The sequence below is a fragment of the Agromyces kandeliae genome, from assembly GCF_009674665.1.
GTDB lineage: Bacteria > Actinomycetota > Actinomycetes > Actinomycetales > Microbacteriaceae > Agromyces > Agromyces kandeliae.
On the sequence record NZ_WKJD01000021.1, the window covers coordinates 57672 to 115342 of the forward strand.

General features: G+C 69.5%; 50 protein-coding genes and 1 tRNA gene (2 of these 51 cut by a window edge). 12 read left to right on the forward strand and 39 right to left on the reverse strand.

Annotation, left to right across the window (positions count from 1 at the left end; translation table 11 throughout):
- A protein-coding gene (locus GJR97_RS16025; RefSeq protein ID WP_154347784.1) for a LysR family transcriptional regulator crosses the window boundary here: on the forward strand, nt 1-713 show its 3' portion. The gene continues 190 nt to the left of window position 1, outside the view; 713 of the gene's 903 nt are visible here — the last part of the coding sequence; the start codon falls outside the window, past its left edge; its stop codon occupies nt 711-713.
- 30 nt (nt 714-743) lie between these two features.
- Here GJR97_RS16025 and GJR97_RS16030 read toward each other — a convergent pair whose 3' ends face one another.
- The 6 genes from GJR97_RS16030 to GJR97_RS16055 all read right to left on the reverse strand — a co-directional run bounded on the left by GJR97_RS16030 (nt 744) and on the right by GJR97_RS16055 (nt 6540).
- Complete coding sequence (locus tag GJR97_RS16030) at nt 744-1676, reverse strand: dihydrodipicolinate synthase family protein (RefSeq protein WP_154347785.1); 933 nt, start codon at nt 1674-1676, stop codon at nt 744-746.
- A 1-nt stretch (nt 1677) separates the two neighbouring features.
- Nucleotides 1678-2463: an SDR family oxidoreductase gene (locus tag GJR97_RS16035; protein WP_324613603.1), complete on the reverse strand. Its 786-nt coding sequence runs from the start codon at nt 2461-2463 to the stop codon at nt 1678-1680.
- A gap of 30 nt (nt 2464-2493) precedes the next feature.
- Complete coding sequence (locus tag GJR97_RS16040; RefSeq protein ID WP_324613604.1) at nt 2494-3702, reverse strand: DUF3500 domain-containing protein; 1209 nt, start codon at nt 3700-3702, stop codon at nt 2494-2496.
- A gap of 225 nt (nt 3703-3927) precedes the next feature.
- Complete coding sequence (locus GJR97_RS16045) at nt 3928-4737, reverse strand: SDR family NAD(P)-dependent oxidoreductase (protein ID WP_154347787.1); 810 nt, start codon at nt 4735-4737, stop codon at nt 3928-3930.
- An 8-nt stretch (nt 4738-4745) separates the two neighbouring features.
- Nucleotides 4746-5525, reverse strand: a complete 780-nt coding sequence (locus tag GJR97_RS16050) for an SDR family NAD(P)-dependent oxidoreductase (RefSeq protein ID WP_195760743.1) — start codon at nt 5523-5525, stop codon at nt 4746-4748.
- 40 nt (nt 5526-5565) lie between these two features.
- Entirely contained in the window at nt 5566-6540 is a 975-nt protein-coding gene (locus GJR97_RS16055) for an SDR family NAD(P)-dependent oxidoreductase (RefSeq protein WP_154347789.1), read from the reverse strand.
- A 213-nt stretch (nt 6541-6753) separates the two neighbouring features.
- On the opposite strand from GJR97_RS16055, the gene GJR97_RS16060 reads away from it, so the two are divergent.
- Both GJR97_RS16060 and GJR97_RS16065 read left to right on the forward strand, forming a co-directional pair.
- A complete protein-coding gene (locus GJR97_RS16060) occupies nt 6754-7926 on the forward strand; it encodes a sensor histidine kinase (RefSeq protein WP_195760744.1) in 1173 nt (390 codons plus the stop codon).
- A complete protein-coding gene (locus GJR97_RS16065; RefSeq protein ID WP_154347791.1) occupies nt 7923-8597 on the forward strand; it encodes a response regulator in 675 nt (224 codons plus the stop codon). The genes GJR97_RS16060 and GJR97_RS16065 overlap by 4 nt, the downstream gene beginning before the upstream one ends.
- Nucleotides 8598-8630: 33 nt before the next feature.
- Here GJR97_RS16065 and GJR97_RS16070 read toward each other — a convergent pair whose 3' ends face one another.
- Complete coding sequence (locus tag GJR97_RS16070) at nt 8631-11039, reverse strand: family 78 glycoside hydrolase catalytic domain (RefSeq protein WP_229276350.1); 2409 nt, start codon at nt 11037-11039, stop codon at nt 8631-8633.
- A 179-nt stretch (nt 11040-11218) separates the two neighbouring features.
- Here GJR97_RS16070 and GJR97_RS16075 point away from each other — a divergent pair, with 179 nt between their 5' ends.
- Nucleotides 11219-14164 carry a glycoside hydrolase family 2 TIM barrel-domain containing protein gene (locus GJR97_RS16075; protein ID WP_229276351.1) on the forward strand — a complete coding sequence of 982 codons (2946 nt, stop codon included), beginning with the start codon at nt 11219-11221 and terminating at the stop codon, nt 14162-14164.
- 6 nt (nt 14165-14170) lie between these two features.
- Nucleotides 14171-15064, forward strand: coding sequence for an alpha/beta hydrolase (locus tag GJR97_RS16080; RefSeq protein ID WP_154347793.1), 894 nt, complete (start codon nt 14171-14173; stop codon nt 15062-15064).
- A 111-nt stretch (nt 15065-15175) separates the two neighbouring features.
- Here the strand turns inward: GJR97_RS16080 and GJR97_RS18855 are convergent, their stop codons facing one another.
- The 8 genes from GJR97_RS18855 to GJR97_RS16120 all read right to left on the reverse strand — a co-directional run bounded on the left by GJR97_RS18855 (nt 15176) and on the right by GJR97_RS16120 (nt 24596).
- Nucleotides 15176-15394, reverse strand: a complete 219-nt coding sequence (locus GJR97_RS18855; RefSeq protein WP_324613605.1) for an SUMF1/EgtB/PvdO family nonheme iron enzyme — start codon at nt 15392-15394, stop codon at nt 15176-15178.
- Nucleotides 15395-15593: 199 nt separating this feature from the next.
- On the reverse strand, nt 15594-16505 hold the full coding sequence (locus tag GJR97_RS18400; protein WP_154347794.1) for a carbohydrate ABC transporter permease: 912 nt from the start codon (nt 16503-16505) through the stop codon (nt 15594-15596).
- Between the two features lie 25 nt (nt 16506-16530).
- Nucleotides 16531-17466, reverse strand: coding sequence for a carbohydrate ABC transporter permease (locus tag GJR97_RS16095; protein WP_154347795.1), 936 nt, complete (start codon nt 17464-17466; stop codon nt 16531-16533).
- Nucleotides 17467-17471: 5 nt separating this feature from the next.
- Nucleotides 17472-18908 (reverse strand): ABC transporter substrate-binding protein, encoded by a 1437-nt coding sequence (locus GJR97_RS16100; protein WP_154347796.1) that lies wholly within the window; start codon nt 18906-18908, stop codon nt 17472-17474.
- An 81-nt stretch (nt 18909-18989) separates the two neighbouring features.
- A complete protein-coding gene (locus tag GJR97_RS16105) occupies nt 18990-20021 on the reverse strand; it encodes a LacI family DNA-binding transcriptional regulator (protein ID WP_154347797.1) in 1032 nt (343 codons plus the stop codon).
- A gap of 9 nt (nt 20022-20030) precedes the next feature.
- Entirely contained in the window at nt 20031-22814 is a 2784-nt protein-coding gene (locus GJR97_RS16110; protein WP_154347798.1) for an alpha-L-rhamnosidase, read from the reverse strand.
- 43 nt (nt 22815-22857) lie between these two features.
- Nucleotides 22858-24153, reverse strand: coding sequence for an MFS transporter (locus tag GJR97_RS16115; protein ID WP_154347799.1), 1296 nt, complete (start codon nt 24151-24153; stop codon nt 22858-22860).
- Nucleotides 24150-24596 carry a MarR family winged helix-turn-helix transcriptional regulator gene (locus GJR97_RS16120; RefSeq protein ID WP_154347800.1) on the reverse strand — a complete coding sequence of 149 codons (447 nt, stop codon included), beginning with the start codon at nt 24594-24596 and terminating at the stop codon, nt 24150-24152. The genes GJR97_RS16115 and GJR97_RS16120 overlap by 4 nt, the downstream gene beginning before the upstream one ends.
- Before the next feature lie 133 nt (nt 24597-24729).
- Here GJR97_RS16120 and GJR97_RS16125 point away from each other — a divergent pair, with 133 nt between their 5' ends.
- Together GJR97_RS16125 and GJR97_RS16130 are read left to right on the forward strand one after the other, a co-directional pair.
- Nucleotides 24730-26106, forward strand: coding sequence for a GH1 family beta-glucosidase (locus GJR97_RS16125; RefSeq protein ID WP_154347801.1), 1377 nt, complete (start codon nt 24730-24732; stop codon nt 26104-26106).
- A gap of 346 nt (nt 26107-26452) precedes the next feature.
- Nucleotides 26453-27862, forward strand: coding sequence for an MFS transporter (locus GJR97_RS16130; RefSeq protein ID WP_324613671.1), 1410 nt, complete (start codon nt 26453-26455; stop codon nt 27860-27862).
- Nucleotides 27863-28067: 205 nt separating this feature from the next.
- On the opposite strand, the gene GJR97_RS18860 is transcribed toward GJR97_RS16130, so the two are convergent.
- The 14 genes from GJR97_RS18860 to GJR97_RS16200 all read right to left on the reverse strand — a co-directional run bounded on the left by GJR97_RS18860 (nt 28068) and on the right by GJR97_RS16200 (nt 43627).
- Nucleotides 28068-29411 carry a HAMP domain-containing sensor histidine kinase gene (locus GJR97_RS18860; RefSeq protein WP_154347803.1) on the reverse strand — a complete coding sequence of 448 codons (1344 nt, stop codon included), beginning with the start codon at nt 29409-29411 and terminating at the stop codon, nt 28068-28070.
- Nucleotides 29408-30118: a response regulator transcription factor gene (locus tag GJR97_RS16140; RefSeq protein WP_154347804.1), complete on the reverse strand. Its 711-nt coding sequence runs from the start codon at nt 30116-30118 to the stop codon at nt 29408-29410. Before GJR97_RS16140 ends, GJR97_RS18860 begins: the two co-directional genes overlap by 4 nt.
- Before the next feature lie 41 nt (nt 30119-30159).
- Nucleotides 30160-31515: a HupE/UreJ family protein gene (locus GJR97_RS16145; RefSeq protein WP_154347805.1), complete on the reverse strand. Its 1356-nt coding sequence runs from the start codon at nt 31513-31515 to the stop codon at nt 30160-30162.
- A 24-nt stretch (nt 31516-31539) separates the two neighbouring features.
- A complete protein-coding gene (locus GJR97_RS16150) occupies nt 31540-32115 on the reverse strand; it encodes a hypothetical protein (protein ID WP_154347806.1) in 576 nt (191 codons plus the stop codon).
- Nucleotides 32116-32213: 98 nt separating this feature from the next.
- Nucleotides 32214-32576 carry a hypothetical protein gene (locus GJR97_RS16155; RefSeq protein WP_154347807.1) on the reverse strand — a complete coding sequence of 121 codons (363 nt, stop codon included), beginning with the start codon at nt 32574-32576 and terminating at the stop codon, nt 32214-32216.
- On the reverse strand, nt 32573-33847 hold the full coding sequence (locus GJR97_RS16160; RefSeq protein ID WP_154347808.1) for a flavin-dependent oxidoreductase: 1275 nt from the start codon (nt 33845-33847) through the stop codon (nt 32573-32575). The genes GJR97_RS16155 and GJR97_RS16160 overlap by 4 nt, the downstream gene beginning before the upstream one ends.
- 55 nt (nt 33848-33902) lie before the next feature.
- Nucleotides 33903-35555 (reverse strand): amidohydrolase, encoded by a 1653-nt coding sequence (locus tag GJR97_RS16165; protein ID WP_154347809.1) that lies wholly within the window; start codon nt 35553-35555, stop codon nt 33903-33905.
- 52 nt (nt 35556-35607) lie between these two features.
- Complete coding sequence (locus GJR97_RS16170) at nt 35608-36087, reverse strand: DUF3237 domain-containing protein (protein ID WP_154347810.1); 480 nt, start codon at nt 36085-36087, stop codon at nt 35608-35610.
- Between the two features lie 16 nt (nt 36088-36103).
- Nucleotides 36104-37783: a nickel ABC transporter ATP-binding protein NikE gene (gene nikE, locus GJR97_RS16175; RefSeq protein WP_154347811.1), complete on the reverse strand. Its 1680-nt coding sequence runs from the start codon at nt 37781-37783 to the stop codon at nt 36104-36106.
- Entirely contained in the window at nt 37780-38643 is an 864-nt protein-coding gene (locus tag GJR97_RS16180) for an ABC transporter permease (protein WP_154347812.1), read from the reverse strand. The genes nikE and GJR97_RS16180 overlap by 4 nt, the downstream gene beginning before the upstream one ends.
- Nucleotides 38640-39593, reverse strand: coding sequence for an ABC transporter permease (locus GJR97_RS16185; protein WP_324613606.1), 954 nt, complete (start codon nt 39591-39593; stop codon nt 38640-38642). Before GJR97_RS16185 ends, GJR97_RS16180 begins: the two co-directional genes overlap by 4 nt.
- A 132-nt stretch (nt 39594-39725) precedes the next feature.
- Nucleotides 39726-41375 carry an ABC transporter substrate-binding protein gene (locus GJR97_RS16190; protein ID WP_154347813.1) on the reverse strand — a complete coding sequence of 550 codons (1650 nt, stop codon included), beginning with the start codon at nt 41373-41375 and terminating at the stop codon, nt 39726-39728.
- 126 nt (nt 41376-41501) lie between these two features.
- Entirely contained in the window at nt 41502-41963 is a 462-nt protein-coding gene (locus GJR97_RS16195; protein ID WP_324613607.1) for a DUF3237 domain-containing protein, read from the reverse strand.
- Nucleotides 41960-43627 (reverse strand): CocE/NonD family hydrolase, encoded by a 1668-nt coding sequence (locus tag GJR97_RS16200; protein WP_154347814.1) that lies wholly within the window; start codon nt 43625-43627, stop codon nt 41960-41962. The genes GJR97_RS16195 and GJR97_RS16200 overlap by 4 nt, the downstream gene beginning before the upstream one ends.
- Before the next feature lie 156 nt (nt 43628-43783).
- Here GJR97_RS16200 and GJR97_RS16205 point away from each other — a divergent pair, with 156 nt between their 5' ends.
- On the forward strand, nt 43784-44356 hold the full coding sequence (locus GJR97_RS16205) for a TetR/AcrR family transcriptional regulator (RefSeq protein WP_154347815.1): 573 nt from the start codon (nt 43784-43786) through the stop codon (nt 44354-44356).
- Nucleotides 44357-44701: 345 nt separating this feature from the next.
- Here the strand turns inward: GJR97_RS16205 and GJR97_RS16210 are convergent.
- The 3 genes from GJR97_RS16210 to GJR97_RS16220 all read right to left on the reverse strand — a co-directional run bounded on the left by GJR97_RS16210 (nt 44702) and on the right by GJR97_RS16220 (nt 47409).
- Nucleotides 44702-44773, reverse strand: a tRNA-Gln gene (locus GJR97_RS16210).
- Between the two features lie 130 nt (nt 44774-44903).
- Entirely contained in the window at nt 44904-46418 is a 1515-nt protein-coding gene (gene gltX, locus GJR97_RS16215) for a glutamate--tRNA ligase (RefSeq protein ID WP_154347816.1), read from the reverse strand.
- Entirely contained in the window at nt 46411-47409 is a 999-nt protein-coding gene (locus GJR97_RS16220; protein ID WP_154347817.1) for a LysR family transcriptional regulator, read from the reverse strand. Before GJR97_RS16220 ends, gltX begins: the two co-directional genes overlap by 8 nt.
- A gap of 81 nt (nt 47410-47490) precedes the next feature.
- Here GJR97_RS16220 and GJR97_RS16225 point away from each other — a divergent pair, with 81 nt between their 5' ends.
- On the forward strand, nt 47491-48618 hold the full coding sequence (locus tag GJR97_RS16225; RefSeq protein ID WP_154347818.1) for an aminotransferase class V-fold PLP-dependent enzyme: 1128 nt from the start codon (nt 47491-47493) through the stop codon (nt 48616-48618).
- Nucleotides 48619-48698: 80 nt separating this feature from the next.
- Complete coding sequence (locus GJR97_RS16230) at nt 48699-49280, forward strand: dihydrofolate reductase family protein (protein WP_324613608.1); 582 nt, start codon at nt 48699-48701, stop codon at nt 49278-49280.
- Nucleotides 49281-49293: 13 nt separating this feature from the next.
- Here the strand turns inward: GJR97_RS16230 and GJR97_RS16235 are convergent, their stop codons facing one another.
- From GJR97_RS16235 to GJR97_RS16245, 3 genes are all read right to left on the reverse strand, one after another.
- Nucleotides 49294-50073, reverse strand: coding sequence for a fumarylacetoacetate hydrolase family protein (locus GJR97_RS16235; RefSeq protein WP_154347819.1), 780 nt, complete (start codon nt 50071-50073; stop codon nt 49294-49296).
- A gap of 71 nt (nt 50074-50144) precedes the next feature.
- Nucleotides 50145-51242 (reverse strand): branched-chain amino acid aminotransferase, encoded by a 1098-nt coding sequence (locus GJR97_RS16240; RefSeq protein ID WP_407643612.1) that lies wholly within the window; start codon nt 51240-51242, stop codon nt 50145-50147.
- 47 nt (nt 51243-51289) lie between these two features.
- Nucleotides 51290-52360 (reverse strand): 3-isopropylmalate dehydrogenase, encoded by a 1071-nt coding sequence (locus tag GJR97_RS16245; RefSeq protein WP_154347821.1) that lies wholly within the window; start codon nt 52358-52360, stop codon nt 51290-51292.
- A gap of 136 nt (nt 52361-52496) precedes the next feature.
- Between GJR97_RS16245 and GJR97_RS16250 the strand changes: the two genes are divergently transcribed.
- On the forward strand, nt 52497-52760 hold the full coding sequence (locus tag GJR97_RS16250; protein ID WP_154347822.1) for a DUF6458 family protein: 264 nt from the start codon (nt 52497-52499) through the stop codon (nt 52758-52760).
- Nucleotides 52761-52796: 36 nt separating this feature from the next.
- Here GJR97_RS16250 and GJR97_RS16255 read toward each other — a convergent pair whose 3' ends face one another.
- Nucleotides 52797-54419 carry an MFS transporter gene (locus tag GJR97_RS16255; protein WP_154347823.1) on the reverse strand — a complete coding sequence of 541 codons (1623 nt, stop codon included), beginning with the start codon at nt 54417-54419 and terminating at the stop codon, nt 52797-52799.
- Between the two features lie 79 nt (nt 54420-54498).
- Here GJR97_RS16255 and GJR97_RS16260 point away from each other — a divergent pair, with 79 nt between their 5' ends.
- Nucleotides 54499-55062, forward strand: coding sequence for a TetR/AcrR family transcriptional regulator (locus tag GJR97_RS16260; protein WP_154347824.1), 564 nt, complete (start codon nt 54499-54501; stop codon nt 55060-55062).
- A gap of 27 nt (nt 55063-55089) precedes the next feature.
- Here the strand turns inward: GJR97_RS16260 and serA are convergent, their stop codons facing one another.
- From serA to GJR97_RS16275, 3 genes are all read right to left on the reverse strand, one after another.
- Entirely contained in the window at nt 55090-56682 is a 1593-nt protein-coding gene (gene serA / locus GJR97_RS16265) for a phosphoglycerate dehydrogenase (protein ID WP_324613609.1), read from the reverse strand.
- Between the two features lie 160 nt (nt 56683-56842).
- Complete coding sequence (locus tag GJR97_RS16270) at nt 56843-57241, reverse strand: bacitracin resistance protein (RefSeq protein WP_154347825.1); 399 nt, start codon at nt 57239-57241, stop codon at nt 56843-56845.
- Nucleotides 57238-57671: the 3' portion of an Asp23/Gls24 family envelope stress response protein gene (locus tag GJR97_RS16275; protein WP_154347826.1), read on the reverse strand. 70 nt of this gene lie beyond the right edge of the window; only the last 434 of its 504 coding nucleotides appear in the window; the start codon falls outside the window, past its right edge — the gene reads right to left on this strand; it ends in the stop codon at nt 57238-57240. The genes GJR97_RS16270 and GJR97_RS16275 overlap by 4 nt, the downstream gene beginning before the upstream one ends.

A 57671-nucleotide genomic window follows, 5' to 3' on the forward strand; every position in this document is an offset into this window, starting at 1 on the left:
TCCTGCCGCACGCTCGCGCCGCCGTAGAAGCCGCCGAGGCGGGGCGGCGAGAAGTCTCGCGCGTCATCGACGGTGTGGCCGGCGAGATCAAGGTGCTCACGGTCGGCTCGGTCGCTGCGAACGTCCTTCCGTCGGGCCTCGCGCGCTGGCGCGAACAGTCGCCTTCAACCGTGCTGAGTCTGCACGACTTCACACACCGGCGCGATCTGGAAGCGGCCATGCGCGCGGGCCGCGGCGATGTGGCCGTGGGCCCACGACCCGCGGACTGGGACGGCGACGTCGTCTCACTGGGATTCGAGGAGCTCGTCGTCGTCGGCAAGGGTCCCTTCGACCGCGACGCCGTCGATGGGCGCACGCTCGAGGCGGCTGACTGGATCCACTTCGAAGGCGAGCAGGGAATGGGCGATGTCGTCGACTGGGCGACATGGTCGCTCGGCATCACTCCCCGTGTGGTCGTGCGTGTGGGCCAGGTGGCAGCGGCCCTGGGGCTGGCCGTCGAAGGTGTGGGGCTGACGATCGTTCCGGCCAACGCCGTTCCCCTCGGCTGGAGCGGGAACGTGCGCTCCCCCCAGCCGCGCCTGTACCGGGAGCTGGTGGCATACACCAGGGGCGCGGCGTCCGCTTCCGCCCGCGGCTTCATCGAGACGCTGACATCGGTGGACCTGCCGATCGCGGCACCCGCCGAGCTGCCGCTCGGTTCGCTCACGCTGTAGCGCGCTCCCCCGCCGACCGGAATCGCGTGGCTACGGGTTCGGCACGCGGGCACGCGTATCGCGCCTGGCGAGGCGCCCGAGAAGGAAGTCGACCTCGTCGCGTTCCCACTTCGACAGCTCACGTCCGGGCCGTCGCTGCGCCGCGGAGTCGAGAATGCCGCGACGCTGCATGACGTACTTGCGCACGGCCAGCCCGGTACCGGGCTGCTGCTCGTACCTGATCAGCGGCAGGTGCGCGTCGAACAGGTCGTGCGCCTCGTCCCGTCTGCCCGAAGAGGTCAGGCGCACCATGTCGACGAGCAGCTCGGGGAAGCAGTAGCCGGTCATGGCGCCGTCCGCGCCCCGTTCCAGTTCGAAGTCCAGGAACAGGCCGCCGTTCCCGCACAGGATCGAGAGACGCCGCTGCCCCGCCGCCTCGCGTTCCCGGATGGCTGTGATCTTCTCCAGACCGGGCCAGTCCTCATGCTTCAGCATCACGATCGACGGGACCGTCTCGACGATCTGGGAGATGACACGGGGAGAGATCTGCACCGAGAACGACAGCGGATAGTCCTGCAGGCAGATCGGCACGTCCGGCCCGAGCGCCTCCGCAGCCTGGGTGTAGTACGCGATGATCTGGTCATCGGTGCGCAGGGTGTTGGGCGGTGCGACCATGACCCCGGCCGCGCCCATGGTCATCACCTCGTGCGCCAGCGTGCGCATCGTGCCGAACCCGGGAGCGGTCACCCCGACCACCACCGGAAGGGCCGTACGCTCCAGCACCGTGCGGACGATCGCAAGCGATTCCTCCGCTGCGAGTTTGGGGGCTTCCCCCATCTGGCCGAGCACGGTCAGGCCGGTGACGCCCGCCGAGGCGTAGAAGTCGATGAGCCGGCGCAGCGAGGCGGAGTCGACCGCTCCATCCGGGTGGAACGGTGTCGGAGCGATGGCGAAGACACCCCGCGAGTCCGCGTCGATCGCCATGTCAGATGCTCCCGATCATTCCGCCGTCGACCCGGAGTACCGAGCCGGTGATGAACGAGGCACGCTCGCTGGCCAGGAACGCCGCGGCGGCACCGAACTCGTCGGGCCGGCCGTATCTCCCCACGGGGATCGTCGCCGCGCTCTCGCGCTCGACGTCGCCGATCGGCATGCCCTCCCGCGTGGCCCGCGCTCCGTCGATCGCGCGGGTGCGCGCGGTGGCGATCCGGCCGGGCACGAGCACGTTGCACGTGACGCCCGACGCGGCCACCTCCCGCGCGAGCGTCTTCGACCACCCGACCAGCGCGGAGCGCAGCGAGTTGGACACGGCGAGGTTCGGAATCGGCGCGATCACGCCGGAACTGGTGCACGTGACCACACGCCCCCATCCGCGGCTCTGCATTCCCGGGACCACGCGGTCGGCTGTCGCGAACACCGACAGGATCATGGAATCGAACCACCCGCGCCACTCGTCGGAGCTCACACCCAGCGCGCGGCCCGGTCGCGGCCCGCCGGTGTTGTTGACGATGATGTCGACAGGGCCGAGCTCGTCCTCGATGCGGCTCACGTGGGAATCGACCGCGGCGACGTCGGCCAGGTCCCATGCGACGGGGATCGCGGTCCCCCCGTCACGACGGATCCGCGCTGTCGTCACCTCGAGGTTGTCGAGAGATCTCCCCGCGGCCGCGACACGAACGCCCTCGGCCGCAAGGGCCTCGGCGATCGCGCCGCCCAGCCCTCCGCCGGCTCCCATCACCACTGCGACCCTGCCGTCGATGCCCAGCTCCACGTCTTCACCCTTCTCGCGCGGCCGCGCTCGTCATGCTCGTCCGCCGACCTCGGCCGCCGGCCAGCGGATGACCTCGTCGTCCCGATGGAAGACGTCGAGGTGCTCGTGAAGAACGTCGAGTCCGAAGTCCGCGACGGGGTCTCGCCAGGCCGCGTGGCAATGGTTCCCCTGACGCTGTGTGTTGTCGTACTCGATGAGTATCCGCGGACCCTGGATGCGGTAATAGTGCGGCCGCCCACGGTCGGCGCTTCCCGCCCAGGCGAAGTGCACGGCATCCAGATTCGCGCCGACGGAGTAGAACGCCGACTCCTCGGCCGCGATCTCGTCGGGAGCGCGGCCCGTGTACGCGGTGATCGTCTGCAGCAGCAGGGCACGCTGATCGGGGCTCAGCGCGGAGCCCGGTATCCCTTTGGGGTCGCGCGTCAGGCTCAGCACGGCGTAGGCCGCATCGTCGAAACCCGATCGCTCCTCCTCCCGATCGTGGATCGAGGAGATGTAGTCGGCAAGGCGCGGCTCGCGGAACCTGCCCCGCCAGACGTCATCCATCCGCGGCATCCGAGCGTCGTCGCCGATCAGCGTCCTGTTGCCTCCGACGATGTCCGCCGGAGCGCGGTCGAGGAGGGTCGCCAGATCGCGCTGGCCGGGGCCGAGTGCGTGGAGCAGGGCACGGGCATGGTCCTCTCCCGCTCCGAGCGGCCGCACGTGACCGCCGCCGACGAACCCGGCCTCGGCCGGGTCGCTGCCGAAGAAGCTCGGCGTCGCCGAGACGAGGCGACCGTCGACCACGAGGTTGTTCATGGAGATGTGGTGCCCTCCGAAGCGCCAGGCCCATGTTCCGCTGCCCGGCGTGCCGAACACGCGCAGGTAATAGCGCTGCGGATCGCGTCCCCGTTCCATGCCCCAGTCGATCCGCCACGACTCGAGACGATCGAGGATGTTCTCGGTGCCCATGATCACGCAGGCGGTGACATAGCCCTCCATGGAGAGACCCGACGACACGAGCTGCATGGCGAGGGACTGCTGCTGCGGAGACTGTTCATGCAGCGTCACTCCCCCGTGATCGGTGGGCGTGAAGAACCATGTGAGGCGATCGTCCTCCGAGGGTGACGCTGCACCGGGGCCATCGGCGACGGCGAGCGCGCGCTGCCCGGCGTCGAGCGACGCCAGCCATTCCGTCGCCGCGGAGGCCATGCGCTGGGCCACTGCTTCGCGGCCTCGGGTTGCGACTGTCTCACTCACGTCCGGAACATCCCTCCTGCTCCTGTGTCACCGCGTCCGTGCTCGGGCGCGGATCGACAGGAGCCGGTGACGCCTTGTCGAGTCCTGCGTCAGCGGTGACCAGGGCTTGCTTCGCACTCATGCAACCGCACCGGGCGCAGCCCGCGCCAAGACGAATCGACTGTCGGGCCCATATGCAACGCCTATGGGCCCGACAGCGCGGCCGGATGCCGAGGGCGCGGCCGCTCAGCTCACAGAGGTGAGCAGCTCCTTCATCTGGCCGGCGAGGATCAGCGTGGCGCGACGCGGCGCCAGTCGCGAGAGGCGGTCGAGCATGGTGACGTCCTTGCCGATCGTCACGCGGTAGCTGCCCTTCTCGATCGCGGCGACGATCTGGCGCGCCGCCTCCTCGGGACGTGTCGGCTCGGGTGCCGTGCGTCCCGCGCTGCCCATCGTCGGCATCGTGACGCCGGAGTTGGCGGTGATGTCCGTCGCGATCGCGCCCGGGAACACCACGGTGGCGGTGACGTTCGTGCCCTGCAATTCGGCGAACAGCGCTTCGGTGAACAGCTTCACCGCGGCTTTCGACGCACCGTAGGCGGCCTGCCCGGGCACCGGAGTCAGCGCACCCATGCTGGAGATGTTGACGATCGCGCCCTCGGGCCGTTGCCGGATCACGGGGAGGAACGTCTTCGTGGTGTTGACGACGCCCCAGAAATTGACGTTCATCACCCGCTCGATCACATCGAACCCGAGCTCGTCGATCGTCACGAACGGCTGGATGATGCCGGCGACGTTGACCAGTCCGTCGATGGCCGGGTGGAGCGCCGCGATGGCGTCGGGAAGCGCTGCCACTGCTGCTCGATCGGTGATGTTCACCGGGTGCAGCGAAAGCCGCTCCCCCACATCAGCCCGCCGCGCGGTCTCCTCCAGGCCCGCCTCATTGAGGTCCAGCGCCGCGACCCGCGCGCCCCGAGCGAGGAGCTCCAGCGCGAGTGCGCGGCCGATTCCGTTGCCTCCGCCGGTGACGACGAAGGTCTTGTCTGCGATCCGCATGAGTTCTCCTAGGCGTTGATCAGGGCGCCGCCGTCGGCGTGGATGTTCTGGCCCGTGATCCAGTGGCTGTCGTCCGAGGCGAGGAAGACGACGACGGGGGCGACATCGTCATAGGGGTTGCCGGCGCGCCGGAATGGGTTCGCCACGAACGCCTTCTGCACGTGTGCGCGCGCTTCGGGGCTGAGCGAGGTGAGGCCGCCCGACGCGTTCTCGGTCAGGCCGTTGGGGCAGAGCGTGTTGACGCGGATGTTGTACTGGCCCCACTCACGGGCGACCACCCGCGAGAGTCCACGCACGGCTTCCTTCGACGCGGCATAGGGGGCATAGAATTCGTCGCCGGCGATGGCCGCCTCGGAGGCGAAGTTGATGATCGAGGCGCCCGCGCCCTCCTTGTCCCGCAGGTGCGGGAAGCACAGCTTCATCAGGTGCCAGTACGCGTAGACGGAGCTGCGCATCTCGAGGTCGAGGTCGTCGATCGTCTTCTCGAGGAACGGCGCTGGGATGGTGATCGTGTGGGCGTTGTTCACCAGTACGTCGATCGTTCCGAACCGGTCGACCGTCGCATCGATGAAGGCGACCAGGCTGTCGTACTCCATGATGTCCACGGTCATCGCGAGCACCTCCGCGCCCTGCTCCTCGCACAGTCGCGTGGTCTCTGCGAGCTTCTCCGCGTTGCGCGCGCAGATGGCCAGCGAGGCACCCTCTGCGGCCATGCGGATCGCCTGCTGCTTGCCGAGGCCGCTGGAGCAGCCGGTGATGAGGACGACTTTGCCGTCGAGCTTTCCCATGATCGATTCCTGTCTGTGTTGTCTTGTCGGTGCGCGGCGATCAGCGGACCGGAAGGATGCCCTCGTCGTTGGAGAGGCCGGCCATGAGTTCGCCCGGCACGCGCTCCCGCAGGACGTCGATGGCCCAGGCGTCGGCATCGGTCGTGATCTGGCGCACGACCTCGGGCTGCGACCACAGGCCGATCTCACCGTCCGCGGCGAGCTTGAACAGGTTGCCCGAGATGGCGGCGGCGTCGTCCGAGGCGAGATAGGCCAGGAACGGGACCATGCCCTCGGCCGTGCGCTTCATCGCTTCCGGGGCACCCGCCTCGATCATCTCCGCGGGAACGCCCTGCATCCGGTACGTCGCGGCGGCGTTATACCAGGCACGCGTCTTCGCGAGCGGCGTGTATGCGTTCACGGTGATGCCGGTGCCGCGGAGGTCACCGGCGGCGGCCTTCGTGAGCGCGACGATGCCCGCGTTCGCGGCTCCGTACGCGGCATACCCCTGCAGTCCGAGGAACGCGTCGGAGGACGAGTTCAGGATGCGTCCGTAGCCCTGTGCCTTCATGTGCGGGAGGGCGTGGTGAATCAGGTTGAACGCGCCCTTCAGCTTCGACACGACGCTGATGTCCCACAGCTCCTCGTCCATGTCGGCGATGTTGCCGACCCAGTTCGACGACGCGTTGTTGACGATGATGTCGATCCTCCCGAAGCTGTCGATCGCGGTCTGGACCATCCGGCCGGCGCTCGCGAAGTCGCCGACATCGCCGAAGAACGGCACGGCCTCTCCGCCTGCGGCCACGATCCGGTCCGCCGTCGTCTTCGCGTCGCCCTTCACGCTCTCGAGCGCGGCGCGCTCTTCATCGGTGAACGGGATCTCGGTCTTCTCGAACGCGTCGAGGGAGGAGCCGGGCTTGCGGTTGTTCGTGATGACCTTCGCGCCGTGCTCGGCGAGGCACACAGCGACGTCTCGCCCGATCCCCTGACCCGATCCGGTGACGATCGCAACCTTGCCCTGCAGCAGTCCAGACATGCCGTTCAACTCCTTCTCAGTCGGCAGCACGGTGCGCACCGCCGTTCCTCAAGACTTCCGCAGCGACGCTTGCTTGTCGTCGTCCGGCGAGATCGACCGATGTACTCCATTTGAAGTAGGGTCGCGAAGTCTGCCTGATCTGTCCGCATCGCCGATCGATCGACGTGCCCCCGGACCCCCATCGGAGTGGCCCGGACCGCGACAATGGGAGTCATGTCGATCCCGGAGCCCGAGCGCGTCGAGCTTCCCCCGTGGTACCTGAGCAGCCGAATGCTCGACCGAGTATCCATCGCCGGGGGAACAATCGCATGCGTTGCGCAGGTCGTCGTCCTGATCTGGACCGGCGCCGGACCGGCGGGTTATGGCGCACTGGCATTGCTGATCGCTGGATTCGCTCTGAGCCGCCGGTTCGGAGTATGGGGACTCATCCCGGCCGTTCTGGGCGCTGTTCTCGGGATCACGTTGTCCGACGGCTACACAGCTGGGTGGATCGTCGTTCTGTCGATCATCTTCTCCGCAGGGCTGCGCGGGCCGGCCGTGTTCATAGGCGGCACCCTGGCCGGGCTCGCGCTCTATTTCGCGACCGTGGGCGTCGAAGCATCCGGGTTCGACGACCCTCTGGCGTACGTGGCGCTGAGCACCACAGTCGCCGCCGCCGCGACCGGGTACGCGATCCGGGCGCACGAGATCTACCTGCTGACGCTCCATCAGCGTGCCCAGGATGTGATCTCTTCCAGGGATCTGGAGGTGACTCGTCGAGTGGCCGAGGAGCGCCTACGCATCGCACAGGACTTGCACGACGTGGTCGGCCACGAGATCGCCGTCATCGGCACGAACCTCGGAGTCATCGACGTGCATCTCCCGCCGGGCGCATCAACCGAGCGCGCAGCGCTGGCGAATGCGCAGAGCGGGGTACGGCGGGTTCTGCAGGAGACGCAGCGCATCCTCGGTGTTCTTCGGCGCGGCGACAAGACGAGCGGCAGCACGCTCATGCTGCCGACGATCGAACGCATTCCTGAGCTCGTCAAGAACCTCGAAGCATCCGGCGGCGAGGTCCGGCTCACCATGCCCGATGGAGAGATGTCGATTGATCCGTCCGTGAGCGTCGCCGCGTTCCGAATCACGCAAGAGGCTCTGACCAATGCGCATCGGCACGGATCAGGTCCCGTTGACGTGGGCATCCACCTCTCCGGCAAGAAGCTGATCATTGAAGTGGAGAACGGAGTCGCCGCAGATTCCCGCCGCGCAGTCGGTGGTCGTGGCTTCGGTCTGATCGGCATGCGTGAACGGGTGGAGGCCGCGGGCGGGCTCCTCGACATCCACTCCGACGAAGAGATCTTCCGCGTCACGGCGACGCTGAGGACCGATGGCGGGTCCGTCCGATGATCCGGATCCTCATCGTCGACGACCAGGAGATGATCCGGGTCGGCCTGCGAACGATCTTGGAGTCTCAGTCCGACATGGAGGTCGTCGCGGACGTCTCCGACGGGATCCGGGCACTGGACCTGCTGTCGACCGAGCAGGTGGACGTCGTCCTCTTGGATCTGCGCATGCCCGGGATGGACGGAGTGCAGACCACCAGCCGAATCCGGGAGTCGACGGTCGGTGAGAGCGTCCGGATCGTCATCCTCACAACCTTCGACCAGGACGAGAACGTGCTGGCGGCCCTGCGCGCCGGCGCCAACGGCTTCCTCAGCAAGGGGGTGACTCCGGCCGAGCTGCTCGGCGCCGTCCGAGACGTGGTCGCAGGCGGCGGGGCGCTCTCTCCTGCAGCCGCACGCGCCCTCATCGAGCACGTCAACGATCAGCGCAGCCCGGCCGTCGTCGTCGAACTCGCTGCACGGTTCGACGCGCTGACGGCCCGGGAACGCGATGTCGTCGCCGCGATCGCGCGGGGACGGAGCAACGACGAGATCGCGGCGGAGATGTTCGTCTCTCCCTACACGGTCAAGACACATGCCAGCCGAGCCATGCTGAAGGTCGGCGCACGGGACCGCGCGCAACTGGTGTCCTTCGCTCTTCTGTCAGGATTGCCGGCGTTCAGGCCGCCCGAATAGCCACGGCGCCCTTCACCCCCCCCATCGACTCATTCAGGCGGTGCGGAGAGGGACGTCGAACTCGTGCCGACCAGGCCCCACCTTGACGTCAGGCACGCCGGGCAAGTCCACCACCGCCGCGCTCCCCTCCGGGACCACCGCCTCGAGTCTCATGGAGCCGTGCTCGATCGACCACCGGACCGAGGCACGCCCGTGGGGCGTATCGAGGTCAGCCCTCGCCCACGTCAGCCCGCCGCCCGGGCGGGGAGCAATGCTGATGGTCCGGTAGCCCGGTTCGGCGGGGGCGATCCCCGCCACGACGCGGTGCATCCACTCCCCGACGGCGCCGAAGGCGTAGTGGTTGAAGCTCGTCATCTCGCCCGGATTGATCGACCCGTCCGGCAGCATCGAATCCCATCGCTCCCACACCGTCGTGGCTCCCATCGTCACCGGGTACAGCCAGGACGGGCACTCGGTCTGCATCAGGAGGCGATACGCCGTCTCGAGATGCCCGGTCTTCGAGAGCGCGGGAAGAATGAACGGCGTACCGGCGAACCCCGTCGAGACGAGATGGCCGGCCTCGCGCACGAGGTGCGCGAGCCGATCCCCTGCGGCTTCCTGCTCCGATTCGTCGAGCAGGTCGAACGCGATCGCAAGGGCGTAGGCGGTCGGCGAGTCGCTGTGCACACGACCGTCGGATACGAAGGCGGTGTTGAATGCACGACGCAGCCTCTCGGCCGTGCGGCCGAACTCCGCAGCGTCTTCGCTCCTGCCCAGGGCGTCCGCAGCGCCTCGAGCCATCATGGCGGACCGATAGACACACGCCGTCGCGACGACGACCGGATCCGTCTTGCCGTTTCCCGGCTTGCCTGGAGGCGCGTCGGGGTCGAGCCAGTCGCCGAACTGCTCCCCACGGAGAAGCCCATCGTCGGAGACCGCGAGGGCGATCTCTCGCGCATACGCCGCCATGGAGGGGTACTCGTCCCGCAGCACCTCGAGGTCGCCATATGCCTCCCACGCCGCCCAAGGCACCCAGCAGGCCGCGTCGTGCCACAACGCGACCACGGGATGCTGCGCGCGCGCGAGCCGCCACGACATCCCTTGACGCTGCTCGAGTTTGAAGCTGTCCGGCACGATGAGCGGGATCGTTCCCCCGGCGTGCTCCTGCTCGACGGCGAGATCCCGCAGCCAGTCGTGCAGGAACGACTGGACGTCGTACAGATACACCGCCGTGCCGACGAAGGCCGAGAGATCACCCGTCCAGCCGAGGCGCTCGTCGCGCTGCGGGCAGTCGGTCGGCACATCGACGAAGTTGCCCCGCATTCCCCACACGATGTTGGAGTGCAGCTGATTCAGCAGCGGGTCGGAGCAGGAGAACCATCCGATGCGTTCGAGATCCGATCCGATGACCACCGCGCGGATCGCCGTTGCCAACTCATCGTCCGAGCCCGGCCAGCCGTCCACCTCGACGTAGCGGAACCCATGGAAGGTCAGCGTCGGCTCGAAGACGTCGTGTCCCCCGCTGAGCACGTACCGATCGGTGACCTTCGCGGTCCGAAGCGGCCGCAGCCCGATCTCCTCGTGCTCGAGCACTTCGGCGTGGCGAAGGGTCACCGCGTGACCCGCGCCACCCGTGACCTCGAGCCGGGTCCACCCGACGACGTTCTGCCCGAAGTCGATCAGAGTCGCGCCCGCCGGAGACCGCCACACACGTTGCGGCGCCAGCTCCTCCTGCCGCCTGATCGGCGGACCGATGTACGGCGTGAGTCGGACGTCGTCGAAGTCGACGGTCACCACGCCCGACCACCCCTCCGGAGCCGGCCCGGGACGCGACCATCGGTCGTCCCGCTGTCGTGCGTCTATCGTTTCGCCGTCGTAGAGATCGTCCGAGAGGATCTCACTCGGGCCGGACTCCCATGACTCGTCGGTCGCGACCGTCTGAACGTGGCCGTCCTCGAAGTGGATCCGGAGCTCGAGGAGCGCGGCGCGCGACGTCCCGTACAGAGCGCGTTCTTCGGCGAACCCGAGGCGACCGGAGTACCAACCCGCACCGAGCGTGACAGCGATGACGGACTCTGGTTCGACGAGGGCGGTCACGTCCCACTTCGCATAGCGCAGTCGCCATTCGTAGCTGGACCATCCGGGGGTGAGGACGTCTGCCGTAACCGGCCGACCGTTGAGGGTGACGTCGCACACCCCCAGTGCCGTCGCGAGGATCTCCGCCGACACGACGGCGCCATGCCCGGCATCGCACCGGAACGACCGCCGAAGGCGTGGCGCCGAGTCCCGATGGCGATCAGGTCCGATCATCCGGGCCTTCCACGTGCCGGGGAGAGCGCCCTTGGGGGCGTCGGTCGGAGTTGCCATCGTGAGCCACCTTTGGAATCCGATTGCCAACCCTTGGGTTTCATCAGGGATCGGCCTGCAGGTCTGGATGGCCGGGCGACATGCGGATTGAGCCATCGTGACCGGTCACGGCTACAATAGCACTCACCATCTGGCCATCGGAGGCCGGATGGGAGCTTGTCGCAGCAGAATCGGGAGCACCAACGATGTCGCCACACCCTGTCGGACCCTTCGATCGCTCGGGACTGCATTCTGTCAATCGCTTGCCAATGTCCTCGCTACGGCGTGAACCCGAGATGGCGCTCGATGGACCGTGGCTCTTCCAGCTGCGCGAGTCCGACACCGCACGGGGCGGCACCCCGTGGGAGACCGTCGATCTGCCGGAACTCTGGACGATGCGGTCTGCAGGCGGCGACATTCCCCACTACACGAATGTGCCCATGCCGTTCCCCGAGGCGTTCCCCGACATCCCGTCCCGCAACCCGATGGGCGTCTACCGGCGCGAGGTGTACATCGACGATCCCGCGGACCGGCGGCTGATCCTCCATGTCGGCGCCGCCGAAGGCTACCTCCGCGTCGCCGTCAACGACCAGCCGGTGGGAACGAGCGGCGACTCGCATCTGGCGGCAGAGTTCGACATCACCGACTTCGTGACCGCCGGCCCCAACACGATCGAGCTGGCAGTCTCGAAATGGTCCGCCGCGACGTACATCGAAGACCAGGACCAGTGGTGGCATGCCGGAATCTCCCGGTCGGTGTCGCTGTACACCGTGCCCGAGGTCCGCCTGCAAGACGTCCGGGTCGACGCGGACTTCGACGCTGACACCGGCCTCGGAAGTCTTCGTCTGGTCGCGCAGACGTCCGGGCTGCGGGGCAGCTACGAAGCAAGCCACCGGATCCGGGTGCGCGTGCTCGGCACTGAGTACGTGGCGCAGGTGTCGCCCCGATTCGCATCCCCGACGATGCCCAAGCCCTCGCGCGATCGCAGCGTGCGGCCGCCGCAGCGCCTGCCGGACGACTACATGGACGCCCTCAGCATGGCAGCCGCTGACGCCCCGCTGCCGCCGGAATGGCGCGCCAATCCCGATGCGATGTGGTGGCTGGCGCCGGACGCCGCCCCGCCCGGCGACGCCGAACTGGAGCTCACCGAACTCGACGTCGCGCCATGGTCGGCAGAGACTCCCCATCTCGAGACGGTCGTGGTCGAGCTCCTCGACGAGGATGACGCGGTGGTGGACCGCGCCGAGTATCGTGTCGGCTTCCGTCGGGTGCGCATCGTCGCCAAGGACCTGCTCGTGAATGGACGACGCATCCTGATCCAGGGCGTCAACCGCCACGACACGGATCCGCACCGCGGGCGCGTCATCACACGGGACAGGATGCTGGCGGAACTCTCGCTGCTCAAACGCTGCAACGTCAACGCCATCCGCACCTCCCACTACCCGAACGATCCGCAGTTCCTCGATCTCTGCGACGAACTCGGCTTCTACGTCGTGGACGAGGCGGATGTCGAGTCACACGCGTTCGCCTCAGCGCTGATCGACGATCCGCTGTATCTGCCCGAGATCGTCGAACGAGTGTCGCGAATGGTGATCCGGGACCGCAATCATCCATGCGTGATCACGTGGTCCCTCGGCAACGAGTCGGGATACGGCCCTCCTCACGACGCGGCTGCGGCATGGGTCCGTCGAGTGGATCCGACGCGGCCGGTGCAGTACGAGGGTGCGGTCGCATCGGCCTGGTACTCCGGACACGCCGCGAGCGACATCGTCTGCCCGATGTACCCGTCCTTCGCCAGCCTGCGTGCATACGCCTCCGACCCGCGCGCGGATCGTCCGCTCATCACCTGCGAATACGCATACTCCCAGGGGAACTCCACGGGCGGATTCGCGCAGTACTGGGAGCTCTTCGAGTCGCTCCCCGGCCTTCAGGGCGGCTTCATCTGGGAGTATCTTGACCACGCCCTCGACCCCGACCGCAGCGGACGGGGCCGGTTCGGCGGCGACTTCGGAGACGAGCCGAACAACGGTGTGACCCTCCTGAACGGGATCGCCTTCGCGGACGCGACCCCCAAGCCGGCGATGCTCGAGGTCCGCGGCGTGTTCTCGCCCGTACGCATCGCCGCGACACCCGAGGAACTGCACGCGGGGCGCGTCCGCCTGCGCAATCGCCAGACCTTCGCCGACTTCGACGCCCTCACGATCCACGTTCGGGTCGAGCACAGAGACGGTCCCGGTCCTGAAGCCCTGCTCGTTTCGCCGTCTGTATCTCCCGGTCGCGAAATCGCCGTGACGCTCCCCGACCCGATCCTCGACGAGCTCCGAGCCGACACTGCTCTCGCCGTCACGGCAGTGGTCCGCACCGCGACGGACACCCTCTGGGCGCCCGCCGGCACTGAGCTCTCATTCGAGCAGGTCGAACTCCCTACCGCCCATGGCCGGCTGCCGCAGGCAACAGCACCGGGCGGCTGCGACGACGGATCGATCTCGGACGCGCTGCTCGCCGGAGCGCCCCGACTCGAGCTGTGGCGTGCCCTCACCGACAACGACATGTCTGCGGCCCTGGACCAGCGGTTCGTCCGTTCGGGCTTCTTCCGACTCGACGCCGTCGAGACCGACGTGCAGTCGGGGCCCACGAGCCGGACGATCCGAACCCTGTATCGCGCCGCGTTCGGCGATACCGTCGAGCACACACGGATCCTGTCCCTCGCCCCGAACGGCAGCTACCTGTTCGACGAGGAGGTCGTGCTTCCCGAGGCCTCCCACGACCACCTGCGTATCGGAATGGTCTTCGAGCTCGTCGCAGGCTTCGATCGCGCCGCATGGATCGGATACGGCCCGTGGGAGAACTACACCGACCGCCGCACTGCGGCCATGCTCGGGCGCTGGGATCTCCCGATCGACGACCTGGCCGTGCCCTACCTCAGACCCCAGGAGAACGGCACCCGCAGCGGCGTGACCCGGTTGGAGCTCAGCGGCGAGGCGGGCCGTGCGATCGTGACCTGCGATCGTCCGGTGCACGTGAATGTCTCACGTCACTCCGTCGCCGACCTGGAGTCGGTCGACCACTGGTGGGAGCTCCCGGCCCGCGATGGGACGGTTGTCCACGTCGACGTCGCCCACCGTGGGATGGGCACAGGTCGGCTGGGACCTGACACCGGCATCGCCCACCGACTCACCCAGACCCGATACCGGTGGCGGTGGCAGCTCATGCTCGAGTCGGCGACAACCGAGGAGAGCTAGATCCCGATGGCCACGCAGGACCACGCGCTTCGCGCGAACGGATTCGACTTCTCCGTTCGGACGTATCCGGCGGACGCGCCCACCGGCGCGGCCCTGGTCTGGCTTCACGGCGGCGCCTTCATGGGCGGCACGGTCTCCATGCCGGAGGCCGATCAGGTCGGCGCGCGCCTCAGCGCGCTGGGGATCACTGTAGTGTCGGTCGAGTACACGCTCGGCCCACGGCATGCACTGGCCGGACCGCCTCTGCCAGAGGACGGCGGGCCGGGCGCGACCGAGGAGATGCGGGCAGCCGCGATCGCCTCGCGACGCCCGCGGTCGCCGTACCCGACGGCGTCCCTGCAGACCGTCGAGGCGTTCGAATGGACACGGCGCATGGCGCCGGAGTGGGGAGCGGACCCCGACCGTGTTTGCCTGGGCGGCGCGAGCGCGGGGGGCAACCTCTCGGCGGGTGCGGCAGTGCGGCTGCGCGACGCCGGCGGGCCCGGTCCGCGCGGGCTGATCCTCGTCTACCCCACCCTGCACGCGAGCCTGCCTGAACCTGATCCAGAACTCCGGGCATTCCTCGTGGACCTCAGCCCCGGCCGGGACTTCAGCCCCGACCATGTCGCGTCGATCACCGAGACGTACCTCGCCGGCGCATCGCCCGACGAGGTGTACGCCTTCCCCGGCGGACACGACATGCGGGGAATGCCGCCGACGCTCATCGTCAATGCGGAACGCGACCGCCTGCGGTCATCCGGGGAGGCCTTCGCGTCGGACCTCGCCCTTGCCGGGGTCGACGTGTCCGTCGTGCGCGAGCGCGATGCGATCCACGGCTTCCTCAACACGGTCGGTGATCCGGCCGGCGAACGGACGCTCGCGCGCATGGCCGCGTTCGTGTCGGACTCCCGCGCTTCCTAGCCGCGGCGCGGCGTCGCCTGATGTGCCACCCGTCTTCAACTGTGTCGTGGACCGGGAATTGCCTTGGGAAGTGTTGGCGTGCCATCCATCGGCGTCGACTCCGACATCACGTCACGGGTACTTCTCGCCCTGGCTTCCGTCACGGGAGGCGTACTCCCGCTCCGCTTCGCTAGGCAGACGGCACCCGCCCAGACAGGAGGCCTGCGCGTCGTTCCATCTGACATGCACGACCAGGTGGTCGCCGATTCCGTCCAGCGACGATCCCGCCCCGCCCGGCCCACGCCAGTCGGGCGCGCCCGCCACGCCACCACGGCGCCTGTCGTGGCACACCCAGGACGTCGTCGTCGGGCGCGGTCACGGAGAGATGGAATGCCATCGGCGATCCGGCCGCCGAACGCACGCTTTCACGCATGGCGGCCTTCGCCTCGGACTCCCGGGTCCGGTAGACGCGCAAGCTCCAGCGCCGCCCATCGACGGGACGAGGCCGGCGCCCGGGGCGGCGCTCCTCGTCCCGCCGTGGCGGGTAGTCCTACTTGAGGGCACCCGCCCCCAGGCCCTGAACGATCTGCTTCTGGGCCAGGAGGTACAGGATGATCACGGGGACCACGGAGATGGCCGTGGCAGCGAGCAGGATCTGCTCCTGCGGCGTCTCGGAGTTCACGAAGCTCGTGAGACCGCGCTGGACCGGCATCAGGTTGTCGTCGCGGAACAGCACGAGGGCCATGAGGTACTCGTTCCACACGCCGAGACCTTGGATGACCGCGACCGCAGCGAGGCCCGGACGCGCGAGCGGCAGGATCACTCGGGCGAAGATCGTGAACGAGGACGCACCATCGAGGGCGGCGGCCTCCTCCAGATCCTTCGGCTGATTGACGAAGAAGCTGCGCATGATCAGCGTCGCGACGGGGATGCCGGCCGTGATCATGACGAGCACGTAGCCCACTGGACTGTTGGTGAGCCCGAATCCGATGAGCAGCTTGTACTGCGCGATGAACATCGCAGGTGCCGGAATGATCAGCACCGCCAGGATCACGAACATGAACACGTTCTTGCCCCAGAACTCGAGCCGCGCGAGCGCGTACCCAGCCAGACTCGACACGATCAGGATGCCGAGTACTGAGGTGAGGGTGTAGATGAGGCTGTTCGTCAGGTAGACGGCGAGGTTCCCCTCGACCCATGCCGTCGCGTAGTTGCCCCAGAGCAGTTCGGTCGGCAGCAGACTGGCGCCGCGATACAGCTCCTGCAGGGACATGAGAGAGCCCGTGAGCAGGAAGAAGATCGGGAACAGAGCGGTCAACGCGGCGAAGATGAGCAGCGCGTAGAGCAGCACCTGCTCGGCGCCCCACTTCCGCCGCCGGCGGCCGGCCTGCTCGGTCCGAGGGGGACGCGGCACTCCCGTGACTACCGCGCGAGTGGACGTCGATTCGGTCGAGATCACCACGTCGACCCTCCTTTGTTGCGGCGGGTCATGAGCGCGACCGCCTCTGTGTCAGGCCGAGCTGGATCAGCGCCAGCAGGACGAGAGCACCGCCGAAGATGACGGACATCGCAGCCGCGACGCCGTAGCGGTGGCTCGTGAAGGCCTCTGTGTAGATGACGAGCGTGGGCACCATCGTGTGGTAGCCCGGCCCGCCGTTCGTGAGCACCTGGACGGTTCCGAAGATCTGCAGGGCCCCGAGGAGGCTGAGCAGACCGACGATCGTCGTCACGGGGACGAGATGGGGCCACGTCACGTAACGGAACTTCGCCCATGCCCGGGCGCCGTCGAGGCTCGCTGCCTCGTACTGTTCAGCGGGGATGTCCTGCAGCCCAGCCAGGAACAGGATGAAGCCGAAGCCCCAGTGATACCAGACGAACGTCACGGCGACGGATCCCAGAGCGAGAGCCGGGTCCCCCAGCCAGTTCTGCTGGAGACCTTCGAGCCCGATCGAAACCAGCAGCCGGTTGATGATGCCGACGCTCGGCTCGTACAACCAACCCCACATCAGACCGATGACCACCACGGAGAACACGCCAGGGATGTAGTAGGCCGTGCGGAAGAACGACCGTGCGCGCCGGGCCTTGTGGACGGCCATCGCCATGCCGAGCGAGATCGCGTTGCCGATGAAGAAGCCGATGACAGCGAATGCGAGCACGTTCTTCATCGACTCCCAGAACACCTGGTCGCCGAACACTCGTTCGTAGTTCTCCAGCCCGACCCACGGCGTGTCCGGGCTGATGCCATCCCATTCCTGGAAGCTCAGCAGGATGGCCTGCGCGAACGGCACGAGCGTGAAGAGGCAGATCAGCGCCGTGGCGGGGAGGAGGAAGAGCAAGCCCACCGCGTGCTTGCGATAGGGCCACCGCTTGCGCGGCGCCAGGTCCTGGCGCCGCGCAGCGGCCACTGCGGTCGGGGTGGTCATGTCGATCAGCTTGACTGGTCCTGGGCCGTCTGGACCTCTTCGAGGACCTGCTCGACCGTCTTCTCTCCCAGAACGATGCTCTGCGAGCCGCGGATGATCGCGTCGTTGACGTCAGCCGTCAGCTGAACCGGCACGATCTGGATGTCGCCGATCGCGGACGCCATGCCGGCGATCTGGTCCGGGACGGCGAGGCTGTCGAGAAGCTCCGGGTTCGTCGGGATCATGCCCGCTTCATCGACGAACACCTTCTGCTGCTCGGGCTCAGTCAGCCACTTCACGAAGGCGAGTGCCTCGTCGACGTGGTCGCCCTTGGCGTTGACGGCGGCGCCTCGTCCGGTCACGCCGGGCGATCGCGGCTCGTAGTCCCCGTCCGAGGCGGCGGGAAGCACCATCGAGACGTAGTCCGTGAAATCAGGCGCCGTGGTCTTGGCGACGGCGACGGCCCAGGAGCCGTCGAAGATCGCGCCGGTGTCCTGGATGTTGAAGAAGGACTTCTCGACGGTGGGGTTGTCGTCCGAGCCGCCCGGCAGCGCGTCGTTGGCGATGACCCCGCCCTCGGTCAGGTCCACCAGGAGCTGGAAGGTGTTCTCCCACGCGTCGGTCGTCCAGGGCGCATCCCCGGTGAACGTCGCGTTGATCTCCTCATCCGTCATGTAGTTGGACGCGTAGGACTGGAGGAGGGAGGGAGTGAGGCTCGCGGCGACGGAGAACGTGCCGTCGTTGAACTCGTCGATCATCTCATCGATGGTCGTGGGCGGGTTGGCCGCGTCGATCCCGGCGGTCTCGGGCTGGACGAGCAGGCCGAAGGTCGCCAGTTCCCAGTACGCGGCGTACGAGCCGGCGGGAACCTCGAGCGGGTTGCCCTCTGGGAAGGCAGTCAGCTCGAGCACGGCAGGCGTGAAGTTGTCCGACCACCCGTCCGCCAGCTCGTCGTCAAGCCGAAGGGCCCATCCGGCCTTGTAGAAGGGCGCCATGTCAGTGGCGCCGACGGCCGTGTAGACGTCCGGCATGTCGTTGGCCTGAGCGGCTGCCTGCAGCTTGGCCACGTAGTCGGCCGGCCCTGGGGTGTCGACCGTGACGACGACGCCGGTCTCCTCCTCGTACTGCTCGGCGAGCATCCCGAGAGCCGCTTCCTGACCGCGTGAGTGGTTCATCATGGTCAGTTCCACCGTGCCGCCAGACGCATCCGAGCCACCCGACGAGTCCGCCGCGGAGCAACCCGCGAGAAGAAGGGCCGATACCGTGACGAGCGATCCGGTCGCCACCGCGAGCTTGCCGCGTCGCCGCATTCCTGCGTGCGCTGAGAGTTGGTTTGTTCGCATTGTCCTCACCTTTGAATGACTGACGGATGGGTATGTCCCAACCGCCGACAGCTGATTGGGATCTCCATTTGGCAACCGAATGCCAAGACCGATGGTAGCAACAAAATCGTGACCGGTCACGTACTTAACGAAAATGAGACATCCGCGACCGCGAGACGATGCCGAGCGGGCGGGCTCCCCAGCGCCTGGAACGCGGCGGAACTATGCGGTGGCGGTCGACTCCCGAACCGTCAGCGTGTGCGTGACGATCGCGACGGGCCCCGTGCCACCCGCCGGATGCGGGTCGCTCAGCGCGGCGAGCATCGCCTCGAACAGCATCCGAGCCGCCATCCGCATGTCGAACTCGAGGGTCGACAGACTCGGCGTGACGAGCTCGCCGACGAGGAGACCGTCGATTCCGAGCACCGCACACCGCTCCGGCACGGCGACGCCGGCGGACACCAGTTGCTTGAGCGCTCCGACCGCGATCATGTCGTTGAAGCCGACGATGGCATCGGTCTCCGGGTGCGTCTCGAGCGCCTGCGCGACGAACGCCATCACCGCGCCTGTTCGCGGTAGGTGCTCGTCGGGAAGCTCCACGATCGTCGTTGCGAGCCCCCGGGCAGCGGAAAGTCGACGGAAGACCTCGGCGCGTGGGGACGGCCCCGCCTCCGTCGGTACGTCCACCATGAGGATGTGCCGACGTCCTCCGTGCGTGAGGTGGTCGAGCGCCGCGGACATTCCCGGTTCGTAGTCGATCCCGATCATCGGCCGGTGACCGCCACGGGCGAGATCGGCGAACCGCACGACCGGCAGGTCGCCCACGAGGTCATCGAGTTCGGCGTCGTCGATGAGGAGATAGCCCACGATGGCGTCGACCTGCGTGGCAAAGCTCGAGAGCACCCGCTTCTCATGCTGCTTGTCACGTTCGATCTCCTGGACGAGCACTGTCCAGCCCACTTCCCCCGCCACGGCGATGAACTCGGAGGCGAGCTCGGCGAAGTACGCATTCGTGAGGTCGGAGACCACGAGCCCAACGGTCAGAGTGTCCTGCTTCGCGAGCCCTCGGCCGAATCGGCTGGGCCGATATCGCAGCTCACGAGCGACACGGAGCACATGCGCCTTCGTGTCGGCGCTGATCCCGGGCATGTCGTTCATCGCCCGAACCACGGTCTGGCGCGACACGCCCGCCTTCACCGCGACGTCTCGGATACTCGCCCGCTCGGGCTGGCGCGTCGTTGGAACCTCGCTCACCTGATCACCCTATGCAACCGATTCGCCACGTAGGGCGTCGAGGCGCCGTTCGAGACCGTCGCGTGCCGACGCTCGGCGGCCTTCGCCCAGCAACTCGGCGACCGTTCGCCCGCGGAGCCAACGTGTGTGAGCGCAGATCTCCTCCGCGAGGCCCGGCTCCACCTCGTCGAGAGAGTCACGGAGCGCATGATACGCGCTCGGCTGGTCGATCAGCTCGGCCAGCGAACTCGCCAGCGAGATCGGCTCGCGCTCGGGCTCGGATGGCGCCGCGGCGCTCCATCGATGCTTCCCCGAGCCGACAGTGGCGCGCTGACCGTCGGGGAGCTCCACCTGGGCGGTCGTATTCGGCGGGACGGTTGCGACGACGATGATCGTCTGTCCCGCCCGTCGCCAGTCGACGCGTGCGCGGCCGTATGGGGTGGTGTGTTCGACGAAGGCATGATCGATGCCTGGTAGTGGTGTCGGCGCGATTCGCATCACTCGATACCCCGCCTCGGCCGGCGCGAGCCCGCCCACGACGCGATGGAGCCAGTCTGCAATCGCTCCGAACGCATAGTGGTTGAACGAGGTCATCCCGCCTGGATTGACGGATCCGTCCGGGCGAAGTGAATCCCATCGCTCCCAGGTCGTCGTGGCCCCCATGGACACGGCGTACAGCCACGACGGGTTCTCGGTCTGCATCAGAAGTCGCGCTGCCTCGCGCATCTTGCCGCCGCCCGTCAGAGCGTCCTGGATGACCGGTGTTCCCACGAACCCGGTGCCGATCCGGTAGCCGTTCTCTCGAACGAGCTCCGCGAGACGGGCAGCCATGATCTGGCGTCGATCTTCGGGCGCCAGATCGAACTGGAGCGCCAGCGCGTACGCGGTCTGGGAATCAGACATCATGCGCCCTGCGGGCGTGACGTACTCGTCGACGAAGGCCCGCTTGACCGATTCGGCCAGTTCCTCGAACCGCTCGGCATCCGTCGTGCGGCCGACGATCGCCGCCATCCGTGAGGCGATCTGCGCGGAGCGGAAGAGGTAGGCCGTCGCGACGATGTCGGGATTCGTAGCTCCCTCTCCGGCGTTCTCGGGCGGAGCCGTCGGGTCGAGCCAATCGCCGAACTGGAAGTCGCCCGACCAGAGATGATCCGGACCTGCCCGTCGAGCGATCACGTCCAGCCAGGCGCTCGCGCTCGCGAATTGATCCGCGAGGAGGGCACGGTCGTCGTACCGCTCGTACAGCACCCACGGCACGACGGTGGCGGCATCGCCCCACGCTGCGGCTGGCACCGGAGAGGAGAGCACGTTCGGAACGACGAACGGAACGATCCCCTCGGCAGCCTGTTGCTCCAATGTGAGATCTCGGAGCCAAGATGCCAGAAAGCCGCGAACGTCGAAGAGGGACGCGGCGGTCGGCGCGAAGACCTGGATGTCTCCAGTCCACCCCAGACGTTCGTCGCGCTGGGGGCAGTCCGTCGGAAGCGAGAGGAAGTTGCCCCGCATGCTCCAGACCGCGTTCTCGTGCAGCCTGGTGATGAGCGGATCCGAGCATCCGAACCAGCCGGTACGCTCCATGTCGCTGTGTATGACGATCGCCGTGACGGCGTCGGGATCGAAGTCCCCCGGCCAACCGGAGATCTCCGCGTAGCGGAACCCGTGGAATGTGAACTCCGGTTCCCAAGATTCTTCGTTCTCACCGCGAAGGATGTACGTATCGGTCGCTGCCGCGTTGCGGAGCGGGCGCACAGCGAGTTCTCCGTCCTCGAGGACCTCAGCGTGCCGGAGCATCACGGTCGTGCCACGTGGTCCCTTCACCCGTATGCGCAGCCGCCCGACGAGATTCTGCCCGAAGTCCACGACGATGCGTCCCGAGGGCGACTGCAGCACGTCGCACACGGCGATCTCCTCGATCCGTCGAACCGCTGGCGAACGGCGGGCCTCGGGCTCCCGCGCCTCGCCGACGACGGCGGCGGGTCGCCAATCCGAGTCGTCGAACCCCGCGAGTGCGAAGCCTGGGTGCTCTCGACGAGCGTCGAACCGCTCGCCGAGGTAGATGCCGCTCGCCTGCACCGCCCCTGTCGCTGTGCGCCAGGTGGAGTCCGTGATGACCCGAGACTCATCACCATCGGCGAACTCCAGCACGAGCTGAGCGGCGACGTGTGGCTGGTCGGCGTAGACGCGCTGCTGGCGACTCGGCGGACCGTACGATTCAGTGGCCCACGCTCCGGCGAAACGGATACCGATGGCGTTCGACCCGTGAAGGACCAAAGAGGTGACGTCGGTGGTCTCGTGGACGAGACGATGTGAATACGATGTCCAACCGGGCTTGAGGACCTGGTCATCCACGTCCACCCCGTTGATCGCGACTTGGTACGCGCCGAGAGCGGTGGCGTACAGCGTAGCTCGGCGGATCTCCTTCGTGATGGAGAACTCGGTACGCGCCAGCCCTGGTTGTGCGACGTCATCTGGCGCGGGGAGCGCGATCGCGTGCGCGGTCCAATCGCCCTCCTCGAGGAACCCACCCACGACGTCGACTGGTTCGCTCCAGTCGCTGGAGCTTCCGTCCACACCGAACACGCGTACACGCACGCGCGACGTCTCTCTCGGAGACAGGGGCGGAAACGGCCAGGGCACGAGAACGGAAGCCCTGCCGTTCACGTGCGCGCGAATCGACCCATCGCATTCGATCTCCGCCGATGCCTGCATCCAGCCACCTGTTTCGGCGGAGGTCGTCCACGTCAGCGGGGGTGCGGGCGTCATCACGAATCCGTCGCCGGAGGGCTGTTCGATACGCAAGGTCGTGGAGATCATCGGCGTTCCCTTCCGGCGGCAGGATGCGCCGCCCCGTGACCGGTCACGATGTTAGTTCGCCTGCCGCGGTCACCTCAACCTGACTCGGCGATGGAGACTCGTCGATCGAGAGGCGATACCAACTGGTCGGATGGCGTCTGATCCGGTGCGAGGCGATCAGCCAAACCGATCCGACTGCGCATGCCGTGATGGCGGCTATGGCACTGAGCGTCACGCCCGCCCGAGCGCCGAACTCCGACGCCACCCAGCCGACGATGGGCGCGCCGATGGGTGTGGCGCCGATGAGGATCGCCATGTAGATGGCGAGGACGCGCCCGCGCAGCGTCGCGGGCGTCGAGGTCTGCACGTAGCCGTTCGCGGTCGTGAGCGTCGTCTCGAGCGCCACCCCGAAGACGACCAGAGTCGCCGCGTAGCCCCAGTATGTCGGCATCGAAGCCGACACCAGCCCTGTCACCCCGAGCACGGCACTCGCCGCGATGATGGTGTGGAGTCGCGCGCGGGCCCTCTGTGCGGCGACGAGCGCCCCGGCGAATGCTCCGACCGCGACGAAGGAGGTCAAGAGGCCGAAGCCGGCGGCGTCCTGATCGAACTCCAGCGCCATCGTCGAAGCCATGATCGCGAAGTTCATGCCGAGGGCTCCGATCAGCGCCACCATGACGATGATGACCACGAGGTCGGCACGCCGAGCCACATAGCGCACCCCGTCGGAGAACCCGGATCGGGCCAAGGGCGGAGCGGTGGGCTCTCGTTCCTGCCCGCGGCCGATCGCAATGAGCGCCGCGAGCATGGCGAGGAAGCTCGCCGCGTTGATGAGGAACACCCAGCCCGGACCCACCGCCACGATCAGTAGGCCGGAAACTGCAGGCCCGACCATGCGTGCACCGTTGAAGGACGCCGCGTTCAAGGCGATCGCATTCGAAGCATGTTCGCTCGTCACCAGGTCCGAGACCAGTGCCTGACGCGCGGGGCCATCGAATGCGATCACGATCCCGAGCGCGAGCGCCAGCACGTACATCATCGGCTGCGTCAGTGCGCCCGCGAGGAGCATCGATCCGATGAGGATCGAAACAAGCATCGAGGCGAGTTGCGTGGCCATCAGGAGGCGGCGACGGTCGAAGACGTCAGCGACCCATCCAGCGACGCTCACCAGCAGGAGCGGCGGAGCGAACTGCAACGCCATCGTCATCCCCATGGCAGTCGCGTCGTGGTCCGTCAGCACGGTCAGCACGACCCAGTTCATGGCGGTCGCCTGCATCCAGGTTCCGATGTTCGACACCGCTCCCCCGATGAACCACACTCGGAATCGCCGCGACGCCATCGAGCGGACGACCGTGATCATCGGTCGGCGATCTCGTTCAGGATGACCGTCGCGCGGCGTAGGACTTCGCGGTCGGAGTCCGACAGTTCAGCCAGTGCGTCGTCCATCCACGCATCACGTCGACGAACCGTTTCGGTCACGACTTCCGCTCCTCTCGCGGTCAGGGCGACCCGCACCCTTCTCCGGTCGCCGGCATCCGTCGCCCGAACCACGTACCCGGCCTGCTCCAGGGCGTTCACCGCGTAGTTCATCGATGGAGCGGTCACTCGCTCTCTCTGGGCCAGTTCGCCGAGCGTGTGGGGACCGTGGCTGCTGATCGCCGAGAGGATCGCGAAGTGTGCATCGCTCATCGTGTCCACGACGCGCTCCGCACGGAGCCTCCGCGAGAAGCGGAATGCCGCGATCCGGAGTTCGAATCCGAGGGCAAGAGATGCAGTCTCGTCGGGAGCTCGATGGACATCCATTTCATTAGAGTATCTAATTAGAGTCTCTAATTCAATCGAGAGAGGACTCGCTTTCAGGGTTCACGGGGCGAGCTGACTAGGCTGCCGGACAACCGGTTGCACACGCTCGAGTGCATCCAGGAAGGGGCGCCCAATGCAACTCCCGACCCAGCTCACGCTCGGAGTGGCCACCGCTGCGTACCAGATCGAAGGCGCAGTCGACGAGGACGGGCGCGGTCGTTCGATCTGGGACGTGTATTCGCACACGCCGGGACGGATCAAGGACGGCACGAACGCCGATCTCGCGCTCGATCATTACCATCGACTCGAAGCGGACCTGGATCTGATCCAGGAGCTGGGGGTGCAGGCGTACCGCTTCTCCATCGCGTGGCCACGCGTCGTTCCAGGGGGCATCGGAGTGGTCAATCAGGCTGGGATCGACTTCTACTCTCGGCTCGTCGATGGCTTGCTCGCACGTGGCATCGAGCCCATGGCAACGCTGTACCACTGGGACCTGCCCCAACCACTGGAGGAGTCGGGGGGATGGCCGGCACGTGAAACCGCGGTCGCGTTCGGCGAGTACGCGGCAACGATAGGTACGGCGCTCGGCGATCGCGTGAACACGTGGACGACCTTCAACGAGCCGTGGGGCTCGGCGTACCTCGGGTACGCCTCGGGCGCGCACGCACCGGGTCGGCAGAATGCTGCGGACGCATTCCGCGCGGTCCACCACCTGAATCTGGCCCATGGTCTGGGGGTGCGAGCCCTTCGCGATGTGGTGCGGGCGGATGCGGTTCTGTCGACGACGCTGAACCTCCACACATTCCGACCCGCCGGCCCGACTGGTGAGGAAGCCCGTGATCGGCTCGAAGCGATCGCCAACGAGGCGTTTCTCGCGCCGATGTTCGATGGGCGGTTGAGCAAGCGCCTGGTCGAGCTCACGCAATCGATCACCGACTGGGGATTCGTCGATGACGGAGATCTCGCTGAGATCAGCCGCCCGATCGACGCGCTCGGGATCAACTACTACTACACGAACTCTGTGCGCATGCGGTCACCAGGCGACACCACGTCGCCGGGGTTGCAGTGGCCCGCCGCCGAGGGCGTGGAGATCCTCCCGAAACAGGGACCCCTCACCGAGATGGGCTGGAACATCGACCCGGCTGGGCTCACCGAGCTGCTTCTGGCGCTCCACCTGCGCACCGATGGGTTGCCGTTGATGATCACCGAGAACGGAGCCGCGTTTCCTGATGCGGTGGACGGAGACGAGCGCGTTCGTGACGTCGATCGGATCGACTACCTCCGCGAGCACCTTGAAGCCGCGACGGTGGCGATAGAGGCAGGGGTGGATGTCCGGGCGTTCATCGTATGGACGCTGATCGACAACTTCGAATGGAGTCTCGGTTTCGCCAAGCGTTTCGGTCTCTACCGAGTCGAAACAGGCTCGCTTCGCCGCATACCGAAGGACAGCGCCGTGTGGTTCCGGGACGTGATCGCCGCGCGCGACACCGCGGTACCTGCACCGGCGTGAGCCGGCACGATCATCCGGCGTCCGGCGACCGCGACGCCCTTCGCGCGTTCGCGATGGTGTCGGAGTAGCGACCGCGACGGGGAATCCGCTATCGAAGCCAGGTCCAACCGGTTGCCGTCCCGCCAGGCCCGTCGGAGCCCAAGACGCGAGAAACTGCACCTGATCCAATTTGGCAATCGCTTGCTATTTTCGTTGCCGCGAGGTTTACTTGGTCTACGCACCCCGCTTGCGGACCAAGACAGCACGCAGGAACCCCTGCAGGTCGCACTGACAAAGGAGTTGGATGATGGCGAAGACCCGAGCCGAGAGGGCCACGGATCCGGATCGGCTGCCGGCCGGCAAATTGATGGCGTGGGCTGGAGCGGGAATGTCCGCGGCCGCGAACTTCATCGTGCTCGGCTATCTCTCGATCTACGCCACGGACACGCTCGGCATCTCTGCCGCCATGGTCGGTGTGATCATCCTCGTGAGCAGCCTGGCGAACGTGGTCGGCGGCCTCGTTGCGTCCTGGATCGTCGACCGCAGCCCTGAGACGAAGTGGGGCAAGGCGCGCCCGTACGAGTTCGCCGTCATCGGCGTGTGGCTGGCGACCTGGCTTCTCTTCTCGACGCCCGCCGGCCTCGGGGACGTCGGGCGCGTGGTATGGGTCTTCGCGATGTTCCTTGCGATCAACGTGCTCTTCGACACGCTGCTCCGATCGAACGACACGCTGTACATGGCCCGGGCCTTCGCCAACCGTCGCGTCTACGCGAAGGTCTACACGCGAGCCGGCATCTTCACGACGATCATGGGCATCATCATGACCGTCGGGCTTCCCGTGGCACTCAGCTGGGCGGACAAGGACCCGGCGCGCTGGTCCATCGTCATGGGCGCCGTCGCGATCCCGCTGGCCGCGCTCGGCATGACCCGCTTCCTCTTCGTCAGAGAGGAGTACCAGACCGCCGACACCGGCGCACCGCCCGTGAAGGTCCGCGACCTCCTCGCCACGCTCGGCGCCGGGAAGTGGATCTGGCTCATCGCGGGCCTGTTCTTCCTGAACAGCGCGATCAATGGCGCGAACATGATCTCGTACTACTTCCGCTACATCGTGGGCGATCTCGCCCTCCAGGGCATCGTCGCAGGCGCAGGTGTACTGATCCTCCCCCTCATCCTGCTCTTCCCCAAGCTCATGAAGCGGTTCGGGATCTCGCAGATCATCATCGTCGGCTGCACCCTCGGCCTCATCGGCACCGGGTTCTACTTCTTCGCCAACGGCAGCATCCCGCTGCTGATGATCGGAGGCATCCTCGGCGGTCTCGCTTCCCTTCCCCTGTCGTACCTCGGCGGCGTCATGATCCTCGACGTCTGCGCCTTCAACGAATGGAAGGGCAAGCGTCGCCTCGAGAGCACGATGGGAGCCGTCACGGGCGTCATGGGCCGGATCGGCATCGGCATCGCGGGCCTGGTCGTCGGTCTCCTGCTCAGTGCGTCCGGCTACGACGGCACCACCGACGTGCAGACGGATGCGGCGAACAACGCGATCGTCGGCCTGTTCGCCGGCGTCCCAGCCTTCGTGTTCCTCGGCATCATCGTCCTCATGTTCTTCTACCTGCACTTCGACCTGAAGATCCTCCCGCAGGTGAACGCCGACCTCGACGCGCGCCGAGCCCAGGCCTCTGCCGACGCGATGACCCGCGAGGAGGAAGACGCCGCGGTTCCCCTGACCGCCGCGGCGGCGATTCCCGGCGAGCAGGCGAACCCGCCACACGACATGTGACCTCGTCCCCTCCCCTGCCTGGAGGCGCCGACCGCTCCCGCGGCCGGCGCCTCCAGTTCGTTCTTGATCGATCGCCGCTGAGGAGTCACGGGTCGGGCGCCCCGGTTCGGGCCCGCGGTCCGAGCGGTCGCGGACACCAGCGGTACCGCCACTCCGCCCCCGGGGTCCGCGAGGAGCACTGAGGGTGACACCGCAGCGACCCGCCTCAGCGGCCGAGCACCAGTCGGACGGTCGCCCATCCGTCGAGCTCGAGCAGGTCGAGCTCGCCACCGCTCGCCTCCGCGCACGACCGGGCGATGTCCAGGCCGAGCCCGGTCGAGCCGCGGTCGCTACGTCCGCGCTGGAGGGCGTCATTGGACACCCCGTGCCCGCGGTCGCGCACGTCGACCGCGATGCGCCCGTCGTGGAGGTCGGCGACGACGACTGCGACGGGGGTGCCGTCGGCGGTGTGCGCGACGGCGTTCTCGAGCAGTGCGTCGAGCGCAGCCGACAGGTCCTCCGACGAGCACCTCACGAGCGCCTCCCCCGCGGTCTCCGTGCTGATGGATGCCTCGCGGCCCTGGTCCTCCATGAGGGGTGCCCAGTAGGCGAAGCGGTCGCGCGCGACCGTCGCTGCGTCGCACGACGGCATGGCCCCTTCGCGTTGCGGACGTCGTGCCGCCCGGATCACCGCGGTCAGCGTCCGTTCGAGCTGGGCGACGTGGAGCTCGAGCTCCGCCTTGCCGGATGAGGCGGGAAGCGCCTCGACGTCGAGCCGGACTGCGGTGAGGGGCGTGCGCAGTCGGTGCGAGAGATCGGCAGCCGTCTCACGCTCGAACTGCAGCAACTCCTCGATTCGCTCCGCGAGCCGGTTGAGGGCGTCGCCGACCCTGCGGACCTCCGGAGGGCCGGCGTCCGGCACTCGAGCGTCGAGGTCGCCGTGGGCGAGGCGATCCGCCGTGACGGCGGCGGCCGCGAGGTGTCGGGTGACCCGGCGGGCGATGAGCAGCGCCACGATCGCGACGACGACCAGCACGCCGAGCGCAGCGGCCGCCAGCGTCCCCATCCGTGCGGCGACGGCGCTCAGCCAGGCCGACGTACTCGCGTCGGCGCAGACGGTGAAGATGCCGGCCGCGGTCTCGGTGGTCAGGACGACACGACGTCCGCCGTCGATGGGTTCCACTGCAGGAGGCCCGCCGTCGGGTGAGTATTCGGCCGTCGGGCCGTCGCGCGGCGGGGCGCCGGCGTCGCGGTCCGAGGTCGCGTCCACCGTGCACGCGACCTCCGACTGGGCCCCGAGGACCTCGCCGTCGGGTTGCACGACCGTCACCGCGACACCCGTGAACCGTTCGTCGACCTGCTCGAGCTCGTCGGCCACGCTCTCGGCGTCATCCGCTCCGGCATCGATCGCGACGACCACCGACTCCGCGGCGAACTGCGCGCTGCGGTCGGCGTCCTCGCGAGCATCCTGGCCGACGATGAGTCCCACGGGGATGGAGAGCAGCACCAGGACGGCGACGGCGGAGCCGACGCCGAGCGCGACCATCCTGCTGCGCAGGGTGGCGTTCACGCCTCGCCGCCGACGGGGTCCACGAGCTTCACGCCCACGCCACGGACGCTGTGGAGGTACCGCGGTTCCGCAGCAGTCTCACCGAGCTTCCTCCGCAGCCAGGAGAGGTGCACGTCGACGGTCCGGTCCGCGCCGCCCCAGGGCATCTGCCAGACCTCGCTCAGCAGTTCGCGCTTGCTGACCACCTGTCCGGCGCGGGCGGCGAGCGCGAGCAGCAGGTCGAACTCCTTGCGGTTGAGCATGAGATCAACCCCGGCGAGGCTCGCGGTCCGGGCCGGCGGATCGAGGACGAGGTCGCCGACCACGACGCGACGGTCTGCGGCATCCGTCGTCGAACCGGATGCGGCCGCGGCGCGGCGCAGTACGGCGCGGATGCGTGCCATGGCCTGCGCCGCCGAGAAGGGCTTCACGAGGTAGTCGTCGGCGCCGGCGTCGAGCAGGCGGACGATCTCGGCGTCGTCGTCGCGCGCGGTGGCGATCACGACCGGGACGTCGCTCGTCGCGCGGAGCATCGTGAGCACGTGCGAGCCGTCGAGGTCGGGCAGCCCGAGGTCGAGCATGATCGCCTCCGGCTGCTCGACCGCGAGCGCCTTCATCGCGCCCACTGCCGTGTCGACCGCGGTCACGCTCGCCCCCTGGTCCGTCAGGCCGCGGGTGAGGGCGGCCCGGATCGCCGGATCGTCCTCCACCAGCAGGATTCGCGGCATGACCTCAGGGTAGCCTTCGGGGCCGTGCGCAATGGTCAACGTCATCGGACGAGCTCGGTCGGCGGCGATCCGAGGGACGTCTCCCGCTCGCCCCCCGCGACCGCTCGGGACGCCCTCCGCTCGAGGAGGCGCCCGTGCACGACGGCGGCGGTCGCGAGCGCGGCGAACGTGACGGGCACCGTCCACGAGGTTGCGATCAGTGCCTCCTCGACACCGGACAACGGGTCGGTGATGAGCCCGATCCGATCCAGGACCCATGCGGTCGCGGCGACGACCGCGATCCCCGCCGCCGCGAGGCGCACCGGCGCGTACCACCGCGTCCGTGCCAGGACGAGCAGGGAGGGGAGGACGAGCGTGATCGCGGCGAGCTGCGCCAGCTCGATGCCGACGTTGAACGCCAGGAGCACGGGCCACGACGCGTTCCCGTCGAAGCCGAGGTCGGCGAGGATGCCGGCGAACGCCAACCCGTGGATCAGCCCGAACGCGGCGGCGATGATCACCTCTCCCCGCCGCACGAGCGGTCGCATCGCATGGATCGCGGCGATGCCCACCGAGACCGCGATGAGGATCTCCACGGGCTGGCTGGGAACGTCGACCCATCCCATCGCGGCGGCGATCAGCGTGATCGAGTGGCCGACCGTGAACGCCGTCGCGACCCTGACGACCGACCATACGCTGTCGCGCACGGGTCGCGCCTCGCCGGCCCGGCTGCGCCAACGCCCGGCGAGCGCGATCAACGGCGCCGGAAGGAGCAGGGCGAACACGAAGAGCAGGTGATCGGCCCCGTCCATCACGTGGTGGTATCCGCTGACCACCATGTCGAGGATCCCCGGATCGGCCGACGCCGCGGCATCCGCGACGTCGCCGATCGTGACCGCACCATCCGCCTCGGTGATCACCCCGGCCAGGCCGATCGAACCGTCGGCATCCGTGACGACCACGGTGACCTCGTGACCGACGCCGTCGGCGATGATGCCGTCGAAGCCGAACGTGAAGTCCCCCGGGTCGGCGCCGACCGGGTCGAGGGTCACGTCGACGGACAGTACGGCGACGTCCTCGATGGTGGTCACGGTCGCCTCCCCGAACGTCTCGCCCCATGAGGACCCGTCGGCGCCGGTGGCGGTCAGGTGCTCGGCGACGTAGGCGACCAGGTCGTCGGCATCGGTCGCGACCGTCGACGGGTCGGCCGCGTAGGCGGTTCCGAGCGCCTCGTCGAGGGCGACGAGCGGGATCTGGATGGTGCCGTCGACCGAGTCCGCACCGACGGTGAGCGTCACGGCGGTGCTGTCGACGGAGTGCGCGTACGCCGCGGTCGGGGCGAGGGCGAGCAGGGCCGCGGCCGTGACCGCGATGAACGCGGCCACGGCCCGTCGGCCGGCTCGAGCGAGGCGGGACATGGCGATCTCCTGCGGGCGGATGACTCAGCCCTCGAAGTTCACGCGCTCGGTGAACGCCTCCTCGAGCTGGGCGAGGTAGTCGTCGGCCTGGTCCTGCGTGATGATGCCGTCCTCGAGCGCCTGGTCGATGACCGGGGAGAAGTCCGCCACGAGCGCGTCGATGAGGGTCTGCGGGTCGATGCCGAGGTCGGTCGCGACCGCGGCGAGGTTCTGGCCGGCGTCCATGCGCGCGTGCAGCTCGGCGTGGCTGATGCCGAGCACCTCGTCGAGGACGCTCTCGATCGGCTGGTGCCCGCGGTGGATGCCGAGCGACGCGTCGCCGAGCGCGGTGTCGATGAGCGCGTCGAGATCGGCCGTCGAAGTCGCGACGGTGCCCGAGCCTGCCTCACCGCCGGGTCCGCCGCCGTCAGGACCGCCGGCGGGCATCGATGCGGCGTCCTCAGAGGTGCTGCTCGCCGTGCTGTCGGTGGTCGTGCTGTCGGCGGCAGACGTCGACGACTCGGTACTCGCCGCATCCGTGGCGGCGACGGCTGTGCAGCCGACGAGCGTGAACGCCGCGATGGCGAGCGAAGCGGTGGCGAGAGCCTTCTTGATGTCCATGTGGATGTCTCCTCGTGTCGGCCGGGATCGATCTCCCGGTGACATCCACGTTCGTCGGCGTCGGTTCAGCTGCACGCCAAGGATCCCTCAAGGGAATCTCAAATCTTCCGGAGTAGAGGCTTCCGGGCTCGCCTGAGCTCGCGCTCGGCCCGGACAGGTCCGCCAGCGGTGACGGTGATCGCGGCGTCGACGCGTCCGCTCGCGATCGGAGCGGGCAGGGCGGCCATGGCGGCCGACCGTTCGGGCGAGTCGACGTAGACGCGCTCGGCCCTCGCGAACCCGTCAGGTCCGCCCGGCGTCGACACGGCCCACACGAACTCCCCCGAAGCGGGAACGGCGCAGGCGAACTCGATCTCGAAGCCTGCCGCGCGGCGGGCCGGAACGAGGTGCTCGCGCCACCAGACGACGAATGCGTCGAGCCGGTCGGCACCGACCTCGTACCGGCGCAACTGGACGGTCATCGTCCTGCGCCCTCCGCCATCGGTCGCACGCTGAGGCTCGGCCGGTCGTTGAGCAGCGACGGGTCGAACCCGGCGGCCTGCTTGTACTCGGCGGCGATCCGCTGCCGCTCGGCGAGTGGCACGACCTGCTCGATGTCGTCGAAGCCCTGCGGAGCGCGTTCATAGGCCAGTTGCATGACCCGTTCCGGTCCGAGGGATCGGTTGCTGAGCGTGAGCGCCGCGGTGACGGGACGCCGGGCGTGCTCGTAGGCGGCGAGCGCCGCGGACGCATCGGCGGTGGTGGCGAGTTCGCGGGCGACCGTGCGAGCGTCGAGGATCGCCTGGGAGGCGCCGTTCGAGCCGATCGGGTACATGGCGTGGGCGGCGTCGCCGAGGAGGGTCTGCGTCCCCCACGTCCAGCGATCGACGGGGTCGCGGTCCACCATCGGGTACTCGAGCACCTGGTCGGATGCCGCGATGAGGCCGGGCACGTCGAGCCAGTCGAATCGCCAGTCGGCGAACATGTCGATCACACGAGAGGGGTCGACGGCGCGGTTCCAGTCGGAGATGCCCGTGTCGCCGGCACTCGCGCGGTACTCGGCGATGAAGTTGATGCGGGCGAGCCCGTCGGGGCGCGGCGTCTCGAGCGGGTATGCGACGAACTTCTGCAGTCCGTCGCCGGCCATGATCATCGTGCGGCCGTCGAGGTAGGCCGGCGCGATCGCGGTGCCCCGCCAGAGGATGAGCCGGTTCCAGACCGGGTCGCCCTCGTCGGGATACCGCTGCTTCCGCAGGGCGCTGTGGATGCCGTCGGCGGCGATGACGACGTCGGCCGTGAGCGTCCGTTCCTCCCCCGACGCCTCGCGGAAGGTGACCGACGTGGCATCCGTCCGAGGGTCGGACGAGACCGCGGCCAAGCCGAGACGGACCCGCTCGGCGCCGAGTCGGCTTCGCACCGCCGCGAGCAACAGCATCTGCAGTTCTCCGCGGTGCACGGAGTACTGCGGCCAGCGGTAGCCCGCGTCGAGGCCGCGCGGTTCGGACCAGATCTCCTGGCCGAACCGGTTCGTGTAGGTGAGTCGGCTGGTGGGCATGCCGATCCGGGCGACCTCGTCGCCGAGGCCCAGTTCGGTGAGTTCGCGCACGGCGTGCGGGAGCAGGTTGATGCCGACCCCGAGTGGGCGCAGCTCGTGGACCTGCTCGATGATCGTGATGTCGCGGATGCCGGCGTCGTGGAGCGAGAGCGCGGTGGCGAGGCCGCCGATCCCGGCGCCGACGATGAGGATCTTCATGGTGATGACTCCGTTGTCGTGAGGTGTGTGGGTCTACTGCGCTGATGCGGCGACGTCAGGTCTCGTGGACGACCTCCCCGGCGACCACCGTCACGGCGGTCGCAAGCGAGGCGATCTCGGCGGCGGGCAGTTCGAACGGATCGCCCGTGGCCACTGCCAGGTCCGCCCGTTCGCCGACCCGGATGCGACCCGACCGCCCGAGGACCAGTTCGCTCGATCCGCTCGTGTACGCGCCCAATGCCTGCTCGAGGGTGAGGGCCTGGTGCGCCGCGTCGAGGTTCGGCGGCTCGGCGCCGTCGGCGACGACGGGCCGGGGCGCACCGGGAGGAGGCGGTGCCCAGCGGTTGACGACGACGTGGATCGCGAGCCACGGGTTCGGCGGCGAGACCGGCCAGTCGGAGCCCATCGCGAGGTCGGCACCGCCGTCGGCGATCGTGCGGAACGGGTACCCGCGCTGCATCCGCTCTTCGCCGATCAGGTCGACGACGAACGGGTCGGGTGCGGCCCACAGGCCCTGGATGTTGGCCGTGACCCCGAGCGGCCCGAACCGCCGTGCATCCTCCGGCTGCACCATCGACAGGTGGGCGATGTGATGGCGCGGGCCCGGCCCGTCGGCCGCCCGCGCGGCCTCGATCGCGTCGAGCGCCACGCGGATGCCGCGATCGCCCATGACGTGCAGGTGCAGGGCGAATCCGGCGGCGTCGAGTGCGGCGACGAACGCGCGGATCGTCGGCTCGTCGAAGTGCAGCTCGCCCGAGAAGCCGTCGTCGCCGTGGTTGCAGTACGGCTCGAGGAGCGCGGCGGTCTCACCGTGCGGCACGCCGTCGATCATCGCCTTCGCCGTCGTCGTGACGAGCCCGGCGGCGGCGTTCCGTTCGCGAAGCGCGATGAACCGGTCGACGAGCGCGGGCACGTCGGCCTCGCGCAATCCGGGCGCGATCCACAGTGCGCCGGAGGTCCGGCTCCGCAGCGAGCCGTCGGCGATGGCGCGCAGGTAGGCGGGAGTGCAGTCGGCCTTTCCGTTGTACTCGCCGAGGATCGCCTCGTGCCAGCCGGTCACGCCGAGCGACCAGAGATGCGACTGCGCATTGAGGAGTCCGGCGTGGATCTCGTCTTCGGTCGCCGGCGGGATGACGCGCCCGACGAGTTCCGCTGCGGTCTCGTTGAGGTAGCCGGTCGGCTCGCCCCGCTCGTCGAGGTGGATCCGTCCGTTGTGCGGCTGGGGGGTGTCGCGATCGACCCCGGCGAGTTCCAAGGCCTTCGAGTTGACCCAGAGGGTGTGGTGACCGGCGTCGCTCAGGGCCACGGGGCGGTCGGGCACGATCTCGTCCAGTTGCTGTCGCGTCGGCATCGGGAACAGCTCATGGCTCCATCCCCCGCCGGTGAGCCAAACGGCGTTACCCTGTTCGGCGCCGTCCCGGATGAGGTCGAGCGTCTGCTCGACGGTGGACGCCGGGGTGAGGTCGAGGCTCAGTCGTTCGACGCCGGCGAAGGCCGCGTGCACGTGCGCGTCGACGAAGCCGGGGTGGATGACGCCGGCGCCGGCGTCGATCACGCGGGTCGTCGTACCGCGCAGCTCGAGCACGTGCGCGTCCGACCCGACTCGGACGATGCGGTCGGCCACGACTGCGACCGCCGTGCTCGCGGTGCGCACGCGCCCGTCGAACACGCGGCCGTTGACGATGAGGAGGTCTGCGGGGGCGGTCATGGTCGGCCCTGCCTTCGGTACTGGGAGCGGATGAGGTCGGTTGGTGCGGAGGTCACGCGAGACGGAACACGCGGATGATCACGTACCCCGGCTCGGCCCGGGCGTACCCGACGAACTGGTACTCGGTCAGCCAGCGGAGCTCCGGGTGATCGGTCCGGAACCGGAACGCCGTGCGGTAGTAGAGCTCGCGCTCGTCCACCGCCTCACCCGCCACGATCCGAGCCCACGTCGCGTCGTCGGTTCGCCAGACGCCGCGGTTGACGACCTCGACCCCGGCGGTGCCCGTCTCCACCTCGGCCTCGATGACGTAGCGCGCGTCGAGTTCGACGGCGAGACCGCGGCCGTTCCACCAGTCGCCGCCGCCGTCGAGAATGGTGCCCCGGAGCCGGGGGCCGTCGAACGTGCCGCCCGACACCCGTGCGAAGTGCAGTCCCTCGCCCGGTGTCGTGCCGCCGAGCTGCACCGGGTCCTCGACGCGGCATCGCAACTCGAAGCAGTACTCGAAGGCGGGTTCCATCAGCGGGATCGACATGCGTGGTCCGTTCCGTTCATTCGGGGATCATCGCGCTGGAGCGCGTGGTCGTGGGCTGCGACCGCGTGCGACCGAGCCGGCGCCGGGGCGTCCACCCCTCGCGCGGGATCGACTCGAGCAGCATGCGGGTGTACTCCGCGGTCGGCGCATCGAGGATCTGTGCCGCGGTGCCTCGCTCCTCGATGCGCCCGTGGCGCATCACGACGACCTCGTCGCACAGCCGGCGGATGACGGTGAGGTCGTGCGTGATCATCAGGAGGGCCACGCCCGTCTCGCGGCGGATCGTGTCGAGGAGGGTGAGGATCTCGACCTGGGTCGTGACGTCGAGCGCCGAGACCGCCTCGTCGAGGACGAGCAGTTCCGGATCGGCGGCGAGCGCCCGGGCGATCGCCACCCGCTGTCGCTGGCCGCCCGAGAGCGCGCGCGGCCGGCGCGCGGCGAGCCCTTCGTCGAGCCGGACCTGCCTCATGAGCTCGCGGACGCGTCCGTCGACCACCTCCGCCGATTGGCGCGGTCGGTGCACGCGAACGGCCTCGGCCAGGCACTGCCGGACCGTCTGGCGCCGGTCGAGGGACTGGTAGGGGTCCTGGAACACCATCTGCGCGATCTTCGCCCGCACGCGCCGGTCCGCACTGCCGCGCGCCGGCCGGCTCCAGTCCTGGCCGTCGACCGTGATCGTGCCACGGTCGGGGCGCTCCAGCCCGAGCAGCATCCGGGCGGTCGTGGACTTGCCCGAACCCGACTCGCCGACGATGCCGAGCGACCCGCCCGAGGCCATCTCGATCGAGAGGTCGTCCACGGCGACGAGCGTCTCCCGCCTGCCGGTCGCGCCGCGGACCTGGTAGGACTTGCGGAGGTGCTCGATGGTCACGAGGGGCCGAGGTGACTCGGTGGCCGGCTCGAGCGGCGGTGCCTCGTCGAGCGACGCGGACATGAGGACCTTGGTGTACTCCTCGCGCGCGTCGCGCCGCATCGACCCGGCTCGGAGCGTCTCGAGGATCCGGCCGCGCTGCATGACGTTCACGCGGTCGCAGACTGTCCCCGCGAGCGCGAGGTCATGGGTGACGAACAGCAGTGAGAGGTCGCGGTGCGCGCGGAGGTCGGCGAGCACCGCCATCACCTCCTCCTGGGTCGTCACGTCGAGGGCCGTCGTGATCTCGTCGGCCAGCAGGATGTCGGGATCCATCGCGAGGGTCGCGGCGATCATGACGCGCTGCAGGAGGCCGCCCGAGAGTTCGGCCGGGTACTGGCGCATGCGTCGGTCGGGGTCGGTGATGCCGACCTCGTCGAGCAGGTGCCGTGCGCGGGTCGCGGCGACATCCGGCCGCTCACCCGCGACGTGCACGAGCGCCTCGGTCATGAAGTCGCCGATCGTCCGCAGCGGGTTGAGGTGCGCACGCGGGGTCTGGAAGACCATGCCGATCCGCCGCGCGCGGAGGGCGCGCAGCGCGGTCGCGGTCATCCCGCCGAGGTCCTGGCCGTCGATCCGGATCCTGCCCTGCGTCGTGAAGTCGTCGGGCAGGAGGCCCGCGACCGCGCGGAGCGTGAGCGTCTTGCCCGAGCCCGACTCGCCGACGAGGCCGACCGCCTCGCCGCGGGCCACGGACAGCGTGGTGTCGGTGACGAGTCGGCGGGGGCCCTCCGGGCCCGGCGCGACGATGTCGAGGCGCTCGACCTCGAGGACGGGTGCGGTCATCGCTCCTTCTCCTCAGCCCAGTCGGTGACCCTCGCCCCGATGATGCCGACGGCCAGCACGGTGATGACGACGAGGATCGCCGGGAAGACGGACTGCTCGGGCGCCCCCGCCAGGATCCCAGCCTGACCGGCGGCGATCATCGACCCCCAATCCGGGGACGGTGGTTGCTGGCCGAGTCCCAGGAACGAGATCGCCGCGAGGTCGAGCATGGCGTAGCCGAATCCGACGGCCATCTGCGCGGCGACGATCGGAATCATCGCGGGCACGAGGTGCCGGAAGCAGATCGCCGGGCTCGATACGCCCTGCACCCGGAGCGCGGCGATGTACGGCTTCGCGAGTTCGCGGGCGGCGGCGGTGCGGGTGAGACGGGCGATGATCGGGATGTAGGCGATGGCGAGGGCGATGACGGGCGCGGCGAGGCCCTTGCCGAAGATCGTCACGGCGAGCACGGCGATCACGAGGCCGGGGATGGCGAAGATGACGTCGACCAGGCGGGCGATCCCACCACTCACCCATCCCCCGAACCAGGCCGCGGCCAACGCGAGCCCGACGCCGAGGATCGTCGAGAGGACGACCACGACGGCGGGCGCGAACACGCTCGCCGCGGCTCCGACGAGCACCCGGGACAGGATGTCGCGCCCGAGATCGTCGGTGCCGAAGGGGTGCTCGAGGCTGGGGGCGCCGTTCAGCGGTCCGACGTACAGCTCGTTCGGGTCGTAGGGCGCCAGCCACGGCCCCGCCAGGGCGACCACGCTGATGACGCCGAACGCGATGACGGCGACGAGGAACGTCGGGTCTCGTCTCGCGACCCGCCTGGCCGCGGCCGGCACGGTGCCGTTCGCGATCTGGGCGACGCTCATGAGGTCCTCCCTCCGCCGACGCTGGACGGGTCGATGATCGCGCTGATCAGGTCTGCGACCGCGTTCAGCACCACGAAGATCGTCACCAGCAGGAGCGAGACGATCTGCACGACCGGCAGGTCGGCTCGTGCGGCCGCCTGGACGAGCAGCGAGCCGATGCCGCCGAGGCCGAACGCGACCTCCGCGATCGCGGATGCGGCGAACAGCCCGGCGATGGTCGTGCCCGCGATGGCGAGGATCTGCGGCGAGGCATTGCGGAACACGTGCACGCCGAAGATGCGACGCCGCGGGATGCCGCGCACCCGTGCCGTGTCGACGTGCTCGCTGTGCAACTGGGCGACGAGCGAGCCGCGGGTCACCCGGCTGACATACGCGATGAAGAGCACTGCGAGCGAGATGGCGGGCAGGACCAGGTGCCAGAGGCGGTCCCACACCCCCTCGCCCTCACCGTAGACGGGGAACCAGCCGAGGCTCTTGGCGAAGACCCAGATCAGCAGGATGGCGACGACGAAGGTCGGCAGCGCCATCCCGAGCGAGGTCATCGCCGCGATGGTGCGGTCCACCACCCGACCGCGGGTGGCGGCGAGGATGCCGGAACCCACGCCGAAGACGAGGATCAGCAGCACGGTCAGCAGCACGAGCTGGAGGGTGATGCCGAATCGCGGGCCGACGAGGGAGACCACCGGCGTCTTGTAGACGAAGGATCGCCCGAAGTCCCCCTGGATGGCGCCGGTGAGCCACTGCCAGTACCGCGACCAGACCGGGTCGTCGAGGTGGTACTCCGCCCGGATCTGCTCGACGAGCTCGGGCGTCGGCTTCGCACCTCCGGCCAGAGCCGCGATCGGGTCGCCGGTCAGCAGCACCGCCGAGTAGATGACCATGCTGGCGAGGATGAGCGTCAGCAGCATCCCGCCGAGCCGTCCGAGCACGGTCCGCGTGAGCACGTTCACGTCGCCGCCTCCTCTCCGTGTCGTGGGTCGGGCGACCCGGCACGCGGGCCGCCGGGGCCGCGGAACCCCCGTGAAGGGAGGATCCCACGGCTCCGACCGGCCGGCGCGTGCATCGGGTGCCGATCGTTCCGGCTACTTGCCGCCGAGGTGCAGCGCCCAGGGGCTGCTGTACGCGGCGATGGACGTGGTGACTCCAGTGAGCTCGTCACTGAGGTACGTGAGCTGGTAGGTCCCGGCGAGCGTCACCTGGAGCATGTCGGGGGCGAAGACCTCCTGCGCCGCCGTGAACTCCCGAGCGGCCGTCTCGGGATCGGTGGCGTTCCGGGCCGCGAGCAGGTGCTCGGTCACCTCTGGGTTCTCGTAGCCGCTCCAATTGAAGATGCCTCCCATCTCGGGCGGCAGCATGAACAAGGACGGGTAGCCGAGCACGCCGGGGGTCTCCAGGTAGCCCTGCGTGGCCACGAAGTCGACGCCCTCGCGCTTGCTGGGGTCGTAGAACAGCGCGCCGAAGTCGGAGGCCTGCATCTCGTCGATTCGGATGTCCAGGCCGATCTGCTTCCCGGCGCTCTGGATGATCGCGGCGGTCTGCTGGAACTCCTTGGCGCCGGACGGGACGGCGACGACCAACGGCCGGCTGACGTCCTCACCGCTCTCCTCGACCAGTGCCGTGGCGGCCTCGAGGTCGACCTCGGGCTCGGCGAGCGCGTCGTAGCCCTCCTGGTAGGTGCCGGAGGCCTCCATCGAGTGGAAGGAGAACTCGGGCACGATCGTCTTCTGGACGTAGCCGAGGCCGTTCACGACGGTCTCGAGGTACTGGTCGCGGTCGATCGCGAGGTTCAGGGCCTGCCGGATCTTCGGGTTCGCCGCCGCGCTGGTGGCCGATGCGGGCCCGAAGCTGTACGACGCGGTCGAGTGGCCGACCGTCAGCGAGCCCGCACCATCTCCCTCGAACACCGCTCGTGAGCCCGGCGAGACGTTGATCGCGCCGTCGATCTCGCCCTGCGTGAGCGCGGTGGCCAGGGTCGATCCGTCACTGACGAAGGTGTACGTCAGCGTCCCGACGAGCGGGGCGCCGTTCCAGTAGTCCTCGTTCGCGATGGTCACGATCTCGCTGCCCGGCGTCCACCCGCCGTCCTGAAGCTCGAACGGACCGGTGCACATCAGGCCCGCGTCAGGCGTGCCGACCGCGGCGCCGTTGGCCTCGCCGAACGCCTTCTGCATGACCGCACCGCCCTGGCCCGCGAGCGCGTCCCTGAAGGTGGAGTCGGGTGCGATGAACCGCACGGTGACCTCGTTCGGTCCGGTGGCGGCGATGCCGGCCGTCGGGTCGGGGTCGACCAGGGCGAACGCCCCGTACCACTGCGAAGCGGGGTTCGTGTTCTGCTGCAGGCTGTACACGACGTCGTCGGCCGTCACCGGGCTTCCGTCCCAGAACGTGACGTCGTCGCGGAGCGTGATCACGAAGGTGACCGGATCGACGAACTCGGCCCGTTCGGCGACGCCCGGCTCGATCGAGAAGTCGGGCTGCAACGAGAGCAGGTTGTCGCAGAGGTTCGGGATGATGAGGTTCGCCGAGGCGGCCGGGTTGAGCGTGGCGGGCTCGCCCTCCACGATCGCCCAGGTCACCTCGTCGACGGCCTGGGTGCCGGCCGGCTGCGCGTCGACGATCTCGAAATCGTCACCGACGACGTCGGCATCGTCCGCGTCGCGAGGAGTGCAGGCGGTGAGCGCGAGCAGCGCGGCGCCGGCAACGGCGCCGGCCGCGAGTGCGGTTCTCTTCATGATGGGTTCCGTTCGATCCGTACGGTCAGGTCGGGATGCAGCCCGACCGCGGGTTGGGTGAGGTGGATGGTGCGGTCCTGCCTGTGTTCGGTTGTCCTGTGGTGCTGGCGTTGCGGGGCGAGCCGTTCAGGCGACCAGGTACACGCGGATGCAGACCTGACCGTCCTCGTCGCGGGCGAGTCCGATGAACTGGTGTTCGGCCAGCCAACGGTGCTGCGGGGCATCCGTCTGGAAGACGGGTGCGGTGCGGAAGTAGAGGCCGGGTTCGTCCTCGGGAACGTTCTCTCCGCGTTCCATCCGCGCGAGCACGTCGGGGGTCGCCCGGAAGTAGCCGCGGTTCAGGATGTCGATGACGGCGCCGTCGTCGGCGCGGATCAGGTATCGGGCCTCGAGTTGGGCAGTGCCGTGACGCTCGACCGCCCAGTCGCCGCCGCCCGGCAGGACTTCGCCGTTCAGCCGCGGGCCGGCGACCGTGCCGCCCGAGATCGGGGTGAACGAGAGCCGTTCTTCGGGACCGCGTCCGATGTGCAGGTCGGCGTCGATCGTGGCTCGGATCTCGAAGACGTACTCCAGGACGGGGTTTATCACGGCAGTTCTCCTTCGAGGACGGGCAGGGTGAGCGAAAGGCCGTCGCGACCACCGACGGCGAGGGACTGTGTATTGCAGCGGGTCTCGCCCCACGTCCAGGGGTCGGCGCCGGTGCCCGTCTGCGGCAGGAACTCGGGGTAGTCGCTGCTGGAGATGTGTACGCGGAGTCGATGGCCCGCTTGGAGGCGGTACCCGACGTGACCGAGGTCGATCTCGAGGGTCTCGGGTTCCGTCGCCTGCAGCAACTGCTGCTGTCCGCGCGCGATTCGCAGTGCCGTGCCGTCGGGGGCGACGTCGAGCAGCCGGACGAAGCAGTCCATGACGGGTCCGTCGGAGCAGACGCGGAGCCGTGCGGTCACCGGCCCGGCCAGGTCGACATGACTCGGAACGGGCGGCGAATCGAACCGGAGCACGTCCGAGCGGTCGCCGATCGGAGCCTCGTCGGGGTGAGACAGCAGGAACGAGAAGGCGTCCGGAGCGCTCGACGGCACGAGGTCGGCCGGATCGTGGGTCCACTGCATCGTCGCCTCGGTGGCAGTGCTGTCCGCGACGAGCCCGCCGTCGACGGTCGCATGTCGGGTGACGGTTTGCACGTCAGCGGGCGGCCACGTCGACGCCTCCTGCATTCCCTCCGTACCCGCGAGGTTCCAGCTGACCCGGGGGATGTCGCCCGGTGCGCCGTTCCCGCGCACGAACACGTCGAAGAAGGCGATCGCCGGGTCGAGAGTGCGGGGCAGCAGATCGCGGATCTGCTGCTCGCTGCGTTCCCACACCCGATCGCGCTCGGCATCGAGCAGTCGGTAGCTCTCGTGGTCGATCGACTCGATCCGCAGGTAGTGGTGGGCGTCCCAGTTCGGATGGCGCCCGATCTCATCGACATCGGCCCACGAGAGCGGCGCGCAGTTGTCCCACCATCCGATCGTGTGCAGCACCGGCACGGAACGACCTGCGAACGGGTCCCCGCCCGGGAACCGCTGCAAGTGCACCGGATTCGGGTACCACTGGTCGTAGGAGAGCCCGCGTGCGCCGACCTGGTTCATGAACTCCTCGGCCTGGGTTGCGAAGTCGCGACGCGACCAGTCGGGCTCCCAGTGCAGCGCATCGTTGGCGAAGAACTGCGTGAGCGGGTACAGGTACGTCACGCCCCACTCGACGCGGCGAGTCCGCCCCGGCGAGTTCCGATGCACCGGCTCACCCAGCTGCGTCCCGGTCACCCGAGGCGAGATCGCCTTGAGCGCCGGATGCCCGCTGGCGGCAGCCGCCCATTGGGTGTAGCCGTAGTAGCTGTCTCCCCACATCGCGACCCGCCCGTTCGACCACGGCTGACGGATGATCCACTCGATCGTGTCGTACCCGTCGTCGACCTCGTTCACGAAGAGGAGCGCGTCGCCTTCGGAGCGGAACTTGCCGCGAACGTCCTGCGCGACGACGCGGTAGCCATGCCCCATGAAGTACTCGGCGATCAGCGGAATGAAGCAGTAGTAGCCCGACTTGTCGTAGGGCAGCCGGATGAGGATGGTGTCGCCCGGGCTCGTCTCGACGTCGCCAGGTGCGCCGGGCAGGTAGACGTCGGCCGCGAGCCGCACCCCGTCGCGAACCCGCACACGCGCCGGAAACGAGAGTGCGCTCTCGGGTGCCGGCGGGGTTCGAACGATGTCGAGCATGTCTCTCCTCTGCGAGGCGCATCGCCGATCGATGCGGTGAGGTCACGCTACGGAGCCTTTCGTAAATAGTCAAGTCCGACTAGACTAGAATTTATCGCGCCGCTACACTCGCAACGGCGGAACCGCGCAGTCTGCGCACGAGAGGAGTACGAGTCGATGGGTCGCCCCTCTGTCGCCGCCGAGCGACGCGCGCAGATCCTGGACGCCACGATGGCGACGATCGCCGAACACGGCATCCACGGCACGACGCTCGACCGCATCGCCGACGCCGTCGGGATGTCGCGCGGCCACGTCCGGCACTTCGTCGGCAATCGCGACCGGCTGCTCCTCGATACGGCCATCGCGGTCTTCGCGGGCGGGAACGGGCAGGTCGGCTCCATACTCCCGTCCGAGGTCGACGACCTCGATGCCGCGCTCGACTACCTCTTCGGGCCCGAGTTCAACTCTCCCGATCGGGAGAACGCCGTGGTGCTCGGACTCGTCGAGCTCGCGCGCGTGACTCCGGATATCGCGGACGTCCTCACGACGGCGTACACGGCGACGCGTCTGCAGATCGCCGACCTGATCGCACGTTCGCATCCTCAGGCATCGCAGGAGTCACGACTGACCGCGGCGTACGGCGTGCTCACCTGCGCCCTGGGCTCGGTGTTCCTCGGCGACTTCGACCGGGATCCGGCGCTCATGGAACGGACACGTGCCGCGGCGGAATCGCTCCTGGCCGCGCTCTGACACGCGGCAGGAGCGAGCGCGTTCACTCTCACCAAGATCGCGAGAACCGTCCACCTGAAGCACTCCCAGCTGAGCACGTTCATCGCCTTGGCTCGCTGGAATGGTGAGCGCGGCCGATCGAGAGGGGGCTTCGCGGGCCCGCCCTGCGCACCGCCTTTCGGCCCGGAACGGCGACGTCGGCGTGCTGCGGACCTGCTCCCGCACTCCGCGCCCAGCCGATTCGCTCTCCCGGGGTCTCAATCGCCTTGCGAGCGCGACTCAAGAAGCTGGGAAACTAGCGGGAATCAGACGTGCGAAGTGAGGCACGAACACGAAAACCCCCGCCTGAGCGGGGGTTCTTCACTGCTGGGGTACCTGGACTCGAACCAAGAACAACTGAACCAGAATCAGCCGTGTTGCCAATTACACCATACCCCAATGGCCCTGAACCGGGGTTCCGGGCCGACATGTAACTGTAGCCGATCGCGGGGTGCGGTCCAAATCGAGCGGGCCTCGTGAGCGGATGCCGCGGCGCGCCGTGCAGGGCGCGGCCGCGGCATCCGTCGGGTCAGTCGACCAGTGCTGCGAGGCGGTCGATGCGGTCGATGGACTCGACGCGGCCGAGGATCTGCATGGACTCGAAGAGCGGCGGGGAGACGCGTCGGCCGGAGACCGCGACGCGGATCGGGCCGAAGGCGATGCGGGGCTTGAGGCCGAGGCCGTCGATGATGGCCGAGCGGAGGGCCTCCTCGATCTCGGTGTGCGTCCATGCCTCGCCGGGGATGCGCTCCAGCGCCTCGCGGGCGGCGGCGAGCACGGCGGGCGCGTCGGCGGGCAGCGACCCGACGGCGGCCTCATCGAACTCGAGGGATGCGGCATCCGTGAAGAGGAAGCCGAGGAGGCCGGGCACCTCGCCGAGCACGGTGATGCGCTCCTGCACGAGCGGTGCGGCCTCGACGAGGAGTGCCTCCTCGCCGGGCGTGATCGGCGTCGAGACGACGCCGGCGGCCTGCAGGTAGGGCACGGTACGGGAGGTGAAGTCGGCGAGCTCGAGCAGCCGGATGTGGTCGCCGTTGATGGCGTCGGCCTTCTTCTGGTCGAAGCGGGCCGGATTCGGGTTGACCTCCTCGACGTCGAAGGCCTCGATGAGCTCGTCGCGGCTGAACACGTCGCGGTCGGCGGAGAAGCCCCAGCCGAGGAGCGCCAGGTAGTTGACGAGACCCTCGGGGATGAAGCCGCGGTCGCGGTGGTGGAAGAGGTTCGACTCGGGGTCGCGCTTGGAGAGCTTCTTGTTGCCCTCGCCCATGACGTAGGGCAGGTGGCCAAAGCGCGGCACGAAGCTCGTGACGCCGATCTCGATGAGCGCGTGGTACAGCGCGATCTGGCGCGGCGTCGAGGAGAGCAGGTCCTCACCGCGCAGCACGTGCGTGATGCCCATGAGCGCGTCGTCGACGGGGTTCACGAGCGTGTAGAGCGGGGCGCCGTTCGGGCGCACGACGACGAAGTCGGTCGTCGAGCCTGCCGGGAAGTCGATGCGGCCGCGCACGAGGTCGTCGAACCCGAGGTCGACGTCCGGCACGCGCAGGCGGAGTGCCGGCTGACGCCCCTCGGCGCGGAACGCGGCGCGCTGCTCGTCGGTGAGGTCGCGGTCGAAGTTGTCGTAGCCGAACTGCTTCGGCCGGCCGGCGGCCTCGTTGCGCGCGTCGATCTCGTCGGCCGTCGAGTAGCTCTCGTAGACGTGCCCGGCGGCCTTCAGCCGCTCGATGACGTCGGCGTAGATCTCGCCGCGCTGCGACTGGCGGTACGGCTCGTGCGGGCCGCCGACGTCGATGCCCTCGTCCCACTGCAGGCCGAGCCACGAGAGGGCGTCGATGATCTGCGCGTAGCTCTCCTCGCTGTCGCGCGCGGCGTCGGTGTCCTCGATGCGGAAGACGAAGGTGCCGCCGGTGTGGCGCGCGTACGCCCAGTTGAAGAGGGCCGTGCGCACGAGGCCGACGTGCGGGGTACCGGTGGGCGAGGGGCAGAACCGCACGCGGATGTCGGATCCGGTGGCGGTCGTCGTGGGGTGGGTCGTGTCAGACATCGCCCTCAATGGTACGGCCCGGGCGCGGATCGGCGGGGGTGCCGCCGCGGCCGGCGACGAGGCGCGCGAGCGCCTCGGCGGCCACCGCGACGGCCGGGACCCCGCGGCCGCCCCGCGCGGTCACCAGGTGCAGCGTCCGCCGGTCGCCGTTCGTCGTGCCGCGCACCGCGACGCCGGCGCGCTTGCCCGCCGACTCGATCGCGAGCGCGGGCAGCACGGCGACGCCGAGTCCGCTCGCGACGAGTTCCTCGACGGCGACGAAGTTGTCGGTCTCGACGGCGATGCGCGGCGCGAACCCCGCGGTGTCGCACAGCTCGAGCAGGTGGCCGCGGCAGCGCGGGCATCCGGCGATCCACGGCTCGCGCGAGAGGCCCGCGAGGTCGACGGTGTCGCCGCCCGCGAGCGGGTGCGTGTCGGGCAGCACGACGTGCATCGGGTCGCTCCCGATGGTCGTGACCTCGAGCCCGCGTGCGCTCTCGCGGTGCGGATCGGTGTGGTCGCCCGGGTAGCTGAACGTGAGCGCCAGGTCGGCGCGGTCCTCGCGCACGGCGGCGACGGCCTCGGGCGGCTCGGCCTCGACGAAGCTGACCCGCACGCCGGGGTGCCGGCGGGCCATCTCGGCCATGAACTCGGGCACGATGCTGGGCGACGCCGAGGGGAACGCCATGAGCCGCACCCGTCCGGAGCGGAGCCCACGCAGGTCGGCGAGCTCCCCGCGCGCCGCCTCGAGCGCGGTGGCGACCGCGCCGCCGTGGCGTGCGAGCACGCGGCCGGCTGGGGTGAGTCGGATGCCGCGGCCGGTCCGCTCCACGAGTGCGACGCCCGCGCGGGCCTCGGCCCGGCGCACCTGCTGACTGAGCGCCGGCTGGCTGTAGCCGAGGGCGCTCGCGGCCGCGGTGATCGACCCGCGCTCGGCGATCTCGCGGAGCACGAGCAGGCTGGTGGCGTCGAGGTCGGCGAGGCCCGAGGTCTCGGTTGGCGAGGCATCCATCCATCGATCATAAGCCAGCCTTATGTGAAGGATCGCAGACCTGCTCTCGACGGATCGAATCGAGCCGAGCACGCTGGAGACATGACCGCGACCACCTTCGCCTCGACCGGCGCCGACGCCTTCGCCTCGTCCGGAGCGTCCGCTGCGACCGGCGCGTCCGCCGCGACGACGACCCTCCCCGACCCGCGATTCACCGCGGGGCGCGGCTACCTCGCCGCCTGCACGCTCGGCATCCCCGCTGCGCCCACGGTCGCCGCCGTCACCCGCGACCTCGAGCGGTGGCGCGACGGCCGCGCCTCCGCGGCCGAGTACACCGGTCTCGTCGAACGCGCACGCGGCCACGCCGCGACGCTCCTCGGCACCTCGGCCGACCGCGTCGCACTGGGCTCGCAGGTCTCGGTCTTCACGAGCCTCGTGGCCGCCTCGGCCCCGGCCGACGCCGAAGTGCTCTGCGTCGACGGCGACTTCAGCTCCGTCGTCGCCCCATTCCTCGCCCGTGGCGACCTGAACGTGCGCCACGTGCCGCTCGCGCACCTCGCCGACGAGGTGCGCCGGAGCACGTGGCTCGTCGCGTTCTCGCTCGTGCAGTCCGCGACGGGCGAGGTGGCGGACGCGGCATCCGTCGTCGCGGCGGCCCGCACGGCGGGCGCGCTCACCCTCGTCGACACCACGCAGGCGACCGGATGGCTCCCCACCACCGACCTCGGAGCCGACCTCGTCGTCTGCCACGCGTACAAGTGGCTCTCCGCGCCGCGCGGCGCCGCCTTCATGTCCGTCGGCGAGCGCGCGCTCGACGAGATCACCCCGCTCACGGCCGGGTGGTACTCGGGCGACGACCCGTGGGCGTCGTGCTACGGGCCCGAGTTGCACCTATCCACCGGCGCCCGGCGGTTCGACGTCTCCCCCGCGTGGCACGCCTGGGCGGGCGCCGAGGTGGCGCTCGAGCTCGCGGCCGGCCGCGACCCCGCCGCCGTGCTCGCGCATGATCTCGCGCTCGCGAACGCGTTCCGAGCGCAGCTCGGGCTCGAGGCATCCGACAGCGCGATCGTCACGTGGCCCGACCCCGACGGCGACGACCTCGCCGCGCTGACGGCGGCGGGCCTCGTCGCGTCCGGGCGCGCCGGGCGCGCGCGGGTCGCCTTCCACGTGTGGAACGACGGGGAGGACGTCGAGCTCGCGGCATCGGCCGTGCGGTCGACGCGGAGCTGACGCCCGACCGATCGAGGTCGTGCGACGGAGACGGCTCGTCGCGCGCTACCGTGGGCGCATCCCGACGCGAAGGAGCACCCGTGGGCAGAGTGGTCATGTACGCCTCGGTGTCGGTCGACGGCTTCATCGCCGACGAGCACGACCAGCCCGGCCCCCTGTTCGATTGGCTGACGAGCGGTGACGTGCCGCTCGACGAGAGCGGTGTGCTGAAGGTGTCGCGGGCATCCCACGACTACATCCGCTCGTACTGGCAGCAGATCGGGGTGACGATCTGCGGTCGCCGCGTGTTCGACCTGACCGACGGCTGGGACGGGATGCCTCCGAGCGGTATCGACCACGTCGTCGTCGTCACGCACCGGCCCGCGCCCGAGCGGTGGGACCCCGCGGCGCCCTTCCACTTCGTCGACGGCGTCGAGGCGGCCATGGCCACGGCGCAGGAGCTCGCGGGTGACCGCATCGTCGAGGTCGCCGCCGGCGACGTCGGCGGCCAGGCGCTCGCCGCGGGCCTGGTCGACGACGTGCGCATGGACGTCGCACCCGTCGTGTTCGGTTCGGGCAAGCGCTACTTCGGGTCGGTCGACGCGCAGCACCTGCTGGAGGATCCCGACGTGGTCATCCAGGGCGACCGCGTGCTCCACCTGCGGTACGGGGTGCGCCGCTGACGGCCCTCCGCGATCAGCGCACGGGCGCCTCGCGCACCGGGTTCACGAGCGAGCCCAGGCCCGACACCGACACCTCGACCGAGTCGCCGTCGACGATCGGGCCGACGCCGGCCGGCGTGCCGGTGAGGATCACGTCGCCCGGGAGCAGCGTGAACACGTCGGACGCATACGAGACGACCTTCGCCACCGAGTGCACCATGTCGGCGAGCCGGCCGTGCTGGTGCCGCGTGCCGTTGACGCTCGTCGTGAGCTCGCCGTGCGCGAGGTCGACGTCGGTCTCGATCACCGGGCCCAGCGGGCAGAACGTGTCGAAGCCCTTCGCTCGCGTCCACTGCCCGTCGCGCCGCTGCAGGTCGCGCGCGGTCACGTCGTTCGCCACGGTGTAGCCGAAGATCACCGACTCGGCGTCGGCCTCGCTCACGCGTCGGGCCACGCGCCCGATGACCACCGCCAGCTCGCCCTCGAACTCGACCTGCGCGCTCTCGGGCGGAAGCACGATCGGGTCGCCCGGGCCGATCACCGACGTGTTCGGCTTCAGAAACAGCAGCGGCTCCGGCGGCGCTTCGCCGCCCATCTCCTCCGCGTGCTCGTGGTAGTTCCTGCCCACGGCGACGACCTTCGACCGCGGGATCACGGGCGCGAGGAGCTTCGCGTCGGCGAGCGCGACGCGCTCCCCCGTCGGCTCGTAGCCGGCGAACATCGGGTCGGCCTTCAGCACGACGAGCTCGTGCTCCTCCTCGTCGACGATGCCGAACGAGATGGTCTCACCGTGGGAGAAGCGCGCGATCTTCATGCGTCCACCCTATTCCGCGGCGTCCGCACCAGCCCGCGAACGTGCGGGTGGTGCGGGCCGCCACGCAGCGACTACGCGTCGAGTCGCACCATCCAGCCGTGGCGGTCCTCCACGCGGCCGTACTGGATGCCGGTGAGCTCCTCGCGGAGCGAGAGCGCGAGCTCCTCGGCGGCCGCGCCCGAGTGGACGATCTCGAAGTCCTCGCCCAGGAGGCGCCCGATCGGCACGACGACGGCGGCGGTGCCGCAGGCGAACGCGCCGACGATGTCACCGGATGCCGCGCCCTCGCGCCACTCGTCGAGGGTCACGGGCCGCTGCTCGACCTGGTGGCCGCGGTCGGCCGCGAGGCGGAGGATCGAGTCGCGCGTGATGCCCTCGAGGATCGAGTCGGACTCCGGCGTGAGCAGCGTGCCGTCCTTCTTCACGAGCACGACGTTCATGCCGCCGAGTTCCTCGAGGTACTTCCCCTCGTCGAGGAAGAGCACCTGCTGGCAGCCCTTCTCGTGCGCCTCGGCCTGCGGCAGCAGGCTCGAGGCGTAGTTGCCGCCCGTCTTCGCCGCGCCCGTGCCGCCCTTGCCGGCACGCGCGTAGTGGGTCGAGAGCCAGATGTTCACGGGCTGCACGCCGCCGGGGAAGTACGCGGCCGCGGGGCTCGCGATGAGGTAGTACGCGACCTTCTTCGCCGGGCGCACGCCGAGGAACGCCTCCTTCGCGAACATGAACGGCCGGAGGTAGAGGCTCGTCTCGGGCGCGCTCGGCACCCAGTCCGCGTCGACCGCGATGAGCTGCTTCAGCGAGTCGATGAAGATCTCGACGGGCAGCTCGGGCAGCGCCATCCGCCTCGCCGAACGCTGCATGCGCGCGGCGTTCTCGAACGGGCGGAACGTGCGGATCGAGCCGTCGGCGTGCCGGTACGCCTTGAGGCCCTCGAAGATCTCCTGGGCGTAGTGCAGCACGGCGGCGGCCGGGTCGAGCTGGATCGGGCCGTACGGCGAGACGCGCGGGCGGTGCCATCCGCCCTTCTCCGACCAGCAGATGTCCGCCATGTGGTCGGTGAAGTGGTTGCCGAAGCCCGGGTCGGCGAGGACCGCCTCGCGCTCCTCGATCGACTTGGCGTTCTCGTTGGCGGTGACCTGCCAGACGAGCCCGGCGGGCGACGGGGTCTTCAGGGTGAGGTTCGACGTGGTCAAGGGATCCTCCTTCGGAATGGTGCGAGTCAGTGGGCGCCGACGGTGGCGCCGATGCGGGCGGCGATGGCGTCGCCGATCTCGGAGGTCGAGCGCCGGACGTCGCCGCGTTCGGCGATGTCGGCGGAGACCGCGTCGCGCACCCGGTCGGCGGCGGCCGCCTGCCCGAGGTGGTCGAGCAGGAGCGCCACCGAGAGGATGGCGGCGGTCGGGTCGGCGATGCCCTTCCCGGCGATGTCCGGAGCGGAACCGTGCACCGGCTCGAACATGCTCGGGAACCGGCCGTCGGGGTTGATGTTGCCCGAGGCCGCGAGTCCGATGCCGCCGCTGATCGCGCCGGCCAGATCGGTGAGGATGTCGCCGAAGAGGTTGTCCGTGACGATGACGTCGAATCTAGCAGGGTCCGTGACCAGGAAGATCGTCGCGGCGTCGACGTGCAGGTAGTCGACCGCGACCTCGGGGTACTCGTCGGCGACGGCGTCGACGAGCCGCTTCCAGAGCGAGCCGGCGAACACGAGCACGTTCGTCTTGTGCACGAGGGTCAGCTTCTTCTTGGGGCGAGCGGATGCCGCGGCGAACGCGTAGCGCACGACGCGCTCGACGCCGTACGCGGTGTTGACCGACACCTCGTTCGCGACCTCCGCGGGCGTGCCGACGCGGATCGCGCCGCCGTTGCCGACGTACGGGCCCTCGGTGCCCTCGCGGACGACGACGAAGTCGACCTCGCCCGGGTCGGCGAGCGGGCTCGCGACGCCCCGGTGGAGCACGCTCGGGCGGAGGTTGACGTAGTGGTCGAGCTCGAACCGGAGCTTCAGCAGCAGGCCGCGCTCGATGTTCGCACCCGCGAGGCGCGGGTCGCCGGGCACGCCGCCGACGGCGCCGAGGAGGATCGCGTCGTGGCGCTTGATCGCCTCGAGGTCGTCGTCGGTCAGGGTGTCGCCGGTCTCGAGGTAGCGTGCGGCGCCGAGCGAGAAGCGCGTCTGCTCGAAGGCGACGTCGGTGCCTGCCGTGGCGGCCTCGAGCGACTTCAGCGCTTCGCCCACCACCTCGGGGCCGATGCCGTCGCCCGGGATGACCGCGAGCCTGACCGTCGTTACCATGAACACTCCTTCGTACGCCAGCCCTCCCAGCGTACTGGCCGTCGCGCCCGTCGCTCACTACGCTCGGCGCCAGTGGGCGGCACCCCGCCCCTGCCCCCGCGGCCCCGCGCCGCTCGAGTGAAAGCAGGCACACCACATGAGTCTCGGCCTCGGAATCGTCCTGTTCGCCATCGGCGCCGTCCTGGCGTTCGCACTGAACCTGTCGGTGGACTGGATCAACGTGCAGATGGTCGGCTACATCCTCATGGCGGCGGGAGCCGTCGTGATCATCCTCGGCATCATCCTGCTGGCCCGTCGTCGGAGCTCGGTCTCCACGCAGCGCACGACGGTCGACCCCGCGACGGGCGACCGCGTCACGCGCAACGAGACCTCGCGTCCGGACGACACCACGGCGGTCTGACCGCGACCGACCGCTTCGCCCGCGAGGGGCGTCGCCTCACTCCGAGGCGGCGCCCCTCGCGTCGTCGAGGGTGAGCGCCGCGACGACGCCGGCGCCGACCATGAGCAGCACGCCGATGAACGAGGTCACGACCACGCCGCCGTCGAACGCGTGCGCCGCCGAGGCGAGCAGTTCGGCGGATGCTGCGGCGGGCAGCGACTCGGCGACCGTCACCGCGCCCGCGAGCGTCTCGCGCGCGGCATCCGCCTGCGACGCCGAGAGGCCGGCCGGCAGTTCGAGCGACGCGCGATACCACGCCGCGAGGATGCTGCCGAGGAGGGCGGTGCCGAGCACCGCCCCGAGTTCGTACGCGGTCTCGGAGACGGCCGAGGCCGCGCCGGCCTTCGCCGGCGGCGCGGCGGAGAGGATGAGCTCGTTCGACACCGTCTCGGCCATGCCGATGCCGAGGCCGAGCAGCACGAAGGCGACGATCACGCCGGCGATGCCCTCCCCCGCAGTGAGCGCGACGGTGAGGTAGCCGCCCGCGGAGACCGCGAGCGCCGCCGGCACCAGCATGCGGGGGCGGATGCGCCGCGCGAGCGGCACCACGGAGAGGCCCGCCGCGATCATCGCGACGAGGCCGGGCGCGAGCGCGAGGCCGGCCTGCACGGGCGAGAGCCCGGCGACGAGCTGCAGGTGCTGGGAGACGAAGAAGAGGAATCCCACGAGCGCGATGACGCTGAGGAGGTTCACGACCACGCCGCCGCCGAACGCGCCGACGCGGAACAGGCGCATGTCGAGCATTGGCGTGCGCGCCCGCAGCTGGCGTCGCACGAACCACGCGCCGAGCGCGAGTCCGGCGACGATGGATCCGACCGCGACGGCGTCGACGCCCTCGGTCGCGAGGTGCTTGATGCCGTAGACGGCGGCGCCCATCGCGCCGAACGAGAGCAGGATGCTCAGCACGTCGATACGGCCGGGCGCGGGGTCACGGCTCTCGGGGATGAGGATCGGCAGCAGCACGACGAGCGGCACGAGCACCGGAACGGCGAGGAGGAACACCGAGCCCCAGGCGAAGTGCTCGAGGAGGACGCCGCCGACGATCGGGCCGAGCGCGGCGCCGGCCGCGAAGCCCGACGCCCAGATCGCGATCGCCAGGCGCCGCTCCTCGCGCTCGGTGAAGACCGAGCGGAGCAGCGACAACGTCGATGGCATGAGCATCGCGCCGAAGAACCCGAGCGCGGCACGTGCGGCGATGAGCGCCTCGGAGGTCGGAGCGAACGCGGCCGCGATCGACACGACGGCGAAGCCGATCGAGCCGATGAAGAGCATGCGGCGGCGGCCGAACCGGTCGCCCGCGCTGCCCATCGCGACAAGGAGCGCCGCGAGCACGAGTGGGTAGGCGTCGATGATCCAGAGCTGCTGCGCGGCCGTCGGGCCGAGGTCGCGCGCGATCGCGGGCAGCGCGAAGCTCAGCACGGTGTTGTCGACCGCGACGAGCAGCACCGGCAGCATGAGCACGGCGAGCGCGACCCAGCGGCGCGTCGCGCCGCGCCGCGCGACCGACCCGAAGCGGCCGGGGTCGGGGCGAGGGGCGGATGTCGCGGCATCCGCCTTCGCGGCGGCGGCGGTGCCCCGGCGGGTCGGGTCGATGGTGGTCGTGTCGAGTTCGTTCGTCATGTCGGGGTCCTATTACTGTACCGGCTGGACGGTAGAGTATCAGATGCCGCCGACCGTTCCCCTCGCTACCATCGGAGCCATGAGCCGACCCCCCGCCGCCCGCGGCGCCGTCCTCGACGCCTTCGAGCGACTGCTCATCGACGGCGGCGTCCGTGCGGCGACGCTCGACGCCACCGCCCGGGCCGCCGGCGTGTCCAAGGGCGGCCTGCTCTACCACTTCGCCAGCCGCGACGCGCTCATCGAGGGCGTGCTCGACCGGTTCTCCCGGCTCGTCGACGACGACATCGCGGTGCTCGAGGGCGCGCCCGAGGGCGCCATCGCCTACTACGTCCGGAGCTCGGTCTCCCAGGACAGCCCGCTCGAGCGCGCCGGCGTCGCCGCCGCCCGACTCGCGCAGGCCGGCAGCGCTCCCGCGGTGCGGATGATCCGCGACGTCCGCGACCGATGGCTCCGCGCCATCCGCCGACACGTGCCCGACCCCACGATCGCGCTCGCCGTCACCCTCATCGGCGACGGGCTCTACTACGACTCCGCGCTCCACGGCGTCGACCCCGAGATCGGCGTCGACGCGCCGCACGGCGCCGACATGGACGCCCTCGTCGCACTCCTCGAGCGACTGGCGCACGGGCCGGCGCTCGAATAGCGCCGCCGCCGCGGCATTCGTCTCGGACTAGGACTCGGTGATGTCGACCTCGACGAGCACGTCGGCGGCGATCGCCTCGCCGACCCGCTCGAGCACCTCGGCCGGCACCGGCGAGTCGACCGTGAGGACCGACAGCGCCTGGCCGCCCGCCTCGCGGCGCGCGATCTGCATGCCGGCGATGTTGATGCCCGCCTCGCCGAACTCGCTTCCGTAGACGGCGACGATGCCCGGGCGATCGGTGTACAGCATGACGATGTGGTGGTCGGCGATCGGCACCTCGACGTCGTAGCCGTTGATGCCGACGAGCTTCTCGGTCTGCTTGGTGCCGGTGAGCGTACCCGACACCGACACCTGCGTGCCGTCGGCGAGCGCGCCGCGCAGCGTGATGACGTTGCGGTACTCGGGGCTCTCGGCATCCGCGATGAGGCGGACGGCGACGCCGCGCTGCTCGGCGAGGAGCGGCGCGTTGACGTACGAGACCGACTCGCTGACGACGTTCGTGAACACGCCCTTCAGCGCGGCGAGCTTCAGCACGCTCACGTCGTAGTCGACGAGCTCGCCGTGCACCTCGACGTCGAGGCTCTCGAGCGGACCCTGGGCGAGTCCGGCGAAGAGCTGGCCGAGCTTCTCGACGAGCGGGATGCCGGGGCGCACGTAGGGGTCGATGATGCCGCCCGCGACGTTCACGGCGTCGGGTACGAGCTCGCCCGCGAGTGCGAGGCGCACCGACTTCGCGACCGAGATGCCTGCCTTCTCCTGCGCCTCGTCGGTCGAGGCGCCGAGGTGCGGCGTGACGACGACGTTCGGGAGGGCGAGGAGCGGCGACTCCTTCGGCGGCTCCTGCACGAAGACGTCGAGGCCGGCGCCCGCGATGGTCTTCGCGACGAGCGCGTCGTGCAGTGCGTCCTCGTCGATGAGGCCGCCACGAGCGACGTTCACGACGAAGGCCGTCGGCTTCATCTTCGCGAGCTGGTCGGCGCCGATCATGCCGGTGGTCTCCGGCGTCTTCGGCATGTGGATCGTGATGAAGTCGCTCTGCTCGAGGAGCTCGTCGAGCGTCACGGTCTGCACGCCGAGCTGCTGGGCGCGCGCGGCCGTGATGTAGGGGTCGTAGGCGATGACCTGGACGCCGAACGCCTGCAGGCGCGCGGCGATGAGCGCACCGATGCGGCCGAGGCCGATGATGCCGACCGTCTTCTCGTAGAGCTCGGTGCCGGTGTAGGCCGAGCGCTTCCACTCCCCCTGCGCGAGCGCGGAGTGCGCGGCGGGGATGTGCCGGGCGAGGCTCAGGATGTGGCCGACCGTGAGCTCGGCGGCCGAGATGATGTTCGAGGTGGGGGCGTTCACGACCATGACGCCCGCGGTCGTCGCGGACTTGATGTCGACGTTGTCGAGGCCGACGCCCGCACGCGCGATGACCTGCAGCTTCGGCGCTGCGGCGATCGCCTCGGCGTCGACCTTGGTGGCCGAGCGGACGAGGATCGCGTTCGCGTCGGCGAGCGCCGCGAGCAGCGCCGGGCGGTCGGTGCCGTCGACGTTGCGGACCTCGAAGTCGGGCCCGAGGGCGTCGACGGTGGCGGGCGAGAGTTCTTCGGCGATCAGCACGACCGGCTTGGTCACGGACGGATCCTCACTGCGATTGGGGATGCGGTGCGCGCACCGCGGGACGTCGCGCCGGCATCGTCGGGGCGCGGATGACGCGGCCAGCCTACTTCAGGGGTATCGCGCCGCCCGAATCGTGTGACGCGCGCAGACGAGCGGCCGCATCCGTCGCCGTCGCTCAGGCGAGCAGCGCGCCCGGCCCGAACATCAGCAGGATGTCGAGGTAGAGCGCCGCCGACACGGCGAGCCCCGCGAGGTACAGCGCGGCCTGCACGAGCGCGCTGCGGCGCCGTCCGATGAGGAAGGCGATCGCGAAGAGCGCGACCGGCAGGAGGATCGCGAGGATGAGGACGATCCAGCCCGTGCCGCTGAGCGTCGTGCCGAGCGCGGAGGCGACGCCGGCGATGCCCACGAGGTTGCCGACGGCCTCCCACGCGTCATAGGCGAAGAACAACCCGAACACGATCGCGAGCGCCAGTTCGAGCCAGAACGGCGTGCGGCGGCCCGGCGTGGTCGCCGTGGCGCCGGTGTCGGCCGGCCCGGCGTCGGGGTCCGTCGAGTGCGGCTCGGCGTTCATGCGGTCACCCCCGCCACGAACGGAACGGGCACCAGCACGACGGCACCGACCGCGAGCCAGGTGAACCGGAGCGGGACCCGCCCGCGCGTGAGCGCGAACGCGACCGCGAACCACAGGGCCGGAGCGATCACGGCGAGCGCGAGACCGAGCGCGAACATGAACTGCCCGACCGGGTCGGTCGCCGTGTTGGTCACGCGGAGCACCGTGAGGATCCATCCGAGCGTGTAGAGCAGGAACACGCCGCCGAAGACCCCCAGCAGCACGAGCTCGGCCGAACCGATCTGCGGCCCCGCAGGGGCGCCTGCGACTGCGCCGCCCCCGGTCGCCCCGTCTGCGTCCGCGGTCGTGGATGCCTCGGCATCCGTCGCCTCGTCGTCGCGGCCTCCCGCCGCGCCACCGGGCGTCGTCGGCTCGCCGACCCGCTTCCACC

Excerpts from the sequence above, each read along its gene's own strand:
- GJR97_RS16030 (WP_154347785.1), bottom strand. The coding sequence starts at position 1,676 with ATGGCGATCGACGCGGACTCGCGGGGTGTCTTCGCCATCGCTCCGACA.
- GJR97_RS16160 (WP_154347808.1), bottom strand. The coding sequence starts at position 33,847 with ATGAAGATCCTCATCGTCGGCGCCGGGATCGGCGGCCTCGCCACCGCG.
- GJR97_RS16150 (WP_154347806.1), bottom strand. The coding sequence starts at position 32,115 with ATGGACATCAAGAAGGCTCTCGCCACCGCTTCGCTCGCCATCGCGGCG.
- GJR97_RS16125 (WP_154347801.1), top strand. The coding sequence starts at position 24,730 with ATGCAACTCCCGACCCAGCTCACGCTCGGAGTGGCCACCGCTGCGTAC.
- GJR97_RS16235 (WP_154347819.1), bottom strand. The coding sequence starts at position 50,073 with ATGAAGATCGCGCGCTTCTCCCACGGTGAGACCATCTCGTTCGGCATC.
- GJR97_RS16165 (WP_154347809.1), bottom strand. The coding sequence starts at position 35,555 with ATGACCGCCCCCGCAGACCTCCTCATCGTCAACGGCCGCGTGTTCGAC.
- GJR97_RS16200 (WP_154347814.1), bottom strand. The coding sequence starts at position 43,627 with ATGCTCGACATCGTTCGAACCCCGCCGGCACCCGAGAGCGCACTCTCG.
- GJR97_RS16075 (WP_229276351.1), top strand. The coding sequence starts at position 11,219 with ATGGCGCTCGATGGACCGTGGCTCTTCCAGCTGCGCGAGTCCGACACC.
- GJR97_RS16070 (WP_229276350.1), bottom strand. The coding sequence starts at position 11,039 with ATGGCTCAATCCGCATGTCGCCCGGCCATCCAGACCTGCAGGCCGATC.
- GJR97_RS16145 (WP_154347805.1), bottom strand. The coding sequence starts at position 31,515 with ATGTCCCGCCTCGCTCGAGCCGGCCGACGGGCCGTGGCCGCGTTCATC.
- GJR97_RS16110 (WP_154347798.1), bottom strand. The coding sequence starts at position 22,814 with ATGATCTCCACGACCTTGCGTATCGAACAGCCCTCCGGCGACGGATTC.
- GJR97_RS16190 (WP_154347813.1), bottom strand. The coding sequence starts at position 41,375 with ATGAAGAGAACCGCACTCGCGGCCGGCGCCGTTGCCGGCGCCGCGCTG.
- GJR97_RS16050 (WP_195760743.1), bottom strand. The coding sequence starts at position 5,525 with ATGGGAAAGCTCGACGGCAAAGTCGTCCTCATCACCGGCTGCTCCAGC.
- GJR97_RS16205 (WP_154347815.1), top strand. The coding sequence starts at position 43,784 with ATGGGTCGCCCCTCTGTCGCCGCCGAGCGACGCGCGCAGATCCTGGAC.
- GJR97_RS16115 (WP_154347799.1), bottom strand. The coding sequence starts at position 24,153 with ATGATCACGGTCGTCCGCTCGATGGCGTCGCGGCGATTCCGAGTGTGG.
- nikE (WP_154347811.1), bottom strand. The coding sequence starts at position 37,783 with ATGACCGCACCCGTCCTCGAGGTCGAGCGCCTCGACATCGTCGCGCCG.
- GJR97_RS16055 (WP_154347789.1), bottom strand. The coding sequence starts at position 6,540 with ATGTCTGGACTGCTGCAGGGCAAGGTTGCGATCGTCACCGGATCGGGT.
- gltX (WP_154347816.1), bottom strand. The coding sequence starts at position 46,418 with ATGTCTGACACGACCCACCCCACGACGACCGCCACCGGATCCGACATC.
- GJR97_RS16220 (WP_154347817.1), bottom strand. The coding sequence starts at position 47,409 with ATGGATGCCTCGCCAACCGAGACCTCGGGCCTCGCCGACCTCGACGCC.
- GJR97_RS16065 (WP_154347791.1), top strand. The coding sequence starts at position 7,923 with ATGATCCGGATCCTCATCGTCGACGACCAGGAGATGATCCGGGTCGGC.
- GJR97_RS16155 (WP_154347807.1), bottom strand. The coding sequence starts at position 32,576 with ATGACCGTCCAGTTGCGCCGGTACGAGGTCGGTGCCGACCGGCTCGAC.
- GJR97_RS16060 (WP_195760744.1), top strand. The coding sequence starts at position 6,754 with ATGTCGATCCCGGAGCCCGAGCGCGTCGAGCTTCCCCCGTGGTACCTG.
- GJR97_RS16225 (WP_154347818.1), top strand. The coding sequence starts at position 47,491 with ATGACCGCGACCACCTTCGCCTCGACCGGCGCCGACGCCTTCGCCTCG.
- GJR97_RS16140 (WP_154347804.1), bottom strand. The coding sequence starts at position 30,118 with ATGCCGCGAATCCTGCTGGTGGAGGACGATCCGGCGATCCGGGCCGCC.
- GJR97_RS16120 (WP_154347800.1), bottom strand. The coding sequence starts at position 24,596 with ATGGATGTCCATCGAGCTCCCGACGAGACTGCATCTCTTGCCCTCGGA.
- GJR97_RS16250 (WP_154347822.1), top strand. The coding sequence starts at position 52,497 with ATGAGTCTCGGCCTCGGAATCGTCCTGTTCGCCATCGGCGCCGTCCTG.
- GJR97_RS16255 (WP_154347823.1), bottom strand. The coding sequence starts at position 54,419 with ATGACGAACGAACTCGACACGACCACCATCGACCCGACCCGCCGGGGC.
- GJR97_RS16245 (WP_154347821.1), bottom strand. The coding sequence starts at position 52,360 with ATGGTAACGACGGTCAGGCTCGCGGTCATCCCGGGCGACGGCATCGGC.
- GJR97_RS16130 (WP_324613671.1), top strand. The coding sequence starts at position 26,453 with ATGGCGTGGGCTGGAGCGGGAATGTCCGCGGCCGCGAACTTCATCGTG.
- GJR97_RS16270 (WP_154347825.1), bottom strand. The coding sequence starts at position 57,241 with ATGAACGCCGAGCCGCACTCGACGGACCCCGACGCCGGGCCGGCCGAC.
- GJR97_RS16180 (WP_154347812.1), bottom strand. The coding sequence starts at position 38,643 with ATGAGCGTCGCCCAGATCGCGAACGGCACCGTGCCGGCCGCGGCCAGG.
- GJR97_RS16260 (WP_154347824.1), top strand. The coding sequence starts at position 54,499 with ATGAGCCGACCCCCCGCCGCCCGCGGCGCCGTCCTCGACGCCTTCGAG.
- GJR97_RS16045 (WP_154347787.1), bottom strand. The coding sequence starts at position 4,737 with ATGCGGATCGCAGACAAGACCTTCGTCGTCACCGGCGGAGGCAACGGA.
- GJR97_RS16080 (WP_154347793.1), top strand. The coding sequence starts at position 14,171 with ATGGCCACGCAGGACCACGCGCTTCGCGCGAACGGATTCGACTTCTCC.
- GJR97_RS16170 (WP_154347810.1), bottom strand. The coding sequence starts at position 36,087 with ATGTCGATCCCGCTGATGGAACCCGCCTTCGAGTACTGCTTCGAGTTG.
- GJR97_RS16095 (WP_154347795.1), bottom strand. The coding sequence starts at position 17,466 with ATGACCACCCCGACCGCAGTGGCCGCTGCGCGGCGCCAGGACCTGGCG.